This window comes from Woodsholea maritima DSM 17123 (assembly GCF_000382325.1).
GTDB lineage: Bacteria > Pseudomonadota > Alphaproteobacteria > Caulobacterales > Maricaulaceae > Woodsholea > Woodsholea maritima.
Window position 1 is genome coordinate 1 of record NZ_KB908059.1, and the last position, 57,671, is coordinate 57,671.

At 56.1% G+C, this 57,671-nt stretch carries 50 protein-coding genes and 1 tRNA gene (1 of these 51 running past the window's edge); 33 read left to right on the top strand and 18 right to left on the bottom strand.

The genetic code is table 11. From position 1 onward, the window contains the following. The 5 genes from H151_RS0110275 to glnA form a co-directional block, all read right to left on the bottom strand. Window positions 1–1,201: IS1182 family transposase (locus H151_RS0110275; protein ID WP_019961579.1), on the bottom strand; the 1,201-nt coding region annotated here is incomplete at its 3' end. Window positions 1,202–1,300: 99 nt separating this feature from the next. Further along, window positions 1,301–4,756 (bottom strand): autotransporter outer membrane beta-barrel domain-containing protein, encoded by a 3,456-nt coding sequence (locus tag H151_RS0110280; protein WP_019961580.1) that lies wholly within the window; start codon window positions 4,754–4,756, stop codon window positions 1,301–1,303. A gap of 244 nt (window positions 4,757–5,000) precedes the next feature. After that, the gene (locus H151_RS0110285) at window positions 5,001–5,429 is read right to left on the bottom strand and encodes a glyoxalase superfamily protein (protein WP_019961581.1); all 429 of its coding nucleotides are present in this window, start codon (window positions 5,427–5,429) and stop codon (window positions 5,001–5,003) included. Next, the gene (locus H151_RS0110290; protein ID WP_019961582.1) at window positions 5,429–6,814 is read right to left on the bottom strand and encodes an MATE family efflux transporter; all 1,386 of its coding nucleotides are present in this window, start codon (window positions 6,812–6,814) and stop codon (window positions 5,429–5,431) included. The genes H151_RS0110285 and H151_RS0110290 overlap by 1 nt, the downstream gene beginning before the upstream one ends. A 302-nt stretch (window positions 6,815–7,116) precedes the next feature. Next, entirely contained in the window at window positions 7,117–8,520 is a 1,404-nt protein-coding gene (gene glnA, locus H151_RS0110295; protein ID WP_019961583.1) for a type I glutamate--ammonia ligase, read from the bottom strand. A 280-nt stretch (window positions 8,521–8,800) separates the two neighbouring features. Here glnA and H151_RS0110305 point away from each other — a divergent pair, with 280 nt between their 5' ends. Next, window positions 8,801–9,502: a TorF family putative porin gene (locus H151_RS0110305; RefSeq protein WP_019961585.1), complete on the top strand. Its 702-nt coding sequence runs from the start codon at window positions 8,801–8,803 to the stop codon at window positions 9,500–9,502. A gap of 55 nt (window positions 9,503–9,557) precedes the next feature. On the opposite strand, the gene H151_RS0110310 is transcribed toward H151_RS0110305, so the two are convergent. Beyond that, window positions 9,558–9,896: a P-II family nitrogen regulator gene (locus H151_RS0110310; protein ID WP_019961586.1), complete on the bottom strand. Its 339-nt coding sequence runs from the start codon at window positions 9,894–9,896 to the stop codon at window positions 9,558–9,560. Between the two features lie 293 nt (window positions 9,897–10,189). Between H151_RS0110310 and H151_RS0110320 the strand changes: the two genes are divergently transcribed. Further along, window positions 10,190–12,487: an NADP-dependent malic enzyme gene (locus H151_RS0110320; protein ID WP_019961588.1), complete on the top strand. Its 2,298-nt coding sequence runs from the start codon at window positions 10,190–10,192 to the stop codon at window positions 12,485–12,487. A gap of 173 nt (window positions 12,488–12,660) precedes the next feature. Next, on the top strand, window positions 12,661–14,064 hold the full coding sequence (locus H151_RS16150) for an MATE family efflux transporter (protein WP_051088975.1): 1,404 nt from the start codon (window positions 12,661–12,663) through the stop codon (window positions 14,062–14,064). Here H151_RS16150 and H151_RS0110330 read toward each other — a convergent pair. Next, the gene (locus H151_RS0110330; protein ID WP_019961590.1) at window positions 14,061–14,702 is read right to left on the bottom strand and encodes a methyltransferase domain-containing protein; all 642 of its coding nucleotides are present in this window, start codon (window positions 14,700–14,702) and stop codon (window positions 14,061–14,063) included. The genes H151_RS16150 and H151_RS0110330 overlap by 4 nt on opposite strands. Window positions 14,703–14,754: 52 nt before the next feature. On the opposite strand from H151_RS0110330, the gene H151_RS0110335 reads away from it, so the two are divergent. The 7 genes from H151_RS0110335 (at window position 14,755) to H151_RS0110365 (ending at window position 24,220) form a co-directional block, all read left to right on the top strand. Beyond that, window positions 14,755–14,839, top strand: a tRNA-Leu gene (locus H151_RS0110335). 1,002 nt (window positions 14,840–15,841) lie between these two features. Continuing rightward, complete coding sequence (locus H151_RS16155) at window positions 15,842–16,486, top strand: HD domain-containing protein (protein ID WP_019961591.1); 645 nt, start codon at window positions 15,842–15,844, stop codon at window positions 16,484–16,486. Window positions 16,487–16,650: 164 nt separating this feature from the next. Then, window positions 16,651–18,054, top strand: a complete 1,404-nt coding sequence (gene mgtE / locus H151_RS0110345) for a magnesium transporter (protein WP_019961592.1) — start codon at window positions 16,651–16,653, stop codon at window positions 18,052–18,054. Between the two features lie 25 nt (window positions 18,055–18,079). Further along, window positions 18,080–19,123, top strand: a complete 1,044-nt coding sequence (locus tag H151_RS0110350) for a Kelch repeat-containing protein (protein WP_019961593.1) — start codon at window positions 18,080–18,082, stop codon at window positions 19,121–19,123. Window positions 19,124–19,187: 64 nt separating this feature from the next. Continuing rightward, on the top strand, window positions 19,188–21,749 hold the full coding sequence (locus H151_RS17115; RefSeq protein WP_019961594.1) for a lysozyme: 2,562 nt from the start codon (window positions 19,188–19,190) through the stop codon (window positions 21,747–21,749). A 115-nt stretch (window positions 21,750–21,864) separates the two neighbouring features. Continuing rightward, window positions 21,865–22,971, top strand: a complete 1,107-nt coding sequence (locus H151_RS16165) for a serine hydrolase domain-containing protein (RefSeq protein WP_019961595.1) — start codon at window positions 21,865–21,867, stop codon at window positions 22,969–22,971. A gap of 76 nt (window positions 22,972–23,047) precedes the next feature. Beyond that, complete coding sequence (locus H151_RS0110365; protein ID WP_019961596.1) at window positions 23,048–24,220, top strand: isovaleryl-CoA dehydrogenase; 1,173 nt, start codon at window positions 23,048–23,050, stop codon at window positions 24,218–24,220. Window positions 24,221–24,272: 52 nt separating this feature from the next. Here H151_RS0110365 and H151_RS0110370 read toward each other — a convergent pair whose 3' ends face one another. The 3 genes from H151_RS0110370 to H151_RS0110380 all read right to left on the bottom strand — a co-directional run bounded on the left by H151_RS0110370 (window position 24,273) and on the right by H151_RS0110380 (window position 27,818). Beyond that, a complete protein-coding gene (locus H151_RS0110370; protein WP_019961597.1) occupies window positions 24,273–25,073 on the bottom strand; it encodes a hypothetical protein in 801 nt (266 codons plus the stop codon). 95 nt (window positions 25,074–25,168) lie between these two features. Next, on the bottom strand, window positions 25,169–25,957 hold the full coding sequence (locus H151_RS0110375; protein WP_019961598.1) for a hypothetical protein: 789 nt from the start codon (window positions 25,955–25,957) through the stop codon (window positions 25,169–25,171). A gap of 118 nt (window positions 25,958–26,075) precedes the next feature. Then, a complete protein-coding gene (locus H151_RS0110380) occupies window positions 26,076–27,818 on the bottom strand; it encodes a patatin-like phospholipase family protein (protein WP_019961599.1) in 1,743 nt (580 codons plus the stop codon). Window positions 27,819–27,997: 179 nt separating this feature from the next. Here H151_RS0110380 and H151_RS0110385 point away from each other — a divergent pair, with 179 nt between their 5' ends. Continuing rightward, the gene (locus H151_RS0110385; protein WP_019961600.1) at window positions 27,998–29,605 is read left to right on the top strand and encodes a carboxyl transferase domain-containing protein; all 1,608 of its coding nucleotides are present in this window, start codon (window positions 27,998–28,000) and stop codon (window positions 29,603–29,605) included. Between the two features lie 39 nt (window positions 29,606–29,644). Here H151_RS0110385 and H151_RS0110390 read toward each other — a convergent pair whose 3' ends face one another. Beyond that, window positions 29,645–30,832, bottom strand: a complete 1,188-nt coding sequence (locus H151_RS0110390) for a hypothetical protein (protein ID WP_019961601.1) — start codon at window positions 30,830–30,832, stop codon at window positions 29,645–29,647. Between the two features lie 217 nt (window positions 30,833–31,049). Between H151_RS0110390 and H151_RS0110395 the strand changes: the two genes are divergently transcribed. The 9 genes from H151_RS0110395 to H151_RS0110435 all read left to right on the top strand — a co-directional run bounded on the left by H151_RS0110395 (window position 31,050) and on the right by H151_RS0110435 (window position 38,778). Further along, window positions 31,050–31,361 (top strand): hypothetical protein, encoded by a 312-nt coding sequence (locus tag H151_RS0110395; protein ID WP_019961602.1) that lies wholly within the window; start codon window positions 31,050–31,052, stop codon window positions 31,359–31,361. A gap of 102 nt (window positions 31,362–31,463) precedes the next feature. Then, window positions 31,464–31,781 carry a hypothetical protein gene (locus tag H151_RS0110400; RefSeq protein WP_019961603.1) on the top strand — a complete coding sequence of 106 codons (318 nt, stop codon included), beginning with the start codon at window positions 31,464–31,466 and terminating at the stop codon, window positions 31,779–31,781. Window positions 31,782–31,981: 200 nt separating this feature from the next. Beyond that, window positions 31,982–32,365, top strand: a complete 384-nt coding sequence (locus H151_RS0110405) for a hypothetical protein (RefSeq protein ID WP_019961604.1) — start codon at window positions 31,982–31,984, stop codon at window positions 32,363–32,365. Window positions 32,366–32,570: 205 nt separating this feature from the next. Next, a complete protein-coding gene (locus H151_RS0110410) occupies window positions 32,571–33,401 on the top strand; it encodes an enoyl-CoA hydratase-related protein (protein ID WP_019961605.1) in 831 nt (276 codons plus the stop codon). 16 nt (window positions 33,402–33,417) lie between these two features. Further along, the gene (locus H151_RS0110415) at window positions 33,418–34,302 is read left to right on the top strand and encodes a DUF817 domain-containing protein (RefSeq protein ID WP_019961606.1); all 885 of its coding nucleotides are present in this window, start codon (window positions 33,418–33,420) and stop codon (window positions 34,300–34,302) included. Beyond that, window positions 34,299–36,290, top strand: a complete 1,992-nt coding sequence (locus H151_RS0110420) for an acetyl/propionyl/methylcrotonyl-CoA carboxylase subunit alpha (protein ID WP_019961607.1) — start codon at window positions 34,299–34,301, stop codon at window positions 36,288–36,290. The genes H151_RS0110415 and H151_RS0110420 overlap by 4 nt, the downstream gene beginning before the upstream one ends. A 309-nt stretch (window positions 36,291–36,599) precedes the next feature. Further along, the gene (locus H151_RS0110425) at window positions 36,600–37,538 is read left to right on the top strand and encodes a cupin-like domain-containing protein (RefSeq protein ID WP_156823479.1); all 939 of its coding nucleotides are present in this window, start codon (window positions 36,600–36,602) and stop codon (window positions 37,536–37,538) included. 70 nt (window positions 37,539–37,608) lie between these two features. Beyond that, window positions 37,609–38,331 carry a hypothetical protein gene (locus H151_RS0110430; protein ID WP_019961609.1) on the top strand — a complete coding sequence of 241 codons (723 nt, stop codon included), beginning with the start codon at window positions 37,609–37,611 and terminating at the stop codon, window positions 38,329–38,331. Between the two features lie 30 nt (window positions 38,332–38,361). Next, complete coding sequence (locus H151_RS0110435; protein ID WP_019961610.1) at window positions 38,362–38,778, top strand: DUF1489 family protein; 417 nt, start codon at window positions 38,362–38,364, stop codon at window positions 38,776–38,778. A gap of 1 nt (window position 38,779) precedes the next feature. On the opposite strand, the gene panC is transcribed toward H151_RS0110435, so the two are convergent. Beyond that, window positions 38,780–39,652, bottom strand: a complete 873-nt coding sequence (panC, locus tag H151_RS0110440; RefSeq protein ID WP_019961611.1) for a pantoate--beta-alanine ligase — start codon at window positions 39,650–39,652, stop codon at window positions 38,780–38,782. A gap of 83 nt (window positions 39,653–39,735) precedes the next feature. Between panC and H151_RS0110445 the strand changes: the two genes are divergently transcribed. The 3 genes from H151_RS0110445 (at window position 39,736) to H151_RS17120 (ending at window position 42,028) form a co-directional block, all read left to right on the top strand. Then, window positions 39,736–40,536 carry an SPOR domain-containing protein gene (locus H151_RS0110445; protein ID WP_169336739.1) on the top strand — a complete coding sequence of 267 codons (801 nt, stop codon included), beginning with the start codon at window positions 39,736–39,738 and terminating at the stop codon, window positions 40,534–40,536. A gap of 125 nt (window positions 40,537–40,661) precedes the next feature. After that, entirely contained in the window at window positions 40,662–41,555 is an 894-nt protein-coding gene (locus H151_RS0110450; RefSeq protein ID WP_040759470.1) for a division plane positioning ATPase MipZ, read from the top strand. Between the two features lie 29 nt (window positions 41,556–41,584). Continuing rightward, the gene (locus tag H151_RS17120; RefSeq protein ID WP_019961614.1) at window positions 41,585–42,028 is read left to right on the top strand and encodes a J domain-containing protein; all 444 of its coding nucleotides are present in this window, start codon (window positions 41,585–41,587) and stop codon (window positions 42,026–42,028) included. Between the two features lie 3 nt (window positions 42,029–42,031). Here H151_RS17120 and H151_RS0110460 read toward each other — a convergent pair whose 3' ends face one another. After that, window positions 42,032–43,336, bottom strand: coding sequence for a D-alanyl-D-alanine carboxypeptidase (locus H151_RS0110460; RefSeq protein WP_233354566.1), 1,305 nt, complete (start codon window positions 43,334–43,336; stop codon window positions 42,032–42,034). Window positions 43,337–43,456: 120 nt separating this feature from the next. Here H151_RS0110460 and phaP point away from each other — a divergent pair, with 120 nt between their 5' ends. From phaP to H151_RS0110485, 4 genes are all read left to right on the top strand, one after another. Continuing rightward, window positions 43,457–44,173 (top strand): phasin family protein, encoded by a 717-nt coding sequence (gene phaP, locus H151_RS17565; protein ID WP_169336740.1) that lies wholly within the window; start codon window positions 43,457–43,459, stop codon window positions 44,171–44,173. 348 nt (window positions 44,174–44,521) lie between these two features. Continuing rightward, entirely contained in the window at window positions 44,522–44,848 is a 327-nt protein-coding gene (gene clpS / locus H151_RS0110475; RefSeq protein ID WP_026353962.1) for an ATP-dependent Clp protease adapter ClpS, read from the top strand. A 3-nt stretch (window positions 44,849–44,851) separates the two neighbouring features. Further along, window positions 44,852–47,179 (top strand): ATP-dependent Clp protease ATP-binding subunit ClpA, encoded by a 2,328-nt coding sequence (gene clpA / locus H151_RS16175; RefSeq protein WP_040759401.1) that lies wholly within the window; start codon window positions 44,852–44,854, stop codon window positions 47,177–47,179. 79 nt (window positions 47,180–47,258) lie between these two features. Continuing rightward, window positions 47,259–48,458, top strand: a complete 1,200-nt coding sequence (locus tag H151_RS0110485; protein WP_233354568.1) for a S41 family peptidase — start codon at window positions 47,259–47,261, stop codon at window positions 48,456–48,458. Window positions 48,459–49,002: 544 nt separating this feature from the next. Here H151_RS0110485 and H151_RS0110495 read toward each other — a convergent pair. Both H151_RS0110495 and H151_RS0110500 read right to left on the bottom strand, forming a co-directional pair. After that, a complete protein-coding gene (locus H151_RS0110495) occupies window positions 49,003–49,431 on the bottom strand; it encodes an HIT family protein (RefSeq protein WP_019961622.1) in 429 nt (142 codons plus the stop codon). Window positions 49,432–49,494: 63 nt separating this feature from the next. Further along, window positions 49,495–50,637, bottom strand: a complete 1,143-nt coding sequence (locus tag H151_RS0110500) for a GNAT family N-acetyltransferase (protein WP_019961623.1) — start codon at window positions 50,635–50,637, stop codon at window positions 49,495–49,497. A 117-nt stretch (window positions 50,638–50,754) separates the two neighbouring features. Here H151_RS0110500 and H151_RS0110505 point away from each other — a divergent pair, with 117 nt between their 5' ends. After that, window positions 50,755–51,498, top strand: a complete 744-nt coding sequence (locus H151_RS0110505) for an SDR family NAD(P)-dependent oxidoreductase (protein ID WP_019961624.1) — start codon at window positions 50,755–50,757, stop codon at window positions 51,496–51,498. Window positions 51,499–51,936: 438 nt separating this feature from the next. On the opposite strand, the gene typA is transcribed toward H151_RS0110505, so the two are convergent. Next, window positions 51,937–53,766, bottom strand: coding sequence for a translational GTPase TypA (typA, locus tag H151_RS0110510; protein ID WP_026353963.1), 1,830 nt, complete (start codon window positions 53,764–53,766; stop codon window positions 51,937–51,939). A gap of 231 nt (window positions 53,767–53,997) precedes the next feature. Here typA and H151_RS0110515 point away from each other — a divergent pair, with 231 nt between their 5' ends. Further along, the gene (locus H151_RS0110515) at window positions 53,998–54,789 is read left to right on the top strand and encodes a TIGR00266 family protein (protein ID WP_026353964.1); all 792 of its coding nucleotides are present in this window, start codon (window positions 53,998–54,000) and stop codon (window positions 54,787–54,789) included. Here H151_RS0110515 and H151_RS0110520 read toward each other — a convergent pair. After that, entirely contained in the window at window positions 54,786–56,003 is a 1,218-nt protein-coding gene (locus H151_RS0110520) for a BaiN/RdsA family NAD(P)/FAD-dependent oxidoreductase (RefSeq protein ID WP_019961627.1), read from the bottom strand. The genes H151_RS0110515 and H151_RS0110520 overlap by 4 nt on opposite strands. A gap of 108 nt (window positions 56,004–56,111) precedes the next feature. Between H151_RS0110520 and H151_RS16180 the strand changes: the two genes are divergently transcribed. Genes H151_RS16180 through H151_RS17375 form a run of 4 tightly spaced genes read left to right on the top strand, consistent with a single transcriptional unit; the run spans window position 56,112 to window position 57,306 of the window. Next, window positions 56,112–56,519 (top strand): hypothetical protein, encoded by a 408-nt coding sequence (locus H151_RS16180; RefSeq protein ID WP_019961628.1) that lies wholly within the window; start codon window positions 56,112–56,114, stop codon window positions 56,517–56,519. A gap of 10 nt (window positions 56,520–56,529) precedes the next feature. Then, window positions 56,530–56,676 (top strand): hypothetical protein, encoded by a 147-nt coding sequence (locus H151_RS17570; RefSeq protein WP_019961629.1) that lies wholly within the window; start codon window positions 56,530–56,532, stop codon window positions 56,674–56,676. A 27-nt stretch (window positions 56,677–56,703) separates the two neighbouring features. Next, complete coding sequence (locus H151_RS0110535) at window positions 56,704–57,135, top strand: hemerythrin domain-containing protein (protein ID WP_019961630.1); 432 nt, start codon at window positions 56,704–56,706, stop codon at window positions 57,133–57,135. A gap of 12 nt (window positions 57,136–57,147) precedes the next feature. After that, the gene (locus H151_RS17375; RefSeq protein WP_019961631.1) at window positions 57,148–57,306 is read left to right on the top strand and encodes a YqaE/Pmp3 family membrane protein; all 159 of its coding nucleotides are present in this window, start codon (window positions 57,148–57,150) and stop codon (window positions 57,304–57,306) included. A 3-nt stretch (window positions 57,307–57,309) separates the two neighbouring features. Here the strand turns inward: H151_RS17375 and H151_RS0110545 are convergent, their stop codons facing one another. Next, window positions 57,310–57,671, bottom strand: partial view of a TonB-dependent receptor plug domain-containing protein gene (locus H151_RS0110545; RefSeq protein ID WP_019961632.1) — the end only. It continues 1,720 nt past the right edge of the window; only the last 362 of its 2,082 coding nucleotides appear in the window; its start codon lies off the right edge, out of view — the gene reads right to left on this strand; it ends in the stop codon at window positions 57,310–57,312.

A 57,671-nucleotide genomic window follows, 5' to 3' on the forward strand; every position in this document is an offset into this window, starting at 1 on the left:
CCTTTCGGCGTTTGTAGATAGCCTTGCCCCAGGGCGTCAGGCGATGGGCATCGGTCCGCTCGCGGGCGTCCTGCCAGACATGGCGGGTCAGGGTCCGTTCCGCTTTCGCATTGGAGGTACAAGAGGCCAGAAGCGGGCAGGTTCTGCAAATGGCCGGATCGGAGCGGTAGTGCTTGTAGCCGTTGCGATCCGTAGTAGCATAGGTCAGCAACTGGCCTTGCGGGCAGCGATAGCCGTCGGCCTGCTCCTCATAGGTGAAGGTTGACTTGCGCATCATGCCAGACTTCGGCGGGGCTGGCCTGCGGTAACCGGTCACCCCCAGAATGTCCCGCTCCTCCAGCCCCTTGGCGATGCCCGCTGTGGCGTAGCCCGCATCAAGCCCAACCGCCTTCACGTTGAAGTCGAAGCGCTGGCGCTGGCGATCCAGCCGGGAGAGATAAACGATGCTGTCATGCACATTGGCCGGTGTGGCAAAGGTGTCCGTGACGATCCCCAGCCGACCGTCCACCGTGCGGTGATCGAGATAGAAGAAGCCCTTGGGCTTGCCCTCGCGCACCATGTAGCCGCTGTCGGGATCGGTGCAGCTGACCTTGGTCTCCTTCACTTGCGGCTCCCGGACCTTCTCCTTCAGCGGCTTCTGGCCGTGCAGATTGCGCTCCGCCTCGATGGCCTTGTCCAGATCCGCCCAATAGTCGACACGGGACTTCTCGATCTGGGCCAGATCGTATTTGCCCTTGTTGGCATTCGCCTTCAGATGCGTGGAATCCGTATAGAGCACCGTGCCGTCGACAAGCTTGTGGGTGATCGCCTGGCTCACGATATGGTCGAAGATGTCCTGGGCCACGCTCGCGTCGTTGTAACGCCGCCGCCGGTTCTGGCTCAGCGTCGAGGCATCGAACACCTTGTCGCTCAGATTCAGCCGCAGGAACCACCGATAAGCCACGTTGACTTCTATCTCTCGAACCAGCTGGCGCTCCGAGCGGATGCCAAACAGATAACCGATGAACAAAGCCTTGAACATCAGCGTCGGATCCAGCGGCGGACGGCCATTGTCGGGGCAGTAAAGTCCCGCAACGCGATCATGGATGAACGAAAAGTCGATCACCGCGTCGATCTTGCGAAGCAAGTGATCGCTGGGAACCAAACTCTCGAGACTGACCAGCTCAAAAGCGGTCTGCTGGGGGGAGGGTTTCTTCAACATGAAACCAATGAATCAAAAACCCCCGGCAAAGGCCAGGGGTTTGTCAGCAGTCTGAGCCGGGCCTCTAGACCCGGCTTCTTTCATTTAAAGGCGTATCCCTTAGAAGGTCATGCGCAGAACAAAGCGTGCGACGTGACGGATGAAGTCTTCGCGCACATCCGCGTCATAGCCCAAGGTGAAGGTGGTGTAGTCAGAGCCCGCCGACAGGCCCAGGCCGATCAGCAAGCCGCTGCCCGGCAATTGTTCCGACTTCAGGCTAAACGGATTACCGTCTTTACCAAAGCGCGCCGTCGTTTCCATGACTTCATCGCCAAACTCATGACGATATCCTACGCGCAAGCTTGGCATCCACCAGCTATTGGCGTTCTCAAACTTACGCGCGAGGGTAAAGCTGGCCCCACCGGTGAAGCTGGTGGACTCGCGATCATCAACGATCAAGCCAATACCGGAGTTTTTGTCATTCTCGGTAAAGCCACTTTCGAACAGGGTCAGGTAAGTTACACCCAATTCTGGACGTAAAACCCATTTACCCCAATTGTAATCACGCCCGGCTTGCAAGGCAGCAACACCATGCCAGCCCGTCCAATCGGCGGTGGCGCGTTGATCGAAATTGCCGATTTTGATCCGGCGCTCTGATTCAAAGCTATCAAAGCCGATCCCGGCATAGCCGGATACATCAAATCCAGCGACGTCAGCTGCGGCATAGGCCCCAACCTGACCTGTGATGGTCACGAAAGGCTCATCTACGCCGTTGACTTCTTGAACTTCGCTGGCCGCACCGACCAGATTAACACCGGCCGCATAGAAAGGCCCGATGGGGCGGTCAAAGCCGATCGCCAGACCCACGCCATGACCGCGATAGCCTTCCGCCAGGGCAGAGCCGGAACGGTCCGCATAATAACCAAACTGCTCAACCCACAGACCCGCCATTGCATCAGGGGCCAGGCGTGCATTACGCAGGCGCGATTGCAAAGCCCCTGCAGAGGCATCATTAGAGGCCAAAGCAAATTGGATGCCGCTGGCGGCATATTCTGGCAGCAATTGGTTATAGGCTTCGAAGAAGGCATTGGCTTCTTTGATCGCGGCAAAAGCAGAGCTGAGGGTTTCTGAGGCGCTCATCGCGGTGAAGGCAGCATCATAGGCCGCCGCCTGGTTCGTGCTCATCCCCATATTTTCTGCGCTACGACGGCTAAGGGTCAAGCGGATGGAGTTGGCATTGTCGGGATTGCGCTCAAGCTTAACATCATAGAGGTAAGGGGTTTCGGTGGCGATGAAGACAGTCTCTTCATTCTCTACCGTCAAAGTCCCCGCAGTGATGATGTCATAAGTGCCGTTGGACCCGATCAAATCGTCCAAGCTGACAGCCAGGTCAGACCCGTTTTGGAACGTCACATTGCCAGAGGCATTAACGAAGGCCGTTGCGCCGGCGTCACCCACGCGTGCCGTGTCTTTATTCAGCGTAACATCCAAGACTGCCTGATCTTGGAAGGTGGCGTTGGACAGTTCAAGATTGTCGCGACCGCTGAGGGTCAAAGTGGCATCACCAACCGTGACATCCAACTGCCCATCGCTATCGTCGATATCACCCTTCAGCGCCGCGCCGCCCGATAACAGGAGCTGGTCGTGGCCGTCACCGAATTGAATATCGCCGGTGATGGAACCTGCGCGTATATCTAGAATGTCATCGCCTGAACCCAAGCGAATATCGCCGACAATCGCAGGAACTTTTGTGTCGGTCGTGACTGCATCATTTTGGGTGATCGTCAGGCCGGTGGTTTGCGCTGAGGCGTCAATGGCAACACGGGTATAATTCTCGACCTTGGCATCAGGGTGGATTTCGTTGGTAATGCCATCGCCGTCTGCGTCATAAAGGTCCAGAGGAAGCGCTGTCACGCCTGCGCTGATGGTACCGGTATTCGTCAACTCACTGAGTGAGTTGCTTTCAACCACAATCGCACGGGCCGATCCTGCGCGCGCAATAGTGGCCGCGATCGTCCCGTCATTCAATATACGTTCAATATCAGATCCAGCACGAATAACGATGGCGTTGGCTTCGTTGGCCATGCGCTCGTCCCAACCGGGAAGGCCGGGGGCCATTTTGTTATCTGTTTTATTGACCGAATTGTCGACATCGTTGAAGCCGTCATTGGCATAGCCCAGGCTGGTCGTCGCTCGAATTGTGCCTGAGTTATTGAGTGAGGCGACTTGAGCGTGTTCGCCAATCACAACCGCTTGCGCATCACCTTCATAAGATGTTGCCAGGACCGTTCCTGTGTTCTGGAAGCCACCTTGAACGATAACGGCGCGTACTTCAGTGGTCGTTGGGCCCGTTACGGTGCGCCCCATAATTAAGACGGCAGTGGTGTTTTTACCGTCAAACAGGCCCTCGCTTTGAATAAGGCCATCATTGACCACGCCATAATCCAGCGTTGCACCGGCATAATGATTGCGATCAAATTCAGCTTCGAGATTGACCTGGCCGATAACAACATCACCGGTGGCATCTTCACCCGGACGAATTTCTAGCGCAGGCGCTTCACCACGCGCGGTGATCGAGGCCCCATTTTGCGCTTCATTAATATCTGCCGTGTCTTTGTCGTCAGCATGTGAGCCAATGACGAAGACACCATTTTGAATGCTGCCTTGGATAAGCACGGCCGTGCCACCATTGATGTCATCATCGTTTTTATCCAGCAAACGCATGCTGGCTTCAAGCGAACGTTGCGAAATGCGATAACCAGAAACGGCGACATTCCCGGTAAAGCGCAAACCACCGCCGATATCCCCATCAACATAGACGCCTTCACCGCGTTGAGCCCCGGTCTCACCCGCATTACGTGGCGAGGTTACGCGCAAGGTACCCCCTACGGAGACATTGCCTGAAACGCTATTTTCAATCGAAAGCCCGCGCGAGTCTTCACCCACAATGGTGTTGCCGCCGGCCAAAGTGATATTGCCTGTAACAGGGGCTTGAACGCGAATGCCGTACGAATCTTGGCCCTCAACCGAAATGCGAGAGGATGAATCCTGTGTGATGTTACCAACAAAGGGAGTCGTGCCAGATACCAAGATCGCGGTTTTGTTACGTTCCTCAGAGAAGACGCCATCAACTTCGGTGTCAAATTTATCATCCGTATTGATGACACCATCGCGATTGGAATCATAGCGATCACCTTCACCAGGGGCACCATCATCGGCGGAGGCTTTAGCGACATAATCATCATTGAGATTAATTGCACCGCTTTGGTCAAAATTACCGGTATTTCCGCCTTGAAGCTCAACGCCAATCGCATTGCTTTGGTTGTTCACATTGATCTGTGAATTGGCTTCCATTTTGACGGTGTTGTTTGAATTTAAAACAACTGCCGGGCCGGTATTGTTTTCCAGGGTCACCCGGCCAGAGCCATTGATGACGATATTGTCGGCATTGTTATTGCCGTCAGCATTCGCCGTTGTTATTGGAGAATTGCGTGTGTCACCAACGGTTTGATCCGCAAGAGCAGGTGAAGCCAATAAGGCAGCCAAGGATGCGGCGGCAAAAAGGCGTTGGCGCATGAAGTCCCCTCCGAACACTGGGCTCCGGTTAATAACCGGACTCGTATCGGCTCGTTTTAACGAATGGAACCAGCCGCGTCGAGCGCAGAAACCGCCTTTGGACTGTAAAACATCGAAAATTAAAGAAAAGGCCGGGTCTTGGCCCGGCTTTGGCCATGTTTGCGCCATATTCTGAGCCGGCCACCAGGGCCTTTGGCCACAATTGAAGAGGTTCGAGAGGAAAGTCCCTCCCGAACCTTATGCATTAGAGCCGAACCAGGGTGAGGACGGGTTTGCCATTCGAGGTATGGGATTTAGAATGTCCTTTGGGTCCGATTAAGCCTTGAACGCGCTTTCGAAACGCAGAAAAGCTCTCAAACGTCACGACATCGACGGCCTGGTCTAAATCCAAGGCGATTTGATACCAGCCGGGTTCAACCTCTATGGCCGTGTGGATCGTCGCGATAAAGTCTTGGCCCAGATATTGACCTTTGACCCGATCACCCTTGGCCCAGGCACGCTCTTGCGCTTTTAAGGCGGCGCAATAGGTGTTCCAGTCGGCAAAGCCGTGGTTTTTGGCCAATACTTCCAAAGCCTGACTGTGGCTGATGGTTGTGCCAGCATCCGATAAGGCTTGGCGCAAATCACGGGCGGCCTGCTTGGCTGCGTCGAGCGGGGAAAGTGACGTATTCATCAGCGGCCCCCCTTCATTGTGATCCAGTGTTTGACATCAAATCCTGGCGGGGCGGTTTTCCAAAGCACATAGAGGGTGATGAGCAAAAGGCCGGCATTACTGGCTGGGCCTGACCACCAAATGCCGATCTCGCCCATCAAGGCCATCAAGAGGAAGACCAAAGGCAAGGCCAAAGCGTAGGGCTTGATCAAGAGGAGGAGGGCGGCATAGCCAGCCTTACCGATGGCTTGGTAATGCATGCCCACCATCACCAGTGGGCCATTAAGGCAGAAGAGCGCGATCATCACCGGCAAGATGCGGGCGACTTCCTGGATGACGGCGCGGTCACTTACGAAGAGCGCGCCGATAGGCTCGGCAAAAAGGGTCAAAACGCCTTGAGCCAGGGTCGAGAAGACCAAGGCACTGAGAAGGGCTGTCCTTAAGCTGGCGCGAGAGCGCTCATAGAACCCAGCCCCATAATTATGCCCCGTAATGGTTTGCATCGCCTGGGAAAGGCCGAGCAAAGGTAGATAGAGGAAGGTGGTGATGCGGGTAATCACCCCATAGGCCGCAACACTGGCCGCATAATGGGGTGTCTGGCTCCATTGCAATGCCAGCATAATCGCCATGGAATTGAGCGCGAGGCCAATGAAGTTGAGGCTTTGCGGGGCCCCTAAAGCCAGAATACGGCCCCAGTGGTCACGCCAATCGGCGCTGAGTGTTGTGGGAAGCTTCAGCACGCTGCCCGCGCGCAGCCGGTAAAAAATCACCAGAGCGAAGGCGAGCGCCTGGGCGAGAAGGGTGCCATAGGCTGATCCCGCCACGCCCAGCTTCAGCGCGCTAATCAATATCCAGTTAAAACCAATATTGGCGAGCGAGACCAGAACCGACAGCCCGGCCATCAAGGCGACACGGCCTTCATTGCGCAGGCCATCGCCATGTAGGCTGAGCATGAACATCAAGGGGGAGCCCAAGATCATAATGCGCAGATAGGTCAGGGCCATTTCGCCTAATTCATCTGCGCCATGGGCGGCGAAGCGCACAAAGGGCGCACCGGCGATCACAAAGACCACGATCAGGCTAAGGCATAAGGTCAGCGCCAAGGCGTGGGCACTGGCAAAGGTGGTGTTGGCACCTTCAAAGTCTCTTGCGCCTAGCTGGCGCGCGATCAGGCTCGACATCCCGCTGGATGTCAGGGTTGAAAGCGCGATGACGCCCATATGGATGGGAAAGATTAAAGTTACGGCGCTGAGCGCGTCAGCGCCGACAAAATGACCTAAGAACAGCGCATCGGCGAGCGATAGCATACCATTCAGGCTCATCACCAAGATGATGGGTAAGGCTGTGCGTATGTATACCGGACCCAAAGGGCCATGGGTAAATCGAGATTCCGGGTGGGTCGTCATGTCCCATATCCTCTAGCGTATCGCATCAAGGGATAGTCACCCGCATTACCATCCACGCGATCATCGCGAAGACAAAAGACATGTTCAAAAGACAGAACTTCACCAAGACCGAAGGTCCGCGGGCGGCGGGCGTCTGTAGCCTGGCCCAGCTCCTAAGCCAGGCGGGATGGGACGTCAAGGTGCGCTGTGCAAGGATTATTCTAAATATTCAAATGAAAACGGCCCGCGATTCGGGATCGCGAGCCGTATCCATGGAGCGTTCGAAAGGACGAAGATCCATCCTTCTCACGCCATAAAGTCTATTAGCAAGAATAGTAGAGGTCAAACTCAACAGGATGCGGATGCATCTCGTAACGCAGAACCTCTTTCATTTTCAGCTCGATGTAAGAATCGATCTGATCATCATCCATGACATTGCCTTTTTTCAGGAAGTCACGATCACGGTCGAGCGATTCCATGGCTTCACGCAGCGAACGGCAAACCGTTGGGATGTCTTTCAGCTCAGCCGGTGGCAGATCATAAAGATCCTTATCCATCGCTTCGCCGGGATGAATGCGGTTTTCAATCCCATCCAGACCGGCCATCAACAGCGCGGCAAAGGTCAGATATGGATTGCCCGCTGGGTCCGGGAAGCGGGTTTCGATCCGCTTGGCCTTAGGTGAGCTGACATGGGGAATACGGATCGAGGCTGAACGGTTGCGGGCCGAATAGGCGAGCAGGACCGGCGCTTCGAAGCCTGGAACCAGGCGCTTATACGAATTGGTGGCCGGGTTGGCGAAGGCGTTGATGGCGCGCGCGTGCTTAATGATACCGCCGATATAGTGCAGGCAGGTTTCAGACAGGCCTGCATATTGATCACCCGCAAATAAAGGCTTGCCGTCTTTCCAAATTGACTGGTGAACATGCATGCCAGATCCGTTATCGCCAAACATCGGCTTGGGCATGAAGGTTGCGGTCTTGCCATAGGCCGCCGCCACCATATGCACGGTGTATTTATAAAGCTGCATGCGGTCAGCCATGGTGGTGAGGCTGGAGAATTTCATACCCAATTCATGCTGAGCCGGAGCCACTTCATGGTGATGCTTTTCAGGTTCCAGACCCAGCTCGGTCATCACAGAGAGCATTTCAGAGCGCATGTCCTGACCCGAATCGACCGGACCAACAGGGAAATACCCGCCTTTAACGCCCGGACGGTGGCCCAGATTGCCACCTTCCATTTCGGTCCAGGAATTGTGTGGCATTTCTTCTGAATCAATGGCGTAGCCCGTATGTTCGCCCTTGGTTGTCCAGCGTGCATCGTCAAACACAAAGAACTCGGCTTCTGGGCCGAAATAGGCCGTATCGCCAATGCCAGAGGCGGCCATGAACAGCTCAGCCTTTTTCGCGGTCGAGCGGGGATCGCGGTTGTAATCCTCACCCGTTGAAGGATCGAGGATGTCACACATGATGGCGAGCGTATTTTGCTGGCAGAAGGGGTCAAGCACGGCCGTTTTCGGATCGGGCTTCATGACCATGTCAGACTCGTTGATGGCTTTCCATCCGGCGATGGATGAGCCGTCAAACATCTGACCTTCTTCAAAGAAGTCTTCATCCACCATCGACTTGTCAAAGGTCACATGGTGCATTTTCCCGCGCGGATCGGTAAAGCGCAGGTCCACATAATCAATGTCTTCATCATGAATGCGTTTGAGAAGGTCGTCGGACATGGGGCTATTCCTCTGGTTCAGCAAGATGCGCGATCAAGCGCGTGTGACGATACGAAAACAGGTTTCAAACACACTGGGTTCCGCGCGCAAGGTGCACGCGGGGCGAGGGGAGAGGTTTCAGGCAGTTTGCCCGTCTGGGCAGCATGAATGCCTGAATGATGGGCAAGTGCGGAGTAAAATGAACATGGTTAGCGAATGCGTAACCAAGTTCGGTGAAGATGCAATCTGATGGTAGCTGGGGCGGACAAAATTGTCCGCAAAAAATATGCAGGAGGCATAGATGCGGGCTGGTTTTGGTCAAGTTTCCCTTATGGGTATGAGTGTATGTGTTCTGGCGCTGGGCATCAGTGCACAAGTGCGCGCACAAGAGGTGTCCGGCAATGTCGGATTGGTCAGCGATTATCGCTTCCGCGGTGTGTCCCTTAGCGATGAGATTTTCGCCATTCAAGGCGGGCTGGACGCTGATTTCGGCAATGGCTTTGCCGTTGGCACCTGGGCGTCCAGCATTGACCAGATCGATAATTCCGAAGTCGAGCTGGATCTTTATGCCAATTATAGCGGTGAAGCCCAAGGGTTCAGCTATGGTGTCGGCGCGATCCTTTATCTTTATCCCGGCAGTGAAGATACCTCATACTATGAGTTTCTGGCCCATGTCGGCATGAATACCGGTATGCTTGCCAATACGGTTGGGATCGCTTGGGCACCTGAGCAAGACAATCTCAACGATGAAGATAATTTTTATGTGTACTACTCGGCTGAAGCGCCGCTGGGTGAAAGCGGCTTTAGCTTGCTTGGCGGGGTCGGGTATGAAAGTGGTGCCTTTGGTGACATCGACAGTGATGGCGATGACAAGATTGACTGGCACCTGGGTGTGGGCGCGGCGGCCTTTGGTGTGGATTGGTCTTTGACCTATATCGACACCAGTGAAGATGATGATTTGTCAGACGAAACCATCGTGGTGAGCCTGAAGAAAAGTCTCTAATTCAGGATATAAAAAAGCCCCGGTCTGGCCGGGGCTTTTTTGTGTCTTTGAAGGTTTAAAGCGCGTCGTCGCCGGTTTCCCCGGTGCGAATGCGGATGGCGTTTTCAACCGGTAGGACGAAGATTTTCCCGTCCCCGATCCGGCCTGTGGCCGCGGCGGTCTGGATCGCTTCGATGACGGCTTCGACACGTTGATCGGGAACCACTAGCTCGATTTTGATCTTGGGCAGGAAGTCCACGACATATTCTGCGCCACGATAAAGCTCGGTATGGCCTTTTTGCCGACCAAAGCCCTTGGCCTCGGTCACGGTCAGACCTTGCAGACCGATATCTTGCAGGGCCTCTTTAACATCATCGAGCTTGAACGGCTTGATGATCGCTTCGATTTTTTTCATCTCTCGATACTCCCGCAGAGCCTTGAGGCAAAACTAGGCGTATTTGGCCCCAATCGCCTAGCGTCTTGTCTGTATCCGATAAGGGAAAAATCACTTATGTCGCGATGGGGGGCGTTCATGCACAAATATGACGCATTCTTCGCCAAATGGGACTATGCAAGGGTTAGCTGCGCAATCCAAGCTGCATCACAGCCAAAGATTTTGATCAGATCTCCCCACAAAGCGCTTAAGATCGGTTATAGCCCTCTGAAGTCCGCTTTTATCTTTCTACCCTGTTCCGAGCCGATACCCTCATGAGCGATACCCCCACCGAGCGTCCCAAACTCAGCCAAACCGATCTAGATGCGTTGGAGCTGCACCGCGCTGAACCTGCGGGCAAGCTGGCGCTGCACCCGACCAAGCCGATGGCGACCCAGCGCGATTTGGCGCTGGCCTATTCACCCGGTGTGGCGGCACCGGTGCGCGCGATCGCTGAAGACCCCGATGCGGTCTATGATTATACCTCCAAGGGGAATATGGTTGGGGTGGTCTCTAACGGGACGGCCATTCTGGGGCTAGGTAATCTGGGCGCGGCGGCCTCTAAGCCGGTGATGGAGGGTAAGTCCGTCCTCTTCAAGCGCTTTGCCGATATTGATTCTTTCGATCTGGAGATCACTTACACCGATCCCGAAGCCTTCATCGCCTGCGTCAAAGGCTTTGGTGACAGCTTTGGCGGCATCAATCTGGAAGATATCAAATCTCCAGAATGCTTTGAAATTGAACGCCGCCTGCGTGAAGAGCTGGATATTCCGGTTTTTCATGATGATCAGCACGGCACCGCGATCATTGCGGCGGCGGGCCTGATCAATGCCTGTCATCTAACGAACCGTAAGTTTGAGGACATCAAGCTGGTTCTGGTCGGGGCCGGGGCGGCTGGGCTTTCGGTTCTGGAGCTGGTCAAATCCATGGGCGTGCGCGATGAGCATGTCACGGTGGTCGATATCGAAGGCGTGGTGCATACGGGCCGTAATGATCTGCATGATCGCCTGCGCAAGCATGCGCGCGAGACCGAGCTTCGTACGTTGGACGAGGCGGTTGTTGATGCTGACGTCCTGCTGGGCCTGTCTGCGGCGGGGGTTGTGAAGCCCTCAATGGTGAAATCCATGGCCGCTGATCCGATCATTTTCGCCATGGCCAATCCGACGCCGGAAATTATGCCCGATGAAATCAAGGCCGTGCGCTCTGATGCCATCATCGCGACCGGGCGTTCTGATTTCCCCAACCAAGTCAATAACGTCCTGGGCTTTCCTTATATCTTTCGCGGGGCCTTGGATGTGCGTGCGCGCACCATTAATGAAGAAATGAAGCTGGCCGCAGCGCGCGCTCTGGCCGAACTCGCCCGTCAAGATGTGCCCGATGAGGTCAATAATGCGTACAAAGGTAAGCAGCTGAAATTTGGGCGCGATTACATCATTCCGGCGCCGTTTGATCCGCGCCTGATTTCTTGGGTGCCGCCCTATGTGGCCAAGGCCGCGATTGAAACCGGCGTCGCGCGCAAGCCCATCGTTGATGAAGAGGCCTATCGCCATCGCTTGGCGAGCCGTCTTGATCCGACGGCGGCGATGCAGCAGCGTATCTCCAACATTATCCGGCCTGAGCAAAAACGCATCGTCTTTGCTGAAGGTGAGGAATTGAGCGTTATTCGCGCTGCCCACGCCTTCCAAAGTCAGGGCCTGGGCAAGGCCGTTCTGGTGGCGCGCGAAGAAGTGGCCCGCGCCAATATGAAAGATCTGGGCCTTGAAGATTGCGGGCTTGAAATCTGGAATGCGCGTCTGTCCGATCGCAATCCTGATTATGTCGATTTCCTCTACAAGCGCTTGCAACGCAAAGGCTTTCTGCGCCGCGACGTGCAGCGTCTGGTTAATCAGGATCGTAACGTCTTCTCCGCCTGTATGGTGAAATTTGGCGATGCCGATGGCATGGTCACCGGGGTGACGCGCCATGTCACCACCGTGTTGAAAGACATTCGCCATGTTCTGGATGAAGCCCAACATACCCGCCTGATGGGGGTCTCTGTGGCCATGGCGCGCGCGCGCACCTTGGTCATTGGTGATACCAATGTGACCGAGTTTCCTGATTCTGAGGCCTTGGCCGATATCGCCATGGGTGCGGCAGAGGTGGCGCAAAAGCTGGGCCTGATCCCTCGGGTCGCCTTCCTCTCATACTCCTCCTTCGGCAACCCACCGGGTGTGCGAACCGAGAAAATCCAGCGCGCGGTCGATATCTTGGATACGCGCGGCGTGGCCTTCGAATATGAGGGCGAGATGGCTGCGGACCTGGCCTTAAACCCTAATCACCGTGAGATTTATCCCTTTTCGCGCTTGACCGATGCGGCCAATGTCCTGGTGATGCCGGCGGTGCACTCGGCCTCGATCGCGACGCGTCTTTTAAAGGCCGCAGGGGGAGCCACTGTGATCGAAGGCCTGTTGATGGGGCTGGAATGCTCGGTGCAGGTTGCGCGTTTGGGGGCCAGTGTCTCTGATATTGTCAATCTGGCCAGCATGGCGGCCTTTGACCTGACCCATCGTAAAGTTTCGGTTTCGAAATCATAAAGCTTTGGCCCCTCTATCAATTGAATGAGGGGGCCCCTACTTTGTCCGGTTCAAGACGCACCATCACGCCAAGGGCGACTATTGTCACGACTACGTTAGGCGCAGTGTGATGGTCTGGCGCGGCGCTTCGACGCGGCGTAAGGTGCCAGAACGATTAAGGACGGGGACGAGACATGGCGAATGCAAGAACTAGTGATATGACCCAGGGGCCGGTGTTCGGCCATATGCTGCGCCTGTTCGTTCCGATGAGTTTCGCCATTCTGGCCTTTATGGCAGTCGGGGTAATTGATACCTATTGGATGGGGAAGCTGGGCGTGGCCCAACAGGCCGCCGGGCAAATGGCCTGGCCGGTCATCATGTTCATTATGAGCTTTTCCATCGGCCTGGGGGCGGGGACCGTTTCTGTCGTCTCACGCGCGGCGGGGCGTAAAGATGGCGCGTCCATTCCGCGCCTGTGCACCGATGCGATGATTTTGGCCTTTCTGGTGGTGGCTGTTGTCTCCGTTCTTGGGGTCTTGCTGATTGATCCGGTGTTCCGCCTGATGGGGGCCTCCGACGTGGTCATGCCGCATGTGCGCGATTTCATGCAGATCTATTTCGCCGGAACCTTATTTGCCGTAGTGCCTATGATTGCGTCGAATGTATTGCGCGCCCAGGGCCATTCGTTCTGGCCCAGCATGCTGATGCTGGTCGCGGCCTTTGTAAATATGGCGCTTGATCCCCTTTTGATCTTTGGCTGGGGACCGTTTCCGGAAATGGGGGTACAAGGGGCTGCCTTGGCGACCGTCATTTCCAACATGATCACGGCAAGCTTGATGTTTGGCTTGTTGGTCAAGGAAAAACTGGTCTCGCTTGCTCTGCCCAAGCTCGCACCTATGCTGGAGCACTGGGCCGAGGTCACCCATGTCGGCATCCCGGCGGCAGCCTCCAACATGATCAATCCGATGGCGCTGTTCTTGACCACGGCCGCCGCCGCGATGTTTGGCGATGCCGCCATTGCGGGCTTTGGCGCTGCGCGCGGGGTAGAGATGTTCACCATCGTGCCCTTCTTTGCGCTCTCTGCGGTCATTGGCATTCTGACAGGCCAAAATGGCGGGGCCGGGATTACCGATCGGGTACGCGAATCCTTTCGCAAGGCTTTCCTTTTTTGTGCGGCCTGGTCAGGGGCGATGGCGGCCTTGCTGTGGGTTTTCAGCCCCTATATTGCGCGCTTGATGTTGCCTGCTGTCGAAGCGCAAGACGTGGCTCGTACCTATTGGGCGATCGTGCCCATTACTGTGGGCGGCTATGGAATCGCCATGGCGGCAAGCGCGGGCTTCAATGGCCTGGGGCGTCCGATCAATGGTATTGCGATCAATTTCGTGCGCTGCCTGGTATTGGTCGCGCCGCTGGCTTGGCTGGGCGCGTTTCTGACGGGTATTGACGGCGTGATTTATGGCGTAGCGGCGGGGAATGCCCTGACCGGTATTGGTGCATCCATCTATGTGCTGCGCTTTGCGCCCATGAGTGCCACGCAAAGAAAGCGCAAGGCCGCAGCGCCCACGGCCCCCAGTGAAGGCGAAAGCGTTGAGGCTTAACGCCGGATCACAACGCCCGCTAACTCGATTTTGTCATTCAGTCCCGGATGGGGGTAGGGGCGCAGCGCCGCCTCCTCTGGGAAACACCAATATTGATCTGAGAAAAGGTCACGCATGGCCGCGATGTCACAGCCATAGGGCGGCCCGCCGCGCTCTTCCTTTTGCATGAACAGCGCCAATAATTGCCCGCCCGGGCGCAGCCAATCTCTCACAGCACGTTCATAATCTTGGCGTTGATGGGGGTGCAGCGCACACAGGAAAGTCTGCTCATAGACATGATCGAAGGGGCTATCTGAGCGCCAGGTCAGACCATCGCCTTCGACAAAGTGCGCGCTCACTCCGCCCTGCGTGAATGTATCGCGCTGCCAGGCCATCGCGCTCGGGGCCATGTCCAGCACAGTCACATCAAGCCCCGCCTGCGCGGCGGCCAAAGGCTCCAAACTGCGTCCGCACCCGGGAAAGAGTATGCGCTCAGTGGGCTTCAATATGCCATGCTTGAGCCCATCCATTAAGGCCGGATGCACACTTTTGCGCTCCCATGGTGTGGCATCCGCTTGAAAGCGTGCCTCCCAATCCACGGCCGAACGCACGCGGTTGTCATCATCAAAATCCGGGGCGGGGGGAACTGTATCTGACATGCGGGTCCATCTTGCCTTTCATGCGAAGATTGATAGGAAAGATAAACCACATGCGGATGTGGCGAAATTGGTAGACGCACTAGATTTAGGTTCTAGCGGGGCGACCCGTGGGGGTTCAAGTCCCTCCATCCGCACCACTCTTTCCTTATTTCCCGCTGCGCTCGACCCGCATTTGTCGCCGATCTCGGCGTTGGGGTCGATGCTCACATGGGACGCGCTCAAGGCTGAGGGCGTCGAGCCTAGCCGTAAGATGAGTGCCAATTTTTCTCTTAAAAATTAAGATCCCCGCTAAAGCTGCGGGCGCGATCTATTTTAAGCCCTACCGGCTATCGCCGACTTGAGGGCGCTTTCTCTTTGCCCTACCGGCTATCGGCTACTTGAGGGCAGCGCTTGCGGCCCAATGGCCGAAATTGATCATTTCTCTAATAAAAAAGAATTGTCATCCCGGACGAACGCAGTGAGATCCGGGACCTATGAAGTTTGCCAGTAAAGCGCATAGATCCCCGATCAAGTCGGGGATGACCGTTTTTATATATATCCTCGCTTTGCTGCGGGCCGTTGGCCCGATATGTCCTCCCCTGCAAAGCGGGGGAGGTGGTCCGTTAGGACCGGAGGGGGCGATTTTTGTGAAGTCTCAGCGCACCGCATAGACAGCAAAAAAGATCTGTCATCCCGTAGAAGCGTTAGCGCACATTCGGGATTTATAAACATGGCCATCACGCTCAATAGATCCCGGCTCAAGGCCGGGATGACTGGTTTAGAGGTTTTGTCATGCCAGACTTGATCTGGCATCCCTGGCGTAAGTGTGCATCACATTCTGATTGACCAGAACTAAGCTCAACCCGTCCAGCATGGACCCCGGATCACGTCCGGGGTGAGAGTATTTTTCAATCCTCGCTTCACTGCGGGCGGACACCCTTAGAATGCCCTATCGGCGATCGCCTACTTGAGGGCGCTCGTCCTTGCGGGCTGTCGTCCGATATGTCCTCCCCTGCAAAGCGGGGGAGGTGGTCCGACAGGACCGGAGGGGGCGTGTTATTGTTTGTCATCCTCGCTTCGCGGTGGCAGGCTCTGATTGTCTAATGGCTTGTAAGGGATGTCCAACCTTCCTAAAGTGCGTGAGCCTAGAGGGGAACGCTATGAGTGAAGATGTCATCGCGCGCTTTGATGCCGCGTGGACAGCGCTGGCCCGCGATCTCGCCTTAGAGGCTGACTTGGCAACGGCCTGCGCCCAAAGTGTGCGCACCCATTATGCTGAACCGCACCGCCATTATCATACGCTTCGCCATATCGTCAGCCTGCTTGAGGGCGCGCGTGATTTGCGGGATCACTTTGAAAATTGGGATGCAGTGCGTTTGGCCATCGTCTTTCATGATGTGATCTATGATGTAGCCAAGTTTGATAATGAGCATCAGAGCGCGCTTTTGTTGGCTGAAATGCTGGGCGAATATATAGATGGGGAGGTATTGATCCAGGCCCAGCGCACGATCGAAGCCACCCAGCGCCATGTCGCGACACCCTGGAGCGATACCAATCTGGTCATCGATCTTGATATGGCCATTATGGGCCAGCCTTGGCCGGTCTATGCGCGTTACCTTGAAGCCGTGCGCGCCGAATATGTCCCCATCTATGGCGAGGAGATGTATCGCCAAGGCCGTATGGCTCTGTTTTTAGAACCGACCTTGCAAAAGCCCTCCATTTTTCTGACCGCACCCTTTACCGCTTTGGATGATCAGGCCCACGCGAATATCCTGCGAGAATTGTCGCTTCTAAACACCGTTTAGGCGAGGGACGGCTTTACCCTGGATCTTTAAATAATGTTGGAACCTATCGGATTTTTATGGGTTTCAACATATCATCGCATAATGTTATCTCGCTTTTTTGACGCACTCGCATTAGGGTAAAGCGTCATCACCCATCCCCGTCTCATCGTTCACAAGGAGCCCACATGGAGCATCTGGCCAGCGCCCCTGAAGCCCAAGAAGAAGAGACGAATGCCGGTGATGTCTCGATGAAGCTGGTGGCTGAGGTTGCGGGTGCTGTGGCGGATCGCGATGGGCCGCTTATTCGCCATTTATTTGCCGATTTGCACCCGGCCGATGCGGCGGACTTGCTTGAGCAGCTCTCTTATGAGCAACAAGAACTGATCGCGGCTCTGGCCCCGGATGTTCTGACCGGTGAGGTTCTGGCCGAACTGGCCGAAGATACTCGCGCTGACTTTATCGAAGTGCTTGACCCGGCTCATATCGCTGAAGCGATCATGGAGCTGGATTCCGATGACATGACCATGATGGTCGAGGAGTTGGAACCGGATGTGCGCGAGCAGGTTCTGGCCGGCGTGCCAGACGCTGAGCGTGAGCGCCTGGAAAGCTCGCTCGCCTTTGATGAGGAAACCGCCGGGCGCTTGATGCAGCGCGAATTCGTCGCCGCGCCATTGTTCTGGACCGTGGGCGATGTCATCGACCATATGCGCAGTAAAGCCGAAGATCTGCCCGATCTCTTTTTTGAAATTTTCGTGGTCGATGAAAGCTTCCGCCCTATTGGTGTGATCGCCATCAGCCATCTGTTACGGGCCGCACGCTCAACGCGTTTGGAGGTCTTGATGGAAGCGCCTCATGTGGTGATCCGTCCGGAAGATGATCAGGAAGAGGCGGCCTATCTCTTTGAAAAATATCACTTGATCTCGGCCCCGGTGGTGGATGATGCGGGGCGGTTGACCGGTATGTTGACCGTGGATGACATGGTCGATGTTATCCAGGAAGAAAACAAAGAAGACTTGCTGGCTCTGGCCGGGGTGAATGATGCCGGTCTGGCCGATACGGTGTTAAGCTCGGTGCGTTCGCGCGCGCCGTGGCTGTTTGTCAATTTGCTGACGGCCGTGGTGGCGTCAGGCGTTATTGCGCTGTTTGATCAGGCGATCAGCCAATTGGTGGCTTTGGCGGTTTTGATGCCGATTGTCGCCTCGATGGGGGGGAATGCCGGTACGCAATCGCTGACCGTTGCGGTGCGGGCGCTGGCCTCGCGCGATCTAACCTCCAGCAATACCCGCCGTGTGATCTGGCGCGAGGTGGCCACAGGAATTTTGAACGGCCTTATCTTCGCCATCGTTATGGCGATAGTGGCCGTGATCTGGTTTCAAAGCTTTGACTTGGCTTGGGTTATTGCTGTGTCGATGGTGGTTAATCTCTCCTGTGCAGGCCTGGCGGGCATTGCCATCCCGGTGGCCTTGAAACATTTTGGCGCTGACCCGGCGGTGGCGTCTTCGGTATTTGTGACGACCGTAACCGATGTGGTCGGATTTTTTGTTTTCCTGGGGCTTGGGGCCTGGGTCTTACTACCCAATATAGGGTAGAGCCTTAGCGATCAGGGGGGGCATAATGAAAACGATTATGGGTATGCTTGTGGCCCTGATCTTAGTGGCCGGTGCCGTTTTTGGTGTTGGTCACGCGCAAGATAGCGATGATCCCTTTGCGAATTTAGGCCCTGCAGGTCAGCTCAGTCTCACCTCAGGCCCGTGGCAAATGGGTGAGCCCCTACCTGAAGCGCGCGCGGGTCTGAATGCGGTGAGCCTTGATGGGCTGATTTATGCTGCGGGGGGTGCCGGCCTGGTTGCCCCACGCGATGAATTCACCGTCTTCGATCCTGAACTGGGGCGCTGGCGCAATCTTGATTCCTTGCCTGAGGGGCTGGAGCGCTTTGGCATGGCGGTCTTTATGGGGCGTATCTATATCGCCGGGGGCTTTCACACCCAAGAGGTAGAAGAAAGCTCGAACCCCTTCGCTCAAGAGCAAGCCGCAGGCACCGAGCCGACCCGCGCCATGTGGTCCTATGGGCCTGAAGAGGGTAAATGGCGCAGCGAAGCCGATATGCCAGGGCCAAAGACCGCCTTTTCGCTGTTGGCGGTCAATGACAAGCTCTATGCCATCGGGGCCGGTCAGGCGGGTGTTTATGAATTTGATGCAGATGCAGAGCTGTGGGATGCCATCGAAGCCCCTCAAGAGGTGAACCGACCCGGTGCGGGCGGTATTGTCTGGCAGGATAAGATTTATATCCTGGGCGGGGTATTGAACGGCAAAGCGACATCCAGGGTTGATGTTTACGATCCGCAAACGCGCCAATGGTCTTTGGGCACTGCATTACCTCAGGCCCGTGCCGGGCATGCAATCGCGCTTTATAACAATGCCTTGCATGTGATGGGGGGGCGCAATGAAGATTTATCTATCACGCTAAATGATCATCTCATACTGGCCCCCGGCGCAGATCACTGGCAAAGTGCGCCTGGCCTGATCACGCCGCGCACGGATGCCGCTGCGGTGAGTGTGGGGGAGGCTCTATATCTTATAGGCGGGGGAGCAGGCTCAGGCTTCTTTGCACCCTTCACGGCGATGCGATCTGTGGATATTTTCACCGCAAATCGTTAAACCGGCGTCGGGCTTGCATCGTCGGCTTTAAGATTTTGTCAATCTGTGCCGGAACGGGACACACATGAAGCCGCGTTTGAAATCAAGTCGAGCCGCCCGCGAACTCATTAAAACTCATGAGGAGTTTTTGGGCACTGCCCAGAAACGGGGGAAGCGTTGGGTCGTGGGTTTTGGCCATACAGCTGCCGCACGTGAGGGCGTTAGCGTTACCCGCGATGATGCTGAGCTGTTATTGCTTTATGATGTGTTACAGGCCGAGCAGGCGATTGATAGCGCGGTCGGTGAAAGCCTGGCCCCTGAGATCCGCGATGCTTTGGTCTCCTTTGCCTGCTCGATCCGTCCAGGCGCGTTTAAAGTCTCGGATGTGGCGCGTTTGGCCCGCGATGAGAAGCACCGCGAAGCCGCAGCAGCCTTAGAAACTTGGGTCCGGGTGGAGCAAGATGGCCGTCTGGTCGTGTCTGAGCGCTTGACCCGGCGCCGGGCTGCAGAAAAAGCGCTTTATCTCAAAGGTTTGAAGTCCTCGACCGCTTTGGCGTCTGCGCCCGTTCCTGCGCCGAATTCCGCACCCGTTGTGGCTGCGCCGGTCGTGGCACCGGTAGAAGCCACGCCTGCGGTTCAAACCGAGACACCTCAAGGCGTTGAGGCTCAAACTGAAGCGCCGATCGCCAATGATGATCTGGTCGCGGCCAATGATGTGGCTGACGACATCCTTGAAGCTGATGCTACACCTGCCCGTGAAGGCGTTGAAGCGGCGGCCAATGACACGGCGGTCAAGGATGAGCCGCGCCTGGGCCAGCTGGTCGATCTCGATATCGCGTTCGAAGATAGCCCAGACCAAGAGGATGGCCTCGCAGAAGACGTGCTTATCGCTGAAGCAGCCATTGATGCTGAAGACACGGTTGTCGAGGCTGGGCCTGTTGAAGAGACTGATGAAGCTCCCCTCGAGGCTCCTGCTCAAGTCACTGACTATGACCCCTCGAGCCTGTGGGGTCGGGAAAACACACCCAGCCTCGATCAACAAGCGCTCAAAGTCTATCAGACCCAGGCGCAAGCTGAACGGGCCGCGATTGATTATTATAAAGGTCAGGGCGAAGGCGAAGATCAGATCACGCGCGATGAAGATCGCTTAACGGGCGCGGAAACATCGCCTTTCCTGGGCGGTGAAAATACCCCCAGCTTGCACCCGAAAATGGCCGAGCAGATGATGGCCTTCGCCCAGGCGCAGACCGCTTTGGTGCGCTTCCAAGTTGAAGATGAAGATCTTGCTGAAGCCCTCGTGCACGCGGACGCTGAAGACGTGACCGCCGGTGAAGAGCAAGCCGACGAGGCTGAGCCTGAAGCCGCTGTGGCTGTAGAGCACGCGGCCGAAGTCAGCCCCGTTCAAGAGGCGGTTGAAACGCCAGCCCCGGCGCTGAGTGATGTCGTGGCGGACGAAGGGGTTGAGATCGAAGCCCATATCGAAGAGCTCGAGCCTGCGCGTCATGATGATGATGCCGAGCGTGAAGCGATTGAGGCCTCTCTTGCGCAATTGGAAGCCGATCTGGCAGGCCGCGAGGGGCATGCCCTTAGCGTTGAAAGCCATGATAGCCCGGATATCGCGTTAGAGCGTGATGCGTTTGTTGATGTGGAAGCGGTCGAGACGACTGCGCCCGTTACAATCGCGCCAGAGGCTGAAACCAAAACCGAGAGCGAAACTGAGGCGGCACCTCTCGCCGTGGAGGCTGAGGCTGAAGCCGAGCTTCACACGTCTTCGCCTGAAGACGCAGAAGCGCGCCACCGCCAACAAAACGAAGCCGTTCAGGCCGTGATCGCGCGCATGGCGGCGCAGATTGCGACCAGCGTCGATCTGTCAGCGCTAACGCCCAACGCAGAGACCGCTCAAGACGGCAGTGAGGCTGCGCCCGAAACCCATAGCCAGCTGGGCTATTCCTTCCTCGATACCACGACGCATGGCGTTAATCTGGACGTTGAGGCGCTGAACATTCAGGCACCGGCAGAAACGCGTGTGGCTGATGTGGATGCTGAGGCGCAAGTCCAGAGCCCTGAAGAGCGCGTAGAACCGGCAGAAGACGAGGCTCTTGAGCGGGGGGATCAAATCGCCCAAGGCCCTGGCCCGATAGCCGAACCTGCGGCGCGTAAAATTCATGAGCCGATTGTCATCTCATTAGATGAGGATCGTCCCAAACCGCCCCAGCACATCACCGGTCCCGCACAAGCGGCAGGTTTCAGTGGGGAGGTGGCCGCGAGCACCCGCCCTTTAGCTGAAGCGACCGCCCTGGCGGCGGACGAAATGGCGGCCATCGTCCAAGAGGATGAAGAGGATTTGCACCCTGAATTGATCAGTGGTGCGGATAAAGCCCATGCGTTCTTGGAAGATGAAGTGATCGAAGCGGCCTCAGCCCATGATGGTCCAGACTGGATCTTTGGGGTGACTTTGTTGGCCGGGGCGGGCTTTGCCGCGCTGGGGGCCTGGGATGTCATGTCCAATTGGGATTATTACACCCAAGAGGGCTTTATGATGGTGGGGCCAACCGCCTTGGTTTTGGGCCTTATTTTGGTGGTGTCTTCGGCCTGGTTCCTGCTGTCACGCATAACCGACCGCAAGGGTAATCGCGAAAATACCTAAGCGAAATTTGCACTATCAAGTGTGCTTTACACACAAAGTTGAAGACATGTAACTTGCGTTGAGCCTGACTTGACGGTCAATTCGTCTTTCAAAGTTGATTGAGGGGGAAATTATTATGCAGAGCGTTTTGAGATTGAGATTTCTATGCGCGTTTCTGGCGATTACAGCCATCGGGCTCACCTATATCCCAGATGCCTTTGCACAAAGTGAAGACCCGCGATCCCTCGCATTGGCTGAGACGGGGGCGACTTATGCCCGCGATCATGAATTTGATGGCGTTGTGTTGGTCGCTGAACATGGCAGTGTTCTTTATGAAGGCGCATATGGTGAGGCTGACCGTAATTGGTCTATTGCCCATACGCCCCAGTCTAAATTCTTGATCGCCTCGATGACCAAGTCGCAAACCGCAATTTTGGTCATGCAATTGGTTGAGACCGGGGAGCTGTCTTTGGAGGGGGTAATAGGGGATTATCTGCCTGATTATCCTGCGTCCTATAAAGACCGCATTACCTTGCATCAGTTATTGTCGCATCGCTCGGGTATTCCCCATTACCCTCAAGTCGAGGGCTGGATGGAGGGGCGTTTTCGCACCCCCATCCGTGATGATGACTTTCTTGCCATTATTGCGGGTATGGCGTTGAATTTCGAACCGGGTAGCGAAAGTCGCTATTCAAATTCTAACTATTTTATTCTGGGTAAGATCATCGAAGCGGTCACTGGTGAACGCTATGAAGATGTCTTACAAACGCGCCTTTATGATGTGTTGGGCATGGACGCGTCTGGTACCCGAGTGAATGGAGAGATCCTTCCTCAATTGGCTCAATCCTATGTCCGTGGAGAAGACGGTGAGTGGGTGCAGTCGGGCTATATCAATATGGATCTCTTCGTGGCAACTGCATCAGTATACTCGACCGCGCACGATCTTTTAAAGTTAGACCAGGCGCTTTACGGGACTCAATTGGTCAGTGAAGCCAGCAAGGCGCGATTGTTTGATCGCGAGACGCCCTATGGGTGGTTTGTTGGTGATGTGCCCTTGTGTAATGGCGCGCGAAACACCCCTGTTATCGCTTATAATGGGGGATTAGAAGGCTTCGTCAGTTTTATGATGCGTCTTCCTGAAGAGCACCGCAGTGTAATCGTATTGAGTAATTCAGGACCAGATTACGACACGATGGTGGGTTTCGCTGCTGAGATGGCAGAAGAGCTATATTGTGGAGGCTGAGTTCGTGTCTTTACGATGAAATCAGGGCCGTGTGATCTCTTGACGAAAGCCGAGGGCGTGGCTATTGCCCTAGGCTATGATCTCGAACCATTATCCCACCCTTGATTTCGCGCTGGGCGATACTGCGGATATGATCCGCGATACCGTAGCCAGCTTCGCTGCCGACAAAATCGCGCCTCGCGCGGCTGAGATTGACGCAAAGGATGAATTCCCGAGCGATCTGTGGCCTCAGCTCGGTGAATTGGGCCTTTTGGGCCTTACCGTGGAAGAAGAGCTGGGCGGAACGGGCCTTGGCTATCTTGAACATTGTATCGCGATGGAAGAAATCAGCCGCGCTTCGGCCTCGGTGGGTTTGTCCTATGGCGCACACTCCAATCTGTGTGTGAACCAGCTGCGCCTCAACGGGAATGACGAACAGCGCGCGAAATATCTGCCCAAATTGATGAGCGGGGCGCACATTGGTGCCCTGGCGATGTCAGAACCCGGTGCCGGGTCTGATGTCGTCTCCATGCGCTTGAAGGCCGAGAAACAGGGTGATCGCTACATCCTGAACGGTTCGAAAATGTGGATCACCAATGGTCCCAGTGCCGACGTGTTGGTGGTCTATGCGAAAACCGATCCTGAGGCGGGCTCGAAAGGCATTACCGCTTTCATCATCGAAAAGGGCATGAAGGGCTTCTCCGTCGCGCAAAAACTCGACAAATTGGGTATGCGCGGTTCTGAAACCGGTGAGTTGGTTTTTGAAGACTGCGAAGTGCCTGAAGAGAATATTCTGGGCCATATCGGCGGCGGTGTTCGCGTTTTGATGTCGGGCCTGGATTATGAGCGCGCTGTGCTGGCGGCCGGTCCCATCGGGATTATGCAGGCCTGTATGGATGTGGTGATGCCGTACATCCATGAGCGCAAGCAATTTGGCCAAGCCATTGGTGAGTTTCAGCTGATCCAGGGTAAGGTCGCGGATATGTATACGCGCCTGAACGCCACGCGCGCCTATGTCTATGCCGTGGCTCAAGCGTGTGATCGCAAACAAACCACCCGCAAAGATGCTGCGGGCGCGATTTTGTTCGCCGCCGAAGCCGCCACGCAATCGGCGCTGGATGCGATCCAGATCCTGGGCGGCAATGGCTATATCAATGAATATCCCACGGGGCGTTTATTGCGCGATGCCAAGCTTTATGAAATCGGTGCGGGCACTAGCGAGATCCGGCGCTGGTTGATCGGGCGTGAATTATTTGCCGAGAGCAAATAAGCACGATGAAGCTTTGATTTAAAAAAGCCGCTCTCATTTCAGGGCGGCTTTTTTATTTGCAGAGTATCAGCGCAAACCCCGCCCAGCCGTTGAGGTTGAGCCCATGGGCGGTTTGCGTTTTGAGATCATAGGTGAGGGGGTCAATATTGCGTTCGCCCCAGCTATGATCATTGCGCCCATCCTGGGGGTCATAAAGCGATAATCCCTTATTATGCAGCAGCCACCAATGGTGGGGTGGGCTGCTGGTTTTGCGATGATCTGCGAGGGTCCAGAGCAGGGCTAGGCTATCTTCCCCGCGTACCCAAGCATCATCATGGCGCTGGGGGATGTGGTGCGCGTTGAAATAATGGCGTTCCCCGGCCCAGAGATCTTGCGCGCCTAGGCCATGGAGATGCGCGCCAAAATCATCGCTGACAAAATAGCTCGCGCGCGCTTTGGGCCTGAAAGCGCTAAACAGGGCATGAAGGCTTGAGGGCATCTCATGGCCCTGACGCGGTACATTGCGATGAGGATCATATTCGGCACTGGCCGCGTTATACTGAAACATCCCATAACCGGTTGTGGCGATTGGGCTGACCTTGGCCTGATCATAGGGTGCGCGTGTGATAAGACCTGTTGCACCATAAAAGATATGGGCTTGTTCAGACGCATTCGCTGCGTCTTGATCCGTGCTGGGATTATAGCTGAAGGGCACATCATGCAGATCAGCCCCTGTGATATGGGGTAAGCGATAGCGCACATGCTTAGGTTTGATCGTAGAGGGTTTACCCCAGGCCAATAAGCCCGCCAGTATGCAATAGGCCCCACTACACACGGTTCGCGCCGGTTGGCGCGCGCTGATATCGACTTTCATCTCTTCCCCCAAGGTTTGGAAAAAAAGGGGCAGGTTCGGCGAGGATGGATGTGAGGGCCGACCCGCCCCAGTGTGTACGCGGTGTCGAAGCGGTCTTATGCCACTTCGATCCACAGCCCCATCCAGGTGTAAACCCCGATATTGGCGGCAGGGAAGGGATTGAGCGGGGTGTCGACATTAGGCCCGGCAAATGCCCAGGCATTACCTGGATTGCCCGACGCCGGGTCATACCACAGATCGTTAGAGCCGCGGGCCAGCCAGTGCGAAGGCATGCCGCCTTGACCGACCAGAACGATTTGAACGGTGTTGGTGCCGATATAGCTGCTGGGCAGATAGTAGCTATTTTCTTGCAGATTAAGGGAGGTATTGGCCAGCGTGCGGATCAAACCGGCTTCGCTGTCAAACAGACCCGGCACGCCATTGGCGTTGAAGTAATCGGTCAAAAAGCGCTGACACTGGGTCGTGACATTGACGGTGACCGTGGTGCCGGGCGCGGTTTGTTGAATGGCCGAGCAAATAGAATAAGGCGTTGAAAGCTTTTGGTTGGCATTGATCACCACGCCGGGGCCATTTGCAGGCTGGTATTGGGTGGCCGGGGTGGAGTTGACCGGCGTTACAGGCAAAGGTGAGGGCAAAATACCGGTGATGCCATAGAGCATATCGGCAAAGGGTGAGACCGCGCCCGCATGGACAGGGTTCACGACCACAGCCCCAGGGGTCAACAGACCATAGGTATCGCTGCCGAAATGGGGCGTTGGAGTGAACATCTCATAATTGACGGGGTTCATGGCATTGTTCAAAGCGTGAAGTGCAGCCGTGGTGGCATAGGCCCCACACGCATTGGAACCGGCGAGCTGAGCGCCTTGGAAGGTAATATTGGGCATAGTGCACCCATCCTTCTTTTATGGCGAGTTTGATCTCGCCGAAGTGATGCACCACCCGGCCTCTAAAATATGCAATTACAGGTTGTCGTCAAGCCGCTTTTTGCGCGCTTTTCGCTTTTTAAAGCTGTTTCAAGGTCTTGCTGGCCTGACGTGCCAGGCTTGGATGCGCGTCCAGGGCTTCACTGGCGGCGCGATAGCCCGCCTCAACGGCATCGTCGAAACGCTTCCACTCGCGTAAATCCATGTCGATTTGCGGTAAGATCAACAGGTCGGCGGCTTCTTGGGTCTGGGAATGTTCTTCAGCTGTGCCCACGGTCGCGGCGCGAATCAACAAAGAGGCGATGGGGGGCGGATCGGACAGGCCATGCTTGGCGGCCCAATTCCAAAAACTGGGCGGATTGATGAAATCCTCGACTGAGATGCCGCGTGCGCGGGTCACATCGCAGCCGATGGTGGCCCCGCGGTGAAAGGCGCGCATTTCGCGGGCGGGAAAATTGTTGAACACCGCGCCATCAACCAGAACGTCCTGGCCTTCGATAACGGGCGGTAGCAGGCCGGGGATCGCGATGGAGGCGCGCAGGGCCTCGCGTAGTTTGCCCGAGCGATGAACACGCACCTCACCATTGGTGAGGTTGGAGGAGATACAGAAAAATGGCCGCGGCAGGTCGCAGATATCATCCTCACCAAAGTGATGCTTCAAGCGCTTATCGACTTTATGGCCTTTGGTCATGGCGATGACGGGCAAGGTCCAGTCACTTAAAGGATTGGTCTCAACGAAAGCTTCACGCACGCGCGCTTCCAGCTCCTGATTATCCCAGCCTTTAGCGACCCCGGCGGCGATGATTGCGCCCATGGAGACCCCGCCGAGGAAGTCAAAACTCAGCCCCGCCTGGCGTAGCGCCTTGATGGCCCCGATATGGGCATAGGCGCGCGATCCGCCGCCCGAGAGCACCAGACCCAAGGAGCGTCCTGTGATCGTGCGCGCGAGATGATCGACATCCTCGTGATTATCCTGGCGCCAATGGAAGACCCGCGCGGCCCCGGCGGCCTTGGCCCATTCGGCTGGATTACAGGCCGGGCGCGTGCCATTGAAATGGAGAAGAACGACATCAATCAGCTTGAGTTTTGCGCTCGGGGCCGGGCTTTCGGGCATTAAGGGGTTGGAGGGCATGGCATCATCGCGCGCCAGGATCCAGACCCGATCAGCCCGGTTCATGGCGCGTTTCGACCATTTAGTTTGCGCCAGGGTGGCACAAATCAAAGTAATATCGTGATTGGCGTCCATGCGGTCGAGCTTGGCCGGGGCTTCATCGACCAGGCTTTCATCCATGACCAGCACATTAAGGCCAAATTCTTCGAGCGCCTGACACAGCCGTGCCGTGCGAAAACGCAGATCAATACTGGGCGAGGTCGCGATCAGGGCAAAGACTTTGGGTTCATTGCGCGCGCTGGGGCTGTTTCCGCGCAGGCGATGCAGCATCATGCGCGCCAGTTCACGCATCAACGAGCCATGTTTGCGCGTCAGGGTGTCAAAGGCGCGCTTGGGCAGGCGCATAATCTCACTATCGCGAAGCGCATAGACGCTGGCCGAATGGGGGCGGTCTTCAACGAGCGCCATTTCACCGACCGGTTCACCGGCGCGAATATGGCCGACCAAATTGGGTCGTCCGTCAGCCCCCTTATGAAAGGCGGCTAAGGCCCCAGAGCGCACCAGATAGAAGGCATCACCTGGATCGCCTTCTTCAAACAGGATTTGACCCGCAGGCAGGCAGAACCATTCAACCTCGTCCTCGACGGCGTTGAGCGCGGCGCGTTCAACGCGGCGCAGAAAGGGCATGCGATCTAAAGGAATCAGCGGCATAGAGACAATTCAACGCGCACAAGGTTAAGATCTAATCTTACCAGCTTTGCGGGGCCAGCCAAGCCTTTGTGCGGGGTTGTCCCCAGCGCGATATGTGTCGCCACGCCATTGCCAGGGCCACGCTTTCCACGCTAAGCCATGGTTTCAAACGTCTCGCCTGATCCTGATGAGGGGGTAATATGTCTCAGATCCAATCCCAGCTGGACCCGAATGCGCAAAGTTTCAAAGACAATGCCGCCCATATGGAAAGACTGGTTGAGGACTTGACGCAAAAGACCGCGACGGCCGGATTGGGCGGTTCAGAGCGCGCGCGTGAAAAGCATCTTTCCCGTGGTAAACTTTTGCCGCGCGATCGTGTTGAACGCCTGCTCGATCCTGGTGCGCCTTTCTTGGAAATCGGGGCCTTGGCCGCCAATGGCATGTATGAAGGCGATGTCCATGGCGCGGGCATGATTACCGGGATTGGCCGGGTATCCGGGCGCGAGGTAATGGTCGTATGTAATGACCCGACCATTAAGGGCGGGGCCTATTATCCCATGACCGTGAAGAAGCATTTGCGGGCCCAGGACATCGCGCGCGAAAACCGTTTGCCCTGTGTCTATCTGGTCGATTCGGGCGGTGCGAACCTGCCCCATCAGGCTGAAGTTTTTCCAGACCGCGACCATTTTGGCCGCATCTTCTATAATCAGGCGACCCTGTCGTCTGAAGGTATTCCCCAGATCGCGGTGGTGATGGGCTCGTGTACCGCAGGCGGGGCCTATGTGCCGGCCATGTCGGATGAAACTATTATTGTGCGCAAACAGGGCACGATTTTCCTGGGCGGGCCGCCTTTGGTGAAGGCCGCAACGGGTGAAGTGATTTCTGCTGAAGATCTGGGCGGGGCCGATGTCCATGCGCGCCGCTCTGGCGTGGCCGATCACTATGCGGCCAATGATGATCATGCGCTGCAACTGGCCCGCCAGGTGGTGAGCCATCTCAATCGCAAAAAAGATATTCCGCTCGATCTTAAAACGCCCCAAGCCCCCGCCTATGATCCTAAAGAGCTGGGCGGGGTTGTGCCCCAGGATGTACGCACGCCCTATGATGTGCGCGAGGTCATTGCGCGCATCGTGGATGGCTCGAAATTTGATGAATTCAAAAAGCTCTATGGCGAGACTTTGGTGACGGGCTTTGCCCATATCCATGGTATGCCGGTGGGCATTATCGCGAATAATGGCGTGTTGTTCTCCGAATCTGCGCTTAAGGGCGCACATTTTATTGAGCTGTGTTCACAACGCGGTATCCCGCTGGTCTTCTTGCAGAACATTACCGGCTTCATGGTGGGCTCGAAATACGAATCCGGCGGCATCGCCAAGGACGGGGCCAAGCTGGTGACGGCGGTGTCCTGTGCCAAAGTGCCGAAAATCACCATCCTGATCGGGGGCTCTTACGGGGCGGGCAATTATGGCATGTGTGGGCGCGCGTTCAGCCCGCGCTTCCTCTTCATGTGGCCCAATGCGCGCATTTCCGTGATGGGCGGCGAGCAGGCGGCCAGCGTACTGGCCACCGTCAAGCGTGACGGGATGGAAGCGCGCGGCGAAAGCTGGAGCGCTGAGGAGGAAGAGCGCTTCAAGGCTCCGATCCGGGAGACCTATGAGAAAGAGGGCTCGCCCTATTACTCCACCGCGCGCCTGTGGGATGATGGCATTATCGCCCCGCATCAAACCCGTGATGTGATTGCGCTCTCGCTTTCGGCGGCGCTCAACGCCCCGATCGAGCCGACAAAATTCGGCGTTTTCCGAATGTAAGATCAAAAAGCCCCCCGCCGCCGCGAGGGGCTTTTTTTTTTATTCCGCGGCCGCAATCCAGGTCAGGCTTTGCGCTTTAAGGCCTTGATGGAACTCCTGCTCAGAGCCAAAGCGAATAAAGCCGTCAATAATCAGCGCGGCAAAGATCGCCAACACGCCAACCACGACGGAAATCAGCGCTAAGGCGGCGCAGAAGAAGGACACCACCGCCATGATGGCAGCGATGGGCGCACCGGCACCCGTGGCGGCCACGGCCAGGGCGAGGGCGAGTAAGATCCCACAGACCAGCGCGAAGGCGGTCGCTGATAGCCCGGCAATCCCGGCAACGCCCATCAGGCAATCTTTGACGTATTCCAGGATTTGTTTCTTTTTATCGTCGGCTTTCAGCCCTGTATCGACGGCACTGACATTGACTTTGCGCTGGGGCACGCGCGCCAAAGTTTCTTGGGAAAAGGTGAAGCGGCCACGAAGATTAGGCAGAAGGGTCAAGATCCGCTCATCGTGAACAACGCTGGCCAGGGCCAACTCGATATCATGGGGTTTGAGATAGCTGATCGTGCGCAGATCTTGCGGGTTGGCCCGATCACAGGCGCTGTTGATGGCGCGCACCATATCGGGCTGGGTGCGCATGGTTTCATAGACCTCATGCTCTGGGCAGCCACAATGCTCGGCAGTATTGAGCACGGCATGTTTGAGCGTGTTCACATTGTCGAAATTAAAGCCGGTGGAGATGATTTCCGGCAGATATTTAACCACACCGGCCAGATCAATTCCGGCCGTGATCAAACCAAAGGCAAAGGGCGGCAGCAGCGGCACGCGGATGTCCACGCGATCACCCACCCCGGCAATGCTCCAGCGTGCATGGGCGTAAATATCCCCACTGCGATCATCAATGCCTAGCGTGATGCTGGCACTGGCGCTGGTGAAGAACAGATTGACGCTGTCTCCGACGGTAATCTCGGGATTGGTATAGCTCAGGGAGACATTCCAGGTCTTTGATAAAATATCAGAGATGCCCAGGCGGATCGTGAAGTCGATATGGCTATCACGGACCGTCCAATTAAGGGCAAACACACCGGCATCAAAGCCACCTTCAGTACGACCCGCGCGCGCAATCGCCATCGCGCGCAGAATGTCCGGCTCCGGGTGATCATCAGGCGCATTGTGCGCGATATGTGGGGGGATGTCGCTACGCGGGGCGGGGGAGACAAGGGAAAGTTGAGACATGGGAATAACCTCCAAGCAGGGGATCTGCTTATGTCTTGAGTGAAGGCAGGGTATCGAATTTAATATTTGAAATAAATGCTGCTTTATTTAATTTGGGAAGGGTTTTGACTTCAGTGTAACTTAAATCATAATCATTGTGATATTAATTTATTACGACATTGATTGCGTGGGCGGGTTTTCGCGTCAGCGCTCACTCATCGCTTGAAGAGTGTTCAGAATGCTGAAAGTCTCTGGCCATAACGCCAAGGGCAGTGAGGTGGAGCTGGCGGCCTATATCACCGGTGTGGCGCAGATTAACGCAAGCACTGGGCAGTTCACGCGCGTGCGCTTTACCGGCGATGATGTCAAACCCCATCCCGCCGCACGCTTTAGCCATTTTGACTTTGATGTTCATATGGATACGCCCTGGCCGGGCGGGCCACAGCTGATCACCGATCAAAAGCTCCATATCCAGGGCCGCGCCATGTTTCAGGGCTTTGATGGCCTGCAAGAAGGGCTCAATCGTGATTTCGTTTCCGCAAACCGGTGAGATAGTCCTGTGGAACACACTGGATTAGCCCGTTAATTTAAAAACTTGCCCGAAACTCATGATGCGATTATAAAAGTCTTAACCATGGGCAGGGGAAGTCAAATGGATATCTTGAACGACGTATTGGATTTTGCGCGTGCGGGCTTTGCTGAAGTCAACGCGTTACAGGGCTTGGTTATCGCGCTGATCACCGCGCTGGTGATGACGGAATGGAAACGCTTACCCTTCTTCGTGTTGGGCGCGGTTGTGGTGCATATCCTGGTGGATGTCTTGGCACCGGTGTTTGCCAATGGCGCGGCGTTCCGCCTGCCTGATTTTCTGGAGCTTTATTTCTGGAAACAGGTCGGCCTATTGCTGGTCGGCTATCTGGTGATCATTTCGATCCTGGTATTGATCCGCCGCCTGGTGCTGAAACGCTAATCCTAAAAGGCCCTTCGGGGCCTTTTTCATAGCGCCGAGATCTCGGTTTCGTGGAGATTTCGTGATAATTCCGCGATGGATGAAGCTTTTTGGTTGATATTTCTTAACGATTTGTCACTCTAGGCCATCAAATCGCCTGAATTCGCGCCGGTGAGGGTCATGGCGCGGCGAAGGGTGGGGTATCAGATGAGGGGATCATCATGGAAGAATATTTGAACTTGGCGATGAGCTATATTCAACCGGTCATGGATTGGTTGATGAATGGCGTTGCCGCCCACGGTCCGCAAACCGCTGCTGGGGATATCGCCTGGATCCATCTGGGCATCCAGATGGGTGTGATCGCGTTGATCATGGCTCTATTGATGCAGGAATATGCTGCGATCTTGATCATGACCGTTGTTGGCTTGATCGTTCACGTCATTGTTGACATCGCCTTCCCGATGATCCGCGAAGGCGCAGAGTTTGCCGTACCACCGGTGAGCGAGATGGCCTATTGGCAATATATGGCCTTTGGCGCTTTGGTCTATTTTGTCGGCATCACTGTGTTGTATCTGGTCAAGAGCCTGATCTTGCCGCGCGAATAGATCCTGGAGCTTGTCTGACATTTAAAGGGGTCGTGCTGTGGCGCGGCCCTTTTTCTTTGGGGGACTGTTTGTTTTGGGGGGGACGGGTTGCTTTGGGGGGCGAGAGGTATGCCAATGTCATGATGTTGCCCCGCCTTGGCCACGGCCTCGCCCTGGCTTAGAAAGAGTTTGACTTCTCTTTTTCCTCTCCAAAAGGATCCCCGTCATGAGCGAGCCCATCGAAACCCCAATGGCTGACCCTGTAGACGAGATTGTTACCTTAAACGTCACCCCGGGCGGCGTCGCTATCGTGACGCTTAATCGCCCGGATCGTCATAATGCCTTTAATGCTGATGTTATTGCGCGTCTGTCGGATATTTTTGAAACCCTGCGTGCCAATACCGATGAAGTGCGCGTGGTGTTCTTGCGCGGGGCGGGGCGCAGCTTTTCCGCCGGTGCGGATCTGGAATGGATGAAGGCTGCGGCCGATTGGACCCACGCCGATAATGTGGAGGATGCCAAAGGCCTCGCCCATATGTTGAAGCGCCTGTATGACTTACCGCAATTGACCTGTGCTCTGGTGCACGGCGCGGCGATGGGCGGCGGGGCCGGCCTGATGGCGGCGTGTGATATCGCGATTGCCACTCAAGATGCCAAGATCCGCTTTTCTGAGGTTCGCTTGGGTTTAACTCCGGCGACGATCTCACCCTTCGTGGTGCGTGCCATTGGGCCGCGTTGGGCGCGGGCCTTGTTCGCAACCGGTGAGGGCTTTGACGGCAAGTTCGCCCATCAGATCGGCTTAGCGCAATATATCGTTGAGGATGAAGCCGGTTTAGAAACCATGATGGACCATATCGCCAAGCTCGCCTTTGATGCCGCACCGGGCGCAGTCAAAGACGCCAAGGATTTGGTGGATCTGGTCTATGGTGAGGAGATCACCGACAGCGTGTTATCCAAAACCGCCCACGCGATCTCCGATCGGCGCACCAGCGCCGAAGGCAAGGAAGGCCTGGATGCCTTCTTGAATAAGCGCAAACCGTCTTGGATTGTCGAATAGCGCGCGTGTGAAAATCATGAGCCTGGCCGCGCTGGAGGCGCGCCTCTCAGCCTATAAGCGTTTATGGCGGCGGGCCTTTGTTAAAGGTCCGCTGACCCGCTTCGTGTTTGAATTTATCGCGTTCGGCATCAAGCAGGGCTGGGCGTGTCTCTTCGGGGCGTTGATGCTGCTCCTCCTTTTGGGGAGTTTTTTAGTCTACCCCGCTGATGCGCCCCTGGCGCGCTATGATTTTATCACCGTGTGTGCGCTGGCCATTCAGATCGCCATGCTGGGCTTGAAGCTGGAAACCTGGGAGGAGGCGGGCGTCATCCTGGCCTTCCATCTGGTGGGCACGGTGATGGAGCTGTATAAGACCCATATGGGCTCTTGGATTTATCCAGAGGCGAGCGTCTTGCGTATAGGTGATGTGCCGCTGTTTTCTGGCTTCATGTATGCCTGCGTGGGCAGTTATATTGCGCGGGTCTGGCGGCTTTTCCATTTTGAGTTCGACCGCTTCCCCCCGCTCTGGGCGCAAGGCCTGTTGGCGCTGGGCGTTTATATCAATTTCTTCACCCATCACTTTATGCTGGACGTGCGATGGGGGCTGTTTTTTGTGTCCGCTTTGCTTTACCTCCCGTGTGTGATTTGGTTTCGCCCCGATCAGGCGCGCCGCTGCATGCCCTTGGGAATTGGCTTGTTTCTGGTTGCGCTTTTTATCTGGTTCGCCGAAAACATCGCCACCTATGCCAATGCCTGGCGTTATCCAGGCCAAGACCAGACCTGGCATTGGGTGTCCCTCAATAAATTGGGGGCGTGGTATTTGTTGATGATCATCAGCTTCGTTCTGGTGGCCGCCATCCATGACACCCGCCTTCGCCTGTCGCTAAAGACCCGCCATAACGATAAGAGACGCCAGCCATGAAAAAGCTTTTGATCGCGAACCGGGGTGAGATTGCTCGCCGTGTAATGCGCAGCGCCAAAAAAATGGGGATCGCCACCGTTGCGGTCTATTCCGATGCCGATGCGAAAAGCCCCCATGTGCGCGATGCTGATGAAGCGATCCATATTGGTCCGGCCCCGGCGCGCGAAAGCTATCTGATCGCGGAACGGATCTTGGCGGCCGCCAAAGCGACGGGTGCGGATGCCATCCATCCAGGCTATGGCTTCCTGTCTGAGAATGCCGACTTTGCCCGTGCTTGTGCCCGTGAAGGGATTATTTTTGTCGGCCCCAGCCCGAAAAGCATTGAGGCGATGGGTTTAAAAGACCGCGCCAAAGCGCTGATGGAAAAGGCGAATGTGCCTGTAACGCCGGGCTATCATGGTGAGGCCCAGGATGAGGCCACTTTGTTGGCACAGGCCGGACGCATTGGCTATCCGGTCCTGATCAAGGCGGTTGCCGGCGGCGGGGGTAAAGGCATGCGCAAGGTTGAGCGTGGGGAAGATTTCCTCTCCGCCTTGGCGTCTTGTAAGCGTGAAGCGGCGTCCAGCTTTGGTGATGATAAGGTGCTGATCGAGAAATTCATCACCAATCCGCGCCATATCGAGGTTCAGGTCTTTGGCGATAGCCGGGGCCGGGTGGTCCATATGTTTGAGCGCGATTGCTCGCTGCAACGTCGCCACCAGAAAGTCATTGAAGAGGCCCCCGCGCCGGGGATGAGCCCCAATGTGCGCGCCGCAATCTGTTCGGCGGCCGTGCAGGCGGCCAAGGCAGTGCACTATGTCGGTGCCGGTACGGTGGAGTTTATCGCGGATGGCTCCGGGGCATTGCGTGAAGACGGCTTCTTCTTTATGGAGATGAATACCCGTTTGCAGGTTGAGCATCCGGTGACCGAGATGGTCACGGGTCTGGATCTGGTAGAATTGCAATTGCGGGTCGCGCAAGGCGGCTCTGTTCCTGCGCAAGAGGACATCCATCTTAAAGGCCATGCCATCGAAGCGCGCCTCTACGCTGAAGACCCTGCGACGGGCTTTTTGCCCTCTATCGGGACGCTGGAGCGTTTGAGCCTGCCTGAGGGTGAGGGCGTGCGCGTTGATACCGGTGTGGAAGAGGGCGGTGAGGTAAGCCTGCATTACGATCCCATGATCGCCAAGCTGATCGTCCATGCGCCCCATCGCAGCCAAGCGATTGATCAGCTGATCGCCGCAATTGATGAAGACTTGATAGTCTATCCGGTGAAAACCAATGCGGGCTTCATCCGCCGTGCCCTGGATCACGCCGTGTTCCGTTCGGGCGAGGTGAGTACGCATTTCATTGATGGCCATTTGGCGGCTTTGACGCCCGCCATTCCCACACCCCTTCATACGGCCATGGCCGGTGCGGCGAAGATTTTATTTGATGCGGCCGGGCGCGGTGAAGCCGACCCGTGGAACAATCCCACGGGTTTACGTCTGAACGCGCAACCGCGTATCGCCTTGGGCTTTGATCATGAGGGCGAGCGTTTGGGTGTGCATCTGACCCCGCATGAGGAGGGTTATCACGTCACGCTCGATAAGGCTGAGCTGACCCTTAACGGCGTGACGGGCAGCTGGGATGGCTTTGGCGGTGCATTGTCTGCGGATGTGGAGGGTGAAACGATCACCGCCCATGTTGAACCCTATCAGGGTCATCTTCTGGTCAGTGTACGCGGCGATACTCATCTCTTCCGGCCCTACAGCCCTGAAGCGGCGGCCGATGGCTTGGTCGCGGGCGGCGCGATCAAAGCCCCGATGCCGGGCAAGGTGCTCTCTGTGTCTGTTGAAGCGGGCCAAACCGTCACCAAGGGCCAGACTTTGGTGGTCCTTGAAGCCATGAAGATGGAGCATGCCTTAGGTGCGCCGCGCGATGGCGTAGTTGAGGCGGTGCATGTTGAGCCTGGGGCTCAGGTCGCCGATGGTGACGCTCTGGTCGTGCTGGTTGATGACGAGGCCTAGGCCGATCTCCTGCCTTGAGGACATAAGAAACCCCGCTGCTGGCCAGCGGGGTTTTATTGTCTCACGCTAAAACAAGTTAGGGACCACCGGCGCGCAAAATCTCATAAGGGGCTGTGTCAATCTGAGGGCAGGGTGGGCCATGTTAACTTTTATTGTCGCCTGGCCTAAACCAAAGGCTTTGATGTAAGGCGCTTTTTGAACTTGTTCAAAGCGCATAGTTAAAACGAAGCTTCGGCATAATTCCTGCTTCTATCTCCTCATTGGTATCAAACCAATCACAGACTGTATAACTCTGACACGGGGATGATGATGCGAGAGCCAGTGATTACCGAATGGAATGATGATCAACGCGGCGAATTTCGCAAAAGCGTGGTCTCGGCCCGCCATCGTCTCCACCGTGATGAGGCCTTCAGCGATGATGCGTTGGCCGAGCTGATTGATCGCCATCCGCGTGAGCTTTGTGATTTTTGCACCATGGGCGATGACCCGACAGACCGCGAGAGCTGGCGCGCGGGTGATCCGGGCGCGCTCGATGGCCATACCCTGTTAGACGCGGTCAAAGCGGGTAAGCTGTGGATCAATCTGCGCGAAGCGATGACGATCGATCCGGTTTATGCGCTATTGCATAAGCGCTTATTTTCCCAGTTAAAAGCCCTCAATCCGGGCTATGATCCGTTGCGCACCTATGGTGGAATTTTGATTTCTTCACCAAAAGCGCAGGTCTTCTATCATGCCGACGTTTCAGAAACTCTTTTACTTCATGTACGCGGACATAAACGCATCCGGATCTATCCCCCGCATCAACCCTGGCTGAAAGCGCAGTCGATGGAATCAATCCTCCATCATCGCCAGACCGAGGACATGCCCTTTCAGACGGGCTGGGACCAGGACGCGGCGACCTTCGATCTAAAGCCCGGCGATATGGTGGCTTGGCCGTTGCATGCCCCGCATCGGGTGGAAAATATCGACGGATTGAATGTCTCCGTCACCTGTGAAGTCGTGACCCAAGATTCGCTCCTTAAAAATGCCGTACTTCACGCCAATGGTGCGCTTCGTCAAATGGGGTGGGTGCCGCGTTCAACGTCTACACAAGGGTTGCAAGTTTACACAAAGCTTATGATTTCAAAAATATGGAAGGTCTGGACTCGGTATATGGTTGCGCAAAGCAAAGCTATGCCGAAAAGCGAAAGAACCTTCGATATTGATCCAAATGAAGTCGAAGGCTTTAAGAATAGAGAACTTGCATAAAGCGCTGGCCACCCACCGTAACTTGTATTATTCGCTCAAATCTGGGGATTTGGGGACATGGAGCATTAGAATGTTACGGACAGGAACCACTATAATCGCTGGCCTTGCTTCAGCATTAGTTTTGAGCGTATCCGCTTATGCGCAATTACCTGCGCCTTTAGAAGCCGCAATTTCGCGCACCGCGCCTGCAGGCGTACGCTCTGTTGCCGCCAATGTTGAAATGGCAACCAGTGGCGAGCGTATCGTGGCGCGTGTTACTGAGTATGAAGTCGGCCAGAGTGAATATCAGTTGCTTCATCCGATGAGCGAAGCTCAACTGAGTGATGTCCAGCGTGAATTGTGGGACGAGCTGCGCACGGATGAGGAAGAGGACAAAGACGAGGATTCAGACACGCTATTGATGTCTGAAAACGAAATGCGGGAATTGATTGGCACTCGCGCAGATCTGGTTCGCCAAGACGGTGGTTTGGATGTTTATGCTTTCCGTCCTCAAAGCTTAGGCGATGACGAAGATGACGCCGCCATTGTGGCTTTCTTACATGGAGAGATCGCGCTCTCAGGTGACAACGTCGCTTGGATGCGTCTTTATGCCCCTGAATCCTTCAAACCCAATTTCCTGACCCGTATCAACCGCTTTGATATTCATTATCGCTATGAACCGGTTGATAATTTTAACACGGTGCGTCTTGCTGGGTTGACCCAGCATGTTGTGGCCTCGGCCATGGGGCAAAATGTCGATACGCAAATCGAGATGGCTTTCTCTGATGTGGAATATGCTGACGCTGGACGTTGATTGAGGCCTGTCATGGCCTAGATATAGCCCATGACGATTCATCTCATCAAATTGTGTGTCGGGGTGGACCGGATCGAAGATCTGGAAAGCTATCGTGATCAAACGGTGAAGGCTGGGGCTTTACCCTTCATCACAACACGCAACACGCCCAAAGATAAGGGCGAGCTCCTAAAAGGGGGCTCGCTCTATTGGGTCATCAAGCGGGTGATCCAATGCCGACAAAAAATTCTCGATATTGAGACGATTGAGGATGCGGGCCAGAAAATGTGTTTGATCACGCTGGACCCGGAGATTGTGCGCACCGCCCCACAACCGCGTAAAGCCTTTCAGGGCTGGCGCTATCTCAAACAGGGTGACGCCCCCGCCGATATTACTCAGCTGAGCGCGGGCGGGGAAAATCTGCCCGATGATCTACGCCATCAATTGATTGAGCTGGGGGCCTGGTAGCTTACCCTTGATTCAGCCCATGGACGGGGAGGTTATCAATCAAGCGGGTTCTACCCAGCTTGACCGCGCCCAGAGCTCGCGCCGGACGCGCGCCATGGGCCTCGATCGCGCTTAAGGTGGCCTCATCGCGCACGGCGATATAATCCACGCTATCAAAGACACTTTGAGCTTTTTCGCGCGCTTGGAACAGGCACTCGCTTAAAGGCTTACCCGCTTCCAGGCGGTCTTTCAGCTCGTTGAGGATCGCATAAAGCTGGGCGGCGGTTTGGCGTTCTTGCGCGCTGAGATAGGCATTTCGCGAGGACAGGGCGAGGCCATCATCTTCGCGCAAAGTCGGCGCGCCCATAATCTCGATATCCAGATCAAGATCCAAGGTCATGCGTTCAATCACGCGTAATTGCTGAAAGTCTTTTTGGCCAAAGACCGCGACATCAGGGCGAACACGCTGAAACAGCTTGCTGACCACCGTGGCCACCCCGGCAAAGAAATGCGGGCGAAACTCTGTCTCCAGTTCCAGCGCGGGGCCATCCAAGCTCACCGTTGTGGCAAAGCCTTGCGGGTACATATCCGAAGCCAGAGGCGCGTAGAGAAGGTGGCATCCCGCTTCAACCAATTTCTGCGCATCGGCCTCTAAGGTTCTGGGGTAGCTGTCAAAATCTTCACCCGGCGCGAATTGTGTCGGGTTGACAAAGATGCTCGCCACTACACGGTCGGCATGGCGCAGCGCCGTTTCGATCAGCGATATATGCCCAGCATGCAAAGCGCCCATGGTCGGCACAAAACCCACGCGCAGGCCTTCACTTTTCCATTGCGCGATATGGGCGCGCAGGGCCTGTGTGTCTGAAAGGGCGCTCAGCGGTAAATGGGTCAGCATCGACACACTCCGTGGATAAAGGCGTGGGGCCAGTGGTGAAGTCTTGTGCCCAAGGGGGCGACTCGTCCTACATCGTTTTCATGATGCGAGCTATTTGGATTATCATTCTCGCCAGCGTCTTAGGCGGGTGTAGCGTAACCACAGGGCGGCCCCCAAGCCAAGCCCCGGGGACGCCTTTGGGTGCTGTGGCCCAAACCTTGGCGTCGCGCCTGGATGATTGGGCGCAGAATGAGCCTTTGCGACTGGAGCATGTTAAGGCGCAGATCGAGGCGCTCAATTGGGCGATGGATCAGGCTGAAACCTTGCCCTTGCCTCAATATGCCAGCGGCCTTGATAGCCTCAATCCTGAGTGGTTGGGCGAGGGCTCGACCTTGTTGGAGCCTGATAACCCTCAGCAAACAAGCGCAGGCCTTCCTAATGCCAATGGCTTAACCCCGTTACAGCCCTTGGGCAGTTTAAGCGCAAGCGCGTCTACGCCTTCATCCACTCCGACGCCGACACCTCCCTCGTCACAGGATGACACGCCACCCCCATCATCGCCTGTGCCGATCATGGACCAAGAGAGCCCGATAAGCGTAGGGACGGCGCAAGGCATCTTCTCGGCCTTGTCGCAGACGAAAAGCGTATTGTACGCGCTGCATCTGGCGAGTTATCGCAATGTTGCTACGACCCAGGAGGGCTGGCGTGAAGTCCAAGCCGCCCATCCGGAGCTTTCGCGCTATCATGCGCGCATGGATCAGGTTAATTTGGCTGAACGCGGCACATTCTTGCGTTTGAAAATTGGCCCGTTCGAGACCCGCCAGGCTGCATTGGGCACATGCACGGCTTTACGGGAATCAGGGTTATACTGTGCCTTGGAATCTTATGATGGCGATCCCTTATAGGGATAGGGCCAGGATTAAGGGTTGGGATTAGCTTTTGGGCCACCAAAAGCGTTTAGGACCGCGACGCGCTTTGTCCTTGCGAGCAAGTCGTAATGGCGGGGCTCCGCGGTGCGGGTGATGTGAGCATGAGCGACGTAACCAGTCTGACTGCGCCTGAAGAGGCCAAAAAGGTTGAAGAGCGCGCCCGAAATACCACGGCCCATGTTATAATCGTGGGTAATGAAAAGGGCGGCGCGGGTAAATCGACCGTGGCCATCCATTTGGCGGTGGCCTTGACCCGGATGGGGAAGAAGGTCGGCATGGTCGATCTTGACCTGCGCCAAGGGACATTGAGCAAATATCTCAATAACCGCAAGAAGTGGTGCGAGAAGTTCAATGTGACTTTACCTAATCCGCTGGTTCATAAGATAGAGCCGTCTGTGGCGCGTCATTTGGATGAGATTGAAGCCGATGAATCCGCGCGCTGGGCCCATGCGGTCGATACCCTGACAGAGGCGGGGTGTGATTTCATCATCGCCGACAGCCCGGGTTCGGATAATTATCTCGCCCGGACCGCCCACGGCTATGCCGATACGATTATTACGCCGGTCAATGACAGCTTTGTCGATTTCGCCCTATTGGGTGAGGTGGATCCGGATACGTTCGAGGTCAGCCGGCCCAGCCAGTATTCTGAAATGGTTTGGGAATGTCGCAAACGTAAAGCGATTTTCCAGAAGAAAACCCTCGATTGGGTGGTGATGCGCAATCGCGTGGCCATGCTCGATTCGCGCAATAAGCGCCGCGTGGGCGATGGCTTGAAAAAGCTGTCAGAGCGTGTCGGCTTCCGTCTCGCCCCCGGTTTTGCCGAACGGGTGATCTATCGCGAGCTTTTCCCGCTGGGCCTGACCTTGCTGGATCTCACCGAGCATGGCTCGACCGTGCAATTCACCATGAGCCATGTCGCGGCCCGTCAAGAATTGCGCGATCTGATCATGCTGTTGAAATTCCCAAGCTTAGCCGGTCAGAAGATCCAGTTCTAAGGGTTTAGGCCCGCCAGAGGGGTGACGTCATGATAATCATGGGGGCCTTGGCGGTTCTGGCTGCGGTGTTGGGCTTTGGGATCGCGCTCTATCGCGGTGATCGCTATATCGCGGGTCAAAGCCTGCGCGCCGGGCTGGGGCTGGGCGTGATGATCTTGGGCGGGCTCTTGGCCTTGCGCGGGATGAGCGTGATTGGCGTGCCTTTGTTTGCCACGGGATTGGGCCTGTTGGGCGCAATCGGCAAGACGCACAAACGCCAACACTCCGCTGGCACATCCCGCCAAAGCACGCAGATGACCCGCGTAGAGGCGGCTGCGATTTTGGGGGTGAGGGCGGACGCAGACCCCGAGGCGGTGCGGGCGGCGTATTTGAAACTCATCAAAAAAGTCCATCCCGATCAGGGCGGCAGTGATGTGCTGGCCCGCCAAGTACAAAGCGCCTATGAAGTGCTAAAGGATCAGGTGAAGGATTAACGCTTAAGGTGCGACAGCAAAACAGGATTCGCCGCGAGCCGCCAATTGTGTGCAGATGACGCGCGCCTGATCCCCAGCGAGATTTGTAAAGCGCGCACGCCACAGCGTACGGCCATTTTGCTGAAGGCTTTCGGTTTCAAACCCGGCCGTGGTGAGGGGCGTTCCTACTTGATGGCGAACCGTTTCCAGACGCGCCTGGGCGGCGGCTTGGGTGCCAAAGGCACCGACCTGTAAAGACCAGGCATAGCGCGGATCAAAGCTAGGTGGGGGCACTTCGGTATAGAGTGTAGGGGCCACACTTTCGATGGTCACGGCTGGTGCTCCCCCGGCCGCAGAGCCCATTTCGCGCGGCGCGCTGACTTGGGTCAGTTCTGCGGTCAAAATCCGCTCTTCGCGGATCGGATTGAGGCGCGGCACATTGAGGCTCGCCAGGCGAAGGCTTTGGGCCTGACCTTCCAGGGCGGTAAAGGCGCTTTCAATCAGGCTTTGCGCGTGCGCATCACGGGTCGCAGAGGTGCGCCCGCCCATCACCACCGCGATCAGGCTGTGATCCTGACGCTCGGCGGAGACAGCGACATTAAAACCCGAGGCGCGGATATAGCCGGTTTTAAGACCATCCACGCCCTCAACCCGGCCCAACAGGCCATGATGGGTATGATAGCGTCGACCCTGCCAGGTAAAGTCCTCGGTGGCAAAATAATGATAATATTGGGGGAAATCGCGGTGCAGCGCATAAGCCAGGCGCGCCAGATCGCGCGCCGTGGTCACTTGCCCCGGATCAGGCAGGCCCGAGGCGTTTTTGAACATGGTTTGGGAGAGGCCGAGTTCGTGGGCTTTCTCGGTCATGGCGCCGGCAAAGCGGGCTTCATCGCCGCTGAGATGTTCAGCCACCACGACCGCGACATCATTCGCGCTTTTGACGATCAGGGCCAAAATAGCCTCTTCGGCGCGGATGCGATCACCGGCCTCTAAACCCAGATGCGAGGCGGGGCGCGAGGCGGCTTCCGGGGAAACCAGAAGTTGATCATCCAGGCTGACATCACCGGCGTCTAAAGCCGAAAACAGCATGTAGAGCGTCATCATTTTGGTGAGCGAGGCGGGATAGCGCGGTGCATCGGCATTGCGCGCATGCAGCACTTCCTGGGTCTGGGCATCAACGACGAAGGCTGCATAGCGCTCGTTCGCGCTTGCCCCACTGGCCAGCGCGCACCACAGCCCAACACAGACGATCACTCTTTGCCAATACCGCATGCGCGCGAGCATGCCGAAACTTACTTGATACACAGTTAATGGATCATGTTCGGACATAAATCATCTTAAAAGATTTTTGCGCCGCAAGAATGCCTTAAAGAATCCCTTGACGTTGTTTACCGAAACCTCCATATTATGCTGCGACTGCGAACAAGCGGTCAGCAAAAGGAAGAAGCCATGACGACTGAACATCAAAGCACGGCACCGGTCGAGGCTCAGCAGGGTTCTGCTAAGGCCTCCACCGATCAAGCCTCAGCGTCTAAACCAGCAGCCACTGTTGAGACTAAAACTGTTGAAACTCAAACGACTGAGCCTTCAGCCGTTACACCAAAAACAGCCACTCAAGCTAAATCCACGAAGTCGGGGACGCCGGCCAAGTCGACCCGTAAAAAAGCGGCGACAAGAGCCCCCTCAGCCCCGCGACCCATTACCGGAGCAAACACCATGACGACTTCTACTGCGGCTAAAAAAGAGACTGTTAAAGACACGATCCAGACGGTCACCCACGCCCAAAACGAAGCTTTGAAAGAAGGTTTCGACAAGTCTTTGAACGCGATGAACGAAATCAACGCGTTCCAGAAAGACACCGTTGATGCGGTGATCGCATCTGCGACCTCTGCGGGTAAATCTATCGAAGAACTGAACGCCAATGTTCTGGGCTATGCGAAAAAAGCCATGGAAGATGGCGTCAGCGCAGCGAAAAACATGGCGTCTGCCAAGTCTGTTCAAGAGCTGGTCGAAATCCACGCGGATTACACCAAATCTGCTCTGGACGCTTACCTGGCCGAAGTCAACAAGACCTCTGACCTGATGTCTGGCATGTTCAAAGAAACCTTCAAGCCTTTGAACGACCGCATCTCGTCTGCCATCGAAATGATGCAGTCTCAGCGCTAATCAAAAGCGCGAGACCAAGTTTGGGGCAGCGTGTGTGAAACGCGCTGCCCTTAGACTTTCCTCCCTGACTGGCCCAGTGGTGAACCGCTGGGTCATTTTTTTATGGAAAACTCCCGATTGTCGGCATGGATGTGTACTGAAGGGTCACAGCTATGGGTTAGACTGTAAGCAATTGCGGGGATGACAGAGGCTAGGCCTTCCCAGGCGTGCCGACTTACCTAAATATGGTAGGCGAGAAAAAAAGATTCTTCCGGTGTCCTGATATTGGGTCGGTCAATCTTTATATAACCGCAAAGCGGCCTTAAAATCGGGCCATGAAGACTGATGATGGGTGTGGTGACAATTACAATGAGCGAGCGCAAAGACCCGAATGATCCGGATCTTGGCCATGGTCTGGCGGTGAAAACCCAGACCCGGACCAAACGCCCATCCATGTATAAAGTCCTTCTTTTGAACGATGACTACACGCCGATGGAGTTCGTCATCGAGATTTTAATAAATATCTTTCATAAATCTCCTGAGGATGCCACACGCATCATGTTGCACGTGCATCAAAATGGAGTGGGGGTGTGTGGAGTCTTCACTTACGAAGTGGCTGAAACCAAGGTCGCTCAGGTGATGGAAGCTGCACGCCGCTCGCAACACCCTTTGCAATGTACAATGGAGAAGGAATAGGTCTTGCCCTCATTCTCACCGGCTCTCGAAGAGACACTGCACCGCGCGTTGGCCATGGCCAGCGAGAGAAAGCATGAATTTGCCACGCTGGAACACTTGCTGCTTGCGCTCGTGGATGACAGCGATGCGGCAGCGGTCATGCGCGCCTGCGATGTAGATGTCGAGGAGCTTCGAGGTACCCTCATTGAATATGTCGATGAGGAATTGGCAAGCCTGATCGTTGAAAGCGATGATGACACCAAGCCCACGGCGGGCTTCCAGAGGGTCATTCAGCGCGCGGTGATCCATGTGCAAAATTCCGGTCGTGAGGAAGTCACCGGGGCCAATGTCCTGGTCGCGCTCTTTGCGGAGCGTGAAAGCCATGCGGCATACTTCCTGGCTGAACGCGATATGACGCGCTATGACGCGGTGAATTTCATCTCGCACGGCATTTCCAAGCGTCCCGGCGATGCGCCGGAAGCGCGTGTTGCGCGCGGTGTCGATGAGGAAGAAGAGACTAAAGCCACGGACAAAGACGAGGCGCTGAGCGCCTATTGCGTCAACCTCAATGATAAGGCACGCCAGGGCGGGGTTGATCCGCTGATCGGGCGCGAATCCGAAGTTGAGCGCTGCATTCAGATCCTATGCCGTCGACGCAAGAATAATCCGCTTCTGGTCGGTGATCCGGGCGTGGGTAAAACTGCCATCGCCGAAGGTTTGGCGCGTAAAATTGTTGAGGATGAAGTCCCTGAGGTTCTCGCCGACAATGTGATCTATTCGCTCGATATGGGATCGCTGTTGGCCGGGACGCGCTATCGCGGTGATTTCGAAGAACGTGTCAAGCAAGTGGTCAAGGCGCTCGAAGCGCGCCCGAACGCCATTCTCTTCATTGATGAGATTCACACCGTGATCGGGGCGGGGGCGACATCGGGCGGGGCGATGGATGCCTCTAACCTTTTAAAACCGGCCTTGCAAAATGGTGGCCTGCGCTGCATGGGCTCCACCACGTATAAAGAATATCGCCAGCACTTTGAAAAAGATCGCGCACTGGCGCGTCGCTTCCAGAAAATTGATGTCTCTGAGCCGTCTGTGCCCGATAGCATCAAGATTTTGCAAGGGCTGAAGCCTTATTTTGAAGACTTCCATGATGTGCGCTTTACCGCTGAAGCTTTGCGCGCCGCTGTTGAGCTGTCGGATCGCTATCTGGGGGATCGCAAATTGCCCGATAAGGCGATTGATGTGATTGACGAGGCCGGGGCATCGATGCGTCTGGTGGCGCCGTCCAAGCGCAAGAAAACCATTGGCGTCAAAGAAGTTGAGACCGTGATTGCCAAAATGGCCCGCATTCCGGCCAAATCGGTCTCGAAATCGGATGAACGCCAGCTTAAAGACCTCGATAAGTCCTTGAAGCGCGTGGTCTTTGGTCAAGATGGGGCGATTGATAAGCTCGCCTCTGCGATCAAGTTGTCGCGCGCGGGCCTTCGTGAACCCAATAAGCCGATTGGCTGCTATCTCTTCTCCGGCCCGACGGGCGTGGGTAAAACCGAGGTTGCGCGCCAGCTGGCCTCCACCCTGGGCGTTGAGCTGTTACGCTTTGATATGTCTGAATATATGGAGCGTCATACGGTGAGCCGTCTTCTGGGCGCGCCTCCGGGTTATGTCGGCTATGATCAGGGCGGGCAATTGACCGATGCGGTCGATCAGCATCCGCACTCGGTCTTGCTGCTTGATGAGATCGAGAAGGCCCATACCGATATCTATAACATCTTGCTGCAGGTGATGGATAATGGGGCGCTGACCGATTCCAACGGCAAGAAGGTCGACTTCCGCAATGTGGTCTTGATCATGACCACGAATGCCGGGGCCGCTGATGCCGCCAAAGAATCCATTGGCTTTGGCCGTGGTAAACGCGAAGGCGAGGACATGGCCGCGATTGAGCGTCTGTTCACGCCGGAATTCCGCAACCGTCTGGATGCGATCATTCCCTTCTCTGGTCTGGCCAGTGACGTTGTGGGCCGCGTGGTTGAGAAATTCGTCCTGCAATTGGAAGCGCAACTGGCCGATCGCGGCGTCACGTTTGAGCTGACCGACGCGGCGACGCAATGGCTGTCGAAAAAGGGCTATGATGCCAATTATGGCGCGCGTCCGCTATCGCGGGTCATTCAAGAGCATATCAAGAAGCCTTTGGCGGAAGAAATTCTGTTTGGCCAATTGAAAAAGGGCGGCATCGTGAAAGTCGATGTGGACCCGGCCGATGAGGAGCGTCTGGACTTTGAAATCATTCCGGGCGATCGTATTAAGGACGAAGTGACGCGCAAGCGGGGATCTAAATCGAAAGAACCTGTGCGTTAGATCTTATACGCCAAGCAGGGATAATGCAGTGATGATCATGGGGAAAACGGGTGCGCTCTTAGCGATGATGGGCGCACTCATGGGGACGTACGCACACGCGCAAGACGATATCAATTATCAAGGTGATGCCGAAGCGCTGTTAGAATTGATTGATACGCATTACGCCTACAAAGACCGGTTTGGCGGTGTTAATCCGGCGCGCCATGCCCAGGGCGTTGATGTTGAAAGCGTAAGCGATAGCGCGTCACTGCTCGATTTTGCCGAATGCGCGCTTTATGCCCTGCAAGATCACCATGCGATTATGGGCATTTCCTCGCCGCGCTCTCTGGCGCTGACGCCCAGCTATAATGATCTATGGATTGAGGGGCGTGAGGGCCAACTCTATGTCAGCGATGTGCGCGATGCTTCGCCTGCGCAACAGGCCGGGGTTCAAATCGGCTGGCAAGTCCTGCGCATAGGCGATCAGGACATTGACACGGCCATTGATGGCCTATGTGGCGGTCCGTGGACGGATGATACGGCGCGCGGCTTTGCCGCGCGGGTGTTGGTGGCAGGCCATCGTCATCAGATGCGCAATCTACAATTTCGCGATCTGAACGGTGACATTCATACGGTGTCTTTGACCAGCCTTTATGATCTGCCGCGCGAGGAGACCCCGCCGATCAGTGTCACGACCCTAGAGGGTGATATCCGGGTTTTGCGGTTTAATGATTCCCTGGGCCAAGATGACATGGTGGCGGCCATTGATGAGGCTCTGGCTGGGCCTCACCCCAAAGGGATCATTATTGATCTGCGCGATACGGCCAGTGGGGGGAATACCTTGGTCGCACGCGCTTTGATGGGGCGTTTGATTGATGAGACACAGTTTTATCAACGCCATAGCTTGCCCCAGATGGAATGGTATTACGGTGTTGCGCGCCAATGGGCCGAAGAAGTTACCCCGCGTGGGCAAAGCCTGGCGGGTATTCCTGTGGTGGTGCTGGCCGGGCGTTGGACCGGCTCCATGGGTGAGGGGTTGACCATGGGGCTCGATCAGGTCGCGGATGCGACGATCATTGGCGCGCCGATGGCGGGCCTTTTGGGCGCGATCACGGATAATCCCTTGGCCAATACCGGCTGGATTGTGAAATTGCCGACGGAGAAGCTCTTCCATGTCGATGGCACGCCGCGTGAGGATTTTGTCGCCGATATTGTGTTGACCAGCGCAGATGAACGTAATGATGCGGGCGAAGATTTGGCTTTGGCGCAGGCCTTGGCTTGGTTTGTAAACCAAGACTAATCTGGATTGAGTGTTTAAGTCCTACCAGATTTGATCTGGCCTCCATCGCGTGAGCTTTGCGTTTGAGTGTGCCCTGTCAGGCCCAAGCGCGATTTGTTTGTATAGACCCCGGATCAAGTCCGGGGCCGCCCGTGTAGTTTTTACGCCAAGCGCGTTCCCGGCCAAGCGTGAGCGAAGAGCCGGGATCTATTGCGTGTGTCCCTTTAGGGAGATAGATCCCGGCTCAAGGCCGGGATGACAGTATTTGATATGACGCACTTAGGGTTAGCCCCTCAGGCCTTTCAGACCTCCCGCTTCGCAGGAGAGGACAAGTCTCACCCCTGTCACCCCAAACTTGATTTGGGGTCCATGCCGGACAGGCTGAGCTTGGTTGTGATCGAGCAGAATGTGATGCAAGCTCACGCCATGGACCCCGGATCAAGCCCGGGGTCGCGGTGTTATCTATACGCCAAGCGCGTTCCCGGCCAAGCGTGAGCGAAGAGCCGGGATCCATGTCTTATTGCCTCGCTTTGTTTGCCGTCCTTCAGGCTTGGGGCTCTAGCGACTAGAGCTTGGCTTTGATTTGCTCAGCCAAAGCTTTGAGGTCATCCAGATCCGCTTGCCCGCCGCCATGACGGCCCAGGGGTTGATCGGCCCAACGCGGGATGATGTGGAAGTGGACATGGAAAATCGTCTGACCGGCCACTTCGCCATTAAATTGCGTGAAGATGATGCCTTCAGGCTCCAACGCGGCTTTGACGGCGCGGGTGATATGCTGGGCGCGAATAATCGCGTTTTGCAGGTCTTCGGGCTCCATCTCGATCATATTGATCGCGCCTGCCTTGGGCACCACCAGCGTATGGCCTTTGGATTGGGGATAGATGTCCATGAAGGAGAGGACGTGGTCATCCTCAAACACTTTTACGCATGGGATCTCACCGGCGATGATTTTGGCGAAGATGTTGTGTGGGTCATAGGTCAGATGCATGGACATGGGCGAACTCCCCTGATGGTTGGTCATCTCGTCCTAGCGTGAAGTGCGCCTTTGGCCAAGGCCCTAACAGCCCGCCTTGAAGGGGCTCTCTTCAGTCTCGCACGCAATATCATGGAGGACGGCGTCGCGCTCGCGGCGCAGATACCGCTCCAGCGGAGCATGCAGTGCGGGCTCTGCGATATAGTGCGCCGAATACACGGGCATGGGGCGATAGCCACGCGCCAGCTTATGTTCGCCTTGGGCTCCGGCCTCCACCCGGCTGAGGCCTTTGGCGATGGCATAGTCAATCGCCTGATGATAGCACAGCTCAAAATGTAAAAACGGATGGTCGTCCAGCCGACCCCAATAGCGCCCATAAAGCGCCTCAGAGCCGATAAAATTCAGCGCGCAGGCGATCCAGCGCCCGTCCTTCTTGGCCATGACCATGAGGATGTCTTCAGGGCGGCGCTCCTGGATCAGGCTAAAAAATTCTCGCGTCAAATAGGGATGGCCCCATTTGCGCGATCCAGTGTCCTGATAGCATTCAAAGAAGATATCCCAATGGGTCTGAGAAAGCTCCGCCCCGCCCAAGGCCTGGATCTCAAGCCCCGCCTGCGCGGCTTGGCGTTCTTTTTTCAGGGCTTTGCGCTTGCGTGAGGAAAGATCGCCCAGGAAATCCTCATAACTGTCATAGCCTTTATTGAGCCAGATATATTGGCGATCTATGCGCGGCAAAAGATTGGCGCTCTGCGCCTCATGCCACTGGGCTTCATCGGGGAAGGTGATATGCCAGCTGGAAAGCTTCCAGGTCTGCGTCAGATACAGACCGGCTTGGATGAGGGAGGCTCGGATCTGCGGGTCTGGGCTTAAAAAGCGCCGTCCTGTAGCCGGGGTGAAGGGCACAGCCGTCAACAGTTTGGGATAATACTGCCCGCCCGCACGTTCCAAGGCATCGGCCCAGGCATGGTCGAAGACATATTCGCCATAGGAATGGCCTTTGAGATAGAGCGGCATGACGCCTACGACCTCGCCATGGGTCTCGGCAATGACATGATGACTGGCCCAACCGGTTTCCGGGCAGGCACTGGCCGAGCGCTCTAAGGCCTCTAAAAAATCCCAGCTTAAAAACGGATCATAAGGCGCACCCGACGGATTGGCGAGCGCGTCCCAAGCCTCGCGCGCAATATCACTCAGGCTGGCGATTGTGCGGATGGTCAGCTCACTCATAATCGGGCCTAAAGTTCGAGAGGGTCAGATAATCAGGACTTGTCAGGGCGTGCGCGGCAGGCTTTGCTAAGCGTATAAACAATATAGGGGCCTAGCCCTAAAGTGGGAGGAGACACAATGACAAAAGATCTAAGCGGGAAAATCGCGATTGTCACCGGCGCGGCGCGCGGCATCGGCGCAGCCACCGCGAAAACTCTGGCCGGTGCGGGCGCGCATGTCGTGATCAGCTATGGTCACTCTAAGGACGCCGCAGAAGGGATTCTGCGCGAGATTGAAAGCGAAGGCGGATCGGGCGAGGTCGTTCATTGCGATGCCGCCCAGGCCGGGGCCACGACGGCAATGGTGGAGGGCGTACATGATCGCCATGGCCCTTTTCACATCCTTATCAATAATGCCGGGGTGTATCCTCAGGCGAGCTTGGGTAAAACCAGCGATGCGCAATGGACTGAAACCCTCGCCGTCAATATGACCGCCCCGTTTGAGGCGATCCGCGCCTGCTATCGCCTGATGGCCCCGGGTGGGGCTATCGTTACCATTGGGTCTATTCTGGGCGAAAGCTCACCCACGCCGGGTGTCGGGGCCTATTGTGCCAGTAAGGGCGGGGCCGCGATGTTGACACGTGCTGCAGCGCGTGAGCTAGGCCGGAAAAATATTCGCGCCAATGTGATCCAGCCCGGCCCGATTGATACCGCGATGAACCCGGCCGATGGCGAAACGGCTGATTTACAGCGTTTGATGGTGGCGCTGGGGCGGTATGGTCAAGCCGACGAGGTGGCGCAGCTGGCTTATTTTCTGGCCAGTGACCGGGCGAGCTATCTAACGGGGTGCGTTATCAATGTGGATGGGGGCCTGCGGGCTTAGAGTTTTTATAACAATGACTTATCAGATGACTGTCATCCCCGACTTGATCGGGGATCTATGTCCCTAAAAGGCAATCTCAATAGATCCCGGATGTGCGCTTCGCTTCTCCGGGATGACATGTTTTTTTACTTCCTCGCTGACGCTGCGGGCGGCACTTCTTCAATGCCCTAACGGCTGTCGCCTACTTGAGGGCGTTCGCGTTTGCGACCCTGCGGGTCGACCCTGTCATGCCAGACTTGATCTGGCATCCATGCCGTGAGCTTGCACTATAGTCTGATCGCACAGAACCAAGCTCACTCCGTCCGGTATGGACCCCACATCAAGTTTGGGGTGACAGGTGTGAGGCTTGTCCTCCCTTCGCGAAGCGGGGGAGGTGGCCGGAGGGACCGGAGGGGGCTAACAAAAAACCCGCTGCGGTGCAGCGGGTTTTTATGGGGCTTAGTTACCGGAAGAGCGAGAGGCTTTTTTGCGCTCATGCTCCAGAAGGAGTTTTTTGCGCACCCGGATGCTTTGCGGGGTGACCTCAACCAATTCATCATTGTCGATGAATTCCAGCGCATATTCCAACGTCAAACGGACCGGCGGGGTCAGAACGATGTTTTCATCGGTCCCGGCGGCGCGCATATTGGTCAGCTTCTTACCTTTGAGCGGGTTGACGATCATGTCTTCTTCACGGGCATTGATCCCGATCACCATGCCTTCATAAACTTCAGCCGCGTGCCCGATGAAGAGCTTACCGCGTTCTTGCAGGTTGAAGAGCGAGAAGCCGAGCGCCTTACCCGTATCCATGGACACCATGGCCCCGTTATGGCGTTGGCCCAGCTCACCGCCAGATCTCGGCGCATAGTGAGAGAAGGTGTGGAACATCAAGCCGGTCCCTGAAGTCAGGGTCAGGAATTCAGAACGGAAACCGATCAGGCCGCGCGTTGGAACGACATATTCCAAGCGGGTACGGCCATTGCCATCAGATTCCATGTTTTTGAGCTCGGCTTTACGCGTGCCCAGGCGTTCCATAACGCCGCCCTGATGGCCTTCTTCCAAGTCGATGGTCAGGCTTTCGAACGGCTCGCAAATCTGGCCATCAATCTCTTTCAAGACCACTTCTGGACGCGCCACGGCCAGCTCAAAACCTTCACGGCGCATGGTCTCGATCAGGATGGAGAGGTGAAGCTCACCGCGCCCAGAGACTTTGAACTTATCCGCATCATCAAGCTGTTGCACGCGCAATGCCACATTGTGGATCAGCTCGCGGTCAAGACGCTCTTTAATCTGACGACTGGTGACGAATTTACCTTCGCGGCCCGCAAAGGGGGAATCGTTCACTTGGAAGGTCATAGAGATGGTGGGCTCATCCACGACCAAAGGCGCCAGAGCCTCGACATTTTCCGGGTCACACAAGGTGTCAGAAATGCTCAAAGGATCAATGCCGGTGAAGGTGATGATGTCCCCGGCGCTGGCACCTTCCATTTCCACGCGTTGCAGCCCATGGAAGCCAAACACTTGCAGGACTTTACCCCGGCGGGTCGCGCCTTCACGGTCAATGATTGAGACGTTCTGGTTGCGCTTCAGCGCGCCGCGGCGAATACGGCCAATCCCGATAACACCGGTATAGCTGGAATAATCCAGCGCAGAAACCTGCAACTGGAAGGGGGCATTCGGATCCACATCAGGAGGTGAAACGTGAGAGACAATGGTCTCAAACAGCGGATCCATCGTGTCGCTGGTCGCTTCGGCGTCATGCATCGCAAAGCCGTTAAGCGCTGAAGCATAAACAACCGGGAAGTCGAGCTGGTCTTCAGTGGCCCCCAAACGGTCGAACAGATCAAAGGTCTGATCGACGACCCATTCAGGACGCGCACTGGGGCGGTCGATTTTATTGATCACGACGATGGGCTTTAGGCCCAGGGCCAGCGCCTTTTTGGTCACGAAAGTGGTTTGGGGCATGGGCCCGTCCACGGCATCCACCAACAGCACAACCGAATCAACCATCGACAATACGCGCTCAACCTCACCGCCGAAATCGGCGTGGCCGGGAGTGTCGACGATATTGATGCGGTAATCACGCCATTTCACAGCCGTGTTTTTCGCCAGAATGGTAATGCCGCGTTCTTTTTCCAAGTCATTGGAATCCATAACCCGGTCTGGATCATCGGCGCGATCGCCCAAAGTGCCTGATTGCTTCAGGAGTTGGTCAACGAGCGTGGTTTTACCATGGTCAACGTGAGCCACGATTGCGACATTGCGCAGGTTTTCCACCGAAGCGGTCATGAAGATGTCCTTGTTTGGGCCTATGCGGCTGTGCGTCATTTTGCGGCCCTCTTACAGGGCTGGGCTCGCTCTGGCTAGCGCTCAAGGGCAGAAGGGCCAAGATAAAGCATCGTTAATGCGGCTGGCTTTGCGCGATTAAGGGCTTTGAAACGCCTGTCCCTCTAGGCATAGTGGGTATAAGCGCCGCGGCGCGTAGGTGTATGAGCAGATATATATAATGAGGGGATGATCATGGCCCAGGCGCATGAAATCGACTACCGCATCGAAGGCGGGGATATTCAATATGTCGAGATTGAGCTCGACCCGCAAGAAAGCGTCATCGCCGAAGCGGGCTCGATGATGTATAAATCTCCGTCAATCAATATGGATACGATTTTTGGCGATGGCTCCGGCCAGACCAAGGGTGTGCTGGGCGCTCTGATGGGCGCAGGCAAGCGGATTTTGACCGGGGAAAGCCTGTTCATGACCGTCTACACCCATCAAGGCCAGAATAAAGCCCATGTCGCCTTCGCTGCGCCCTATCCCGGTACGATTATTCCGGTGCACTTACCCGATTTCAGCGGCGAGCTGATCTGTCAGAAAGACAGCTTCCTGGCCGCCGCCAAGGGCGTTGCCGTGGGGATCGCCCTGCAAAAACGTATCATGACGGGGTTGTTCGGCGGTGAAGGTTTCATCATGCAACGCCTGACGGGTGATGGCTGGGCCTTCATCCATGCCGGTGGCACTTTGGTGCAGCGTGAATTGGCACCGGGCGAAGAGCTGCACGTCGATACAGGCTGCGTCGTGGCCTATACCGCCGGGGTGGATTTCCAGATTGAACGCGCAGGCAATATCAAATCCATGATTTTCGGCGGGGAAGGGATTTTCTTCGCCAAGATGCGCGGGCCGGGCCATGTCTGGCTGCAATCCATGCCATTCTCACGATTGGCCGGACGCATCCTCGCCAATGTGCCGCGCACGGGCTCGGGGCAGGGGGAAGGCTCCGTCCTAGGTCCGCTCGGCGATATTATGCGCGGGAATTAAACGCGCATTGAAATGTATTTCAAGCATCCCTTCGCTGCGGCTATGGCCGTGGCGAAGGTTGCTTGGAGAAGATAGCCGCCCGTTGGGGCGTCCCAATCGAGCATTTCACCGGCGACAAAGACGCCTTTTTGTTCGCGCAGCATGAAATCAGGGGTGAGGGCATCAAAGCTGATCCCGCCCGCGGTCGAAATGGCACGCTCAAAGCCTTGAAAGCCTTCGATTGTAAAGCGCGCAGACTTGATGCGGGTGGCGAGGGCCTCTGGCGCGCTCACCAGCGGGCCGCCCTGACTTTCGCGCAGCAAGGCGGCCTGAACCGGGGTCAGGCGCGCGGCTTTGCGAAGACTATTGGAGAGGCTCTGGCCCTTTTTAACCTGGCTCAAGCGACTGGCGAGGGCCGCGCGATCGAGGTCAGGGGCAAGGTCTAGGCTGAGCTGAGCCGAGCCTGATGCGAGGGCTTTTCGTACCGCTTGGCTGAGGGCGTAAATGGCACCGCCTTCCAGGCCATAAGCGGTCAATACCGCTTCCCCCCTGACGGCGCGTTCGCCAACGCTAAACCGGGTGGCTTTGATGGGGCTGCCTTGGAAGGTCTCAATCAGATAATCCGACCATGGTAGAACCAGGCCGCAATTGGAGGGTGTAGGCGTATTCACTTTGACGCCGGTGTTTTCTAACACGGCGAGCGCCTGACCATCTGAGCCCAGGCGCGGCCAGCTCAAGCCCCCGGTCGCGATGATAACCGCACGCGCCTCGCGTTTGAGTTCACCGTGAGGCGTATCAAAACATAGGTATTTATCCGCATCCCATCCCACCCAGCTATGGCGGGTGTGAAGGCGTACACCCCGGCCAGACAGGCGATGGAGCCAGGCGCGCAGCAAGGGGGAGGCTTTCATCGCGGTTGGAAAGACGCGCCCAGAGGAGCCGATGAAGGTCTCTTGGCCCAGATCTTCGCACCATTGACGCAAATCCTGGGCGCGAAAGGCGTCAAGCGCGCGCTCCAGGGCGGGCGGTAAGGGATCATAACGCTTGAGGAAATCACTCCAGTCCTCGCTGTGGGTGAGATTGAGCCCGCCGCGCCCGGCCATCAGAAATTTACGCCCGACACTGGGCATGCGTTCGTAAATGTCCACGCTTTGTCCCTGCGCTGACAGATAATCAGCCGCCATCAGACCGCCAGGGCCTGCGCCAATAATCACAATCGAAGAAGCGTCGCTCATGGCGTGGGTGTCCTAGAAGAAAGCTCAGCGCAGAAGGCCAAAAGGGCGGGCTTGTCCCGCATCGCTTCGCGCCGGTCATGCTGTGGGGGTGAGGGCAAGGAGGATATTATGTTCACAGTTTGGCCGAATTTTAAAGTCTTGGGCGCGGCCCTAGGGGCGGGGGGCTTGATCCTGATCGGGGGGTATGGGGGCCAAACATGGGAGCGCGCGCGAGCGCGGGCGCAGTCAGAAACCCTGCTGCTGGCGCTGCATGAGTGTCAGGCACAAACGGCGCGCTCCTTACAAGATTTAGGCGCGCGTGAAGCGGCGCTGCGTGAGCATATCACGCAAGAGGTGCGTGAGCGTGCGCGCCGTGAGGTAAACCGTCAAACCGCACAAAATCAGTATCAAGAGGATATACGCCATGACCCGTTGGTATGCCCCATGGATGGCGCTCGTATTGAGCGCTTGCATGCACTCGCCCAGGCTGCCAGAGGCCGTGATTTGGCAGGCCCCAAAACCGCTGACACCCCTTGACATCGAGCCTATGCCTCTGCCTGAAAACTACGACAGTTTAGACGCTTACACCGGGGCGTGTCTGGTGTGGGGGTTGGGCCTGGAGGCGCAGATCTATGACCTGCAAAAGCGCACTGACATCCTCCTGTCGGGAACCGCATCGCATGATGGCCGTTGATAAGGGGTAGTCACCCCTGGAGATGATATGAATATCTATCAACGCCTTAAGGATGATCACGGCAAGCATCGCGGCCTGTGTGCGGCGCTTTTAAAGACCGAAGGTCATAGTGAAGAGCGTGAACGTCTGTTTGCGGCCCTAAAGGGCGATGTCGAGGCGCATGTCGCCGCGGAAGAGCAAGTTTTTTATTCTGAGTTGATGGCGCACGAAAAAGGTCAAGACCAGGCCCAGCACAGCGTTGCTGAGCATAAAGAGGCCCATGATCTGATCGAAGAGCTTTCTGACATGGATATGTCCAGCCCAGCCTGGCTACAAAAGTTCAAGACCTTGAAAGAGGAGCTTGAGCATCACGAAAATGAAGAGGAGGAAGAGGTCTTCCCCCTCATGCGTAAAATCATTTCCGAGGCCCGCGCCAAGGAAATGGTCGCAGAATTTGATCAGGTCAAAGACAAGGCCTAACGGGAGGTTGTCATGGATTTAGTACGCGTTATTCTCGCCATTCTTTTGCCGCCATTGGGCGTGTTTCTACAAGTCGGCTTTGGCCTGCAATTTTGGATCAACATTCTTTTGACCCTGTTGGGCTATATCCCCGGCATCGTGCATGCCATTTGGATCATCGCGCGTCGCTAAGGCTTAAAACCGTAGCGCCAATGTCGCCCAGACCCGACGATCAGCACTGGTTGTCGGGTCAACGCTTTCATGATGGAAATCATCAAAGACATTTTCCCCGGTTAGGGTGACATCGACATGGTCATTGACCTCATAGCCTAAGGTCAGATTGGCGATTGTCACATCATCCACACGGGTGGCAGCGGGATTGTTCGGGAAGTCGAGAGAACCGTAATAGCTGTCAAACCCGGATTTGAATTGAACCAGGCCATCGACCCAGAATTTATTGCGCACCCAGGTGCCTTGCGCGGTTACGATATGTTGTGAACTGCGATTATCCAAGAACTCCTCGGTGAAGAAGATAGCATCGCTGACCTTTTCAAATC

Excerpts from the sequence above, each read along its gene's own strand:
- H151_RS0110330 (WP_019961590.1), bottom strand. The coding sequence starts at position 14,702 with ATGTCAGATACAGTTCCCCCCGCCCCGGATTTTGATGATGACAACCGC.
- panC (WP_019961611.1), bottom strand. The coding sequence starts at position 39,652 with ATGCTGACCCATTTACCGCTGAGCGCCCTTTCAGACACACAGGCCCTG.
- H151_RS0110435 (WP_019961610.1), top strand. The coding sequence starts at position 38,362 with ATGACGATTCATCTCATCAAATTGTGTGTCGGGGTGGACCGGATCGAA.
- glnA (WP_019961583.1), bottom strand. The coding sequence starts at position 8,520 with ATGTCCGACGACCTTCTCAAACGCATTCATGATGAAGACATTGATTAT.
- H151_RS16150 (WP_051088975.1), top strand. The coding sequence starts at position 12,661 with ATGGCGAATGCAAGAACTAGTGATATGACCCAGGGGCCGGTGTTCGGC.
- H151_RS0110415 (WP_019961606.1), top strand. The coding sequence starts at position 33,418 with ATGAGCCTGGCCGCGCTGGAGGCGCGCCTCTCAGCCTATAAGCGTTTA.
- H151_RS0110285 (WP_019961581.1), bottom strand. The coding sequence starts at position 5,429 with ATGAATACGTCACTTTCCCCGCTCGACGCAGCCAAGCAGGCCGCCCGT.
- H151_RS0110425 (WP_156823479.1), top strand. The coding sequence starts at position 36,600 with ATGCGAGAGCCAGTGATTACCGAATGGAATGATGATCAACGCGGCGAA.
- H151_RS0110385 (WP_019961600.1), top strand. The coding sequence starts at position 27,998 with ATGTCTCAGATCCAATCCCAGCTGGACCCGAATGCGCAAAGTTTCAAA.
- H151_RS17120 (WP_019961614.1), top strand. The coding sequence starts at position 41,585 with ATGATAATCATGGGGGCCTTGGCGGTTCTGGCTGCGGTGTTGGGCTTT.
- clpS (WP_026353962.1), top strand. The coding sequence starts at position 44,522 with ATGAGCGAGCGCAAAGACCCGAATGATCCGGATCTTGGCCATGGTCTG.
- H151_RS0110370 (WP_019961597.1), bottom strand. The coding sequence starts at position 25,073 with ATGAAAGTCGATATCAGCGCGCGCCAACCGGCGCGAACCGTGTGTAGT.
- H151_RS17375 (WP_019961631.1), top strand. The coding sequence starts at position 57,148 with ATGGATTTAGTACGCGTTATTCTCGCCATTCTTTTGCCGCCATTGGGC.
- H151_RS0110400 (WP_019961603.1), top strand. The coding sequence starts at position 31,464 with ATGGATATCTTGAACGACGTATTGGATTTTGCGCGTGCGGGCTTTGCT.
- H151_RS0110420 (WP_019961607.1), top strand. The coding sequence starts at position 34,299 with ATGAAAAAGCTTTTGATCGCGAACCGGGGTGAGATTGCTCGCCGTGTA.
- typA (WP_026353963.1), bottom strand. The coding sequence starts at position 53,766 with ATGACCGCTTCGGTGGAAAACCTGCGCAATGTCGCAATCGTGGCTCAC.
- H151_RS0110405 (WP_019961604.1), top strand. The coding sequence starts at position 31,982 with ATGGAAGAATATTTGAACTTGGCGATGAGCTATATTCAACCGGTCATG.
- H151_RS0110495 (WP_019961622.1), bottom strand. The coding sequence starts at position 49,431 with ATGTCCATGCATCTGACCTATGACCCACACAACATCTTCGCCAAAATC.
- H151_RS0110395 (WP_019961602.1), top strand. The coding sequence starts at position 31,050 with ATGCTGAAAGTCTCTGGCCATAACGCCAAGGGCAGTGAGGTGGAGCTG.
- H151_RS0110350 (WP_019961593.1), top strand. The coding sequence starts at position 18,080 with ATGAAAACGATTATGGGTATGCTTGTGGCCCTGATCTTAGTGGCCGGT.
- H151_RS17115 (WP_019961594.1), top strand. The coding sequence starts at position 19,188 with ATGAAGCCGCGTTTGAAATCAAGTCGAGCCGCCCGCGAACTCATTAAA.
- H151_RS0110365 (WP_019961596.1), top strand. The coding sequence starts at position 23,048 with ATGATCTCGAACCATTATCCCACCCTTGATTTCGCGCTGGGCGATACT.
- H151_RS0110380 (WP_019961599.1), bottom strand. The coding sequence starts at position 27,818 with ATGCCGCTGATTCCTTTAGATCGCATGCCCTTTCTGCGCCGCGTTGAA.
- H151_RS0110515 (WP_026353964.1), top strand. The coding sequence starts at position 53,998 with ATGGCCCAGGCGCATGAAATCGACTACCGCATCGAAGGCGGGGATATT.
- H151_RS0110445 (WP_169336739.1), top strand. The coding sequence starts at position 39,736 with ATGCGAGCTATTTGGATTATCATTCTCGCCAGCGTCTTAGGCGGGTGT.
- H151_RS17570 (WP_019961629.1), top strand. The coding sequence starts at position 56,530 with ATGCCTCTGCCTGAAAACTACGACAGTTTAGACGCTTACACCGGGGCG.
- H151_RS0110430 (WP_019961609.1), top strand. The coding sequence starts at position 37,609 with ATGTTACGGACAGGAACCACTATAATCGCTGGCCTTGCTTCAGCATTA.
- H151_RS0110305 (WP_019961585.1), top strand. The coding sequence starts at position 8,801 with ATGCGGGCTGGTTTTGGTCAAGTTTCCCTTATGGGTATGAGTGTATGT.
- H151_RS16180 (WP_019961628.1), top strand. The coding sequence starts at position 56,112 with ATGTTCACAGTTTGGCCGAATTTTAAAGTCTTGGGCGCGGCCCTAGGG.
- H151_RS0110320 (WP_019961588.1), top strand. The coding sequence starts at position 10,190 with ATGAGCGATACCCCCACCGAGCGTCCCAAACTCAGCCAAACCGATCTA.
- H151_RS0110290 (WP_019961582.1), bottom strand. The coding sequence starts at position 6,814 with ATGACGACCCACCCGGAATCTCGATTTACCCATGGCCCTTTGGGTCCG.
- H151_RS0110310 (WP_019961586.1), bottom strand. The coding sequence starts at position 9,896 with ATGAAAAAAATCGAAGCGATCATCAAGCCGTTCAAGCTCGATGATGTT.
- H151_RS0110450 (WP_040759470.1), top strand. The coding sequence starts at position 40,662 with ATGAGCGACGTAACCAGTCTGACTGCGCCTGAAGAGGCCAAAAAGGTT.
- H151_RS0110375 (WP_019961598.1), bottom strand. The coding sequence starts at position 25,957 with ATGCCCAATATTACCTTCCAAGGCGCTCAGCTCGCCGGTTCCAATGCG.
- H151_RS0110280 (WP_019961580.1), bottom strand. The coding sequence starts at position 4,756 with ATGCGCCAACGCCTTTTTGCCGCCGCATCCTTGGCTGCCTTATTGGCT.
- H151_RS0110390 (WP_019961601.1), bottom strand. The coding sequence starts at position 30,832 with ATGTCTCAACTTTCCCTTGTCTCCCCCGCCCCGCGTAGCGACATCCCC.
- H151_RS0110500 (WP_019961623.1), bottom strand. The coding sequence starts at position 50,637 with ATGAGTGAGCTGACCATCCGCACAATCGCCAGCCTGAGTGATATTGCG.
- H151_RS0110505 (WP_019961624.1), top strand. The coding sequence starts at position 50,755 with ATGACAAAAGATCTAAGCGGGAAAATCGCGATTGTCACCGGCGCGGCG.
- H151_RS0110485 (WP_233354568.1), top strand. The coding sequence starts at position 47,259 with ATGGGGACGTACGCACACGCGCAAGACGATATCAATTATCAAGGTGAT.
- H151_RS0110460 (WP_233354566.1), bottom strand. The coding sequence starts at position 43,336 with ATGTCCGAACATGATCCATTAACTGTGTATCAAGTAAGTTTCGGCATG.
- phaP (WP_169336740.1), top strand. The coding sequence starts at position 43,457 with ATGACGACTGAACATCAAAGCACGGCACCGGTCGAGGCTCAGCAGGGT.
- H151_RS0110520 (WP_019961627.1), bottom strand. The coding sequence starts at position 56,003 with ATGAGCGACGCTTCTTCGATTGTGATTATTGGCGCAGGCCCTGGCGGT.
- H151_RS16155 (WP_019961591.1), top strand. The coding sequence starts at position 15,842 with ATGAGTGAAGATGTCATCGCGCGCTTTGATGCCGCGTGGACAGCGCTG.
- H151_RS0110535 (WP_019961630.1), top strand. The coding sequence starts at position 56,704 with ATGAATATCTATCAACGCCTTAAGGATGATCACGGCAAGCATCGCGGC.
- H151_RS16165 (WP_019961595.1), top strand. The coding sequence starts at position 21,865 with ATGCAGAGCGTTTTGAGATTGAGATTTCTATGCGCGTTTCTGGCGATT.
- H151_RS0110410 (WP_019961605.1), top strand. The coding sequence starts at position 32,571 with ATGAGCGAGCCCATCGAAACCCCAATGGCTGACCCTGTAGACGAGATT.
- mgtE (WP_019961592.1), top strand. The coding sequence starts at position 16,651 with ATGGAGCATCTGGCCAGCGCCCCTGAAGCCCAAGAAGAAGAGACGAAT.